The organism is Paenibacillus sp. J22FR5 (assembly GCF_059691975.1).
The window spans coordinates 1-57671 of the sequence record NZ_JCAUAN010000001.1 but is presented as its reverse complement, the minus strand read 5'-3'; the positions used below and the strand labels follow the sequence as shown (position 1 = coordinate 57671).

The following is a 57671-nucleotide window of genomic DNA, read 5'->3' as shown; positions in this document are numbered from 1 at the left end:
ATAAACAATCTGGTCATCGTCTGGATGGAGAAGTACGAAAGTATCAGAAGCCTTGTCTCCATAATTCCCCTCGACCGGCATAAAAGTTTTCCCCAGACGGGCAAGGTCCATGATTTCTCGATTTTGCAACCAAGCTTTGGCACGCCATGCCGCTTCTTCATTTCGGAAATCATCTCCCAGCAGAAGAACAGTGCCTGCAATAACGGAAGCCGTCAGACGGCTTCGCCCTTCATGCCGTGTCGTCATCTCCTGATTGAAGCTCTTGTACAGCACGGAATGGTCCGGATCGTTAAATCGGTATAAGGTATTGTTCATCCACCATCCGTGCGTCAGTGAATTTAATAAATACTCTGTGTCCTGTATCATTCCGAATACATCGCAGGAAATTCTGCGACTGTGAGCAAAAGCGTAAGGGAACAATGGTGCAATCGACAGGTTGATAAAAATCGGTCTTCCCGCCGCTTCAGGCGACAGTCTCTTCGTCAAATAGGACAGCCCATAGTTGTACGCAGCAATTCCCGTAGTTATCTCAGGGTGATAGTGCCTTCCTTCAAGCGCACCATGCGCCATAAAATCCAGTTTGATGTATTCGAAGCCTTCCAAAATCATTTTGCTGGTGAACCAATCGATTCTTTCAAGTGTTCCTGGATGCGTCGGATCCAGGGCCAGCCCTCCGGCTATATCCGGGAGAATTTCCCCGTCAAAGCCTCGAAGCAGAAGGTCAGCGTACGTGTATTTGCCGTTCGTTCCTTCGACAGTTTGACCGAACTGAGCTGGGCTCCCCCAAAAAACGAAAGGAGTCCAGTACGTTCCAGCCTTGTGACCGTTTTGACGAACTCTCTTCAGCGCGTCCTCCATTTCGGCAGGGGTCAAATTGTCCCAGAAAGCGTCAAAATTGATGTACAGCGTATTTTCGTTCTGAAATCCCAGCGACTGTACTTCCTTTTTCAGAAAATCACTCGTTGAGGTATACAGGTCATAATCCAACTTGGTCATTGCGGCAGACCAACTGTTCCAACCGAAGGGAACGCCGCCCTCCCACTTCAGTGAAGCCGCTATGCGAGTGTTAGCCCCTCCGTACATCTCAAGACCCTCGCGGTAATCCGCATAAAACCCAGCAAAAACGAGCGGAGATTCGATACGTGTCCCTTTCACATGTCCATGCGGCTGGGAATCGCGAGTCATTTCGCACGCCGCTCCGCCATACAGCTCGAGCTCATCCAGTTTTCCGGCCATCTCCCCTTTGATCCGAATGCCTGTTTTCCATGTATCGTGGGTGATTGAACCCAAGATGAGCCCTTGCCGAGTGCTAGGCTGATACACAACGGCAACTTCATAGCTTTCGATTTCAAGCGGCAGCGGTTTGGCGACATAACGCACCCATTTGTCATTATCATAAGGAACACGCAGCACATGAAGCTCCTGCTCCGGTGCGGAGTCATTTTCTAATGTTAATGTATTCGTTTTCATAACTGAAATTCGGTTTACCTTTGTTTCTTCTTCATGAATCACAACGACTTTGGTCAAAAAGTAAGACATATTCTGGTACACATAAAAATGCTGCTCTACATTTGGAAGGCCGATAGATTCGTGCCGAATAACCAAATGAATACCTTTTCCGAAACTGTCTTCAATTTCCCCCGGTTTTTCATACATGTAATGTCGTTTATAAATCCCTGTGTTGTATTCCCGACCTTGCCATCTAAATGCGCTTCGAATTTCTTTCAAGACAAATAAACCGTGGCGGAAACAAGCAAATTCGCCTTTTTCCAAATCAATTTCGATGTGCACCAAACCATTATCTGCATGAATAATTGACTCAGAATCCACGCGCACGCTTACTTTGTTTTCATTGTTTAATTGCACACATCTGCCTCCTTGTCAGTCCCATTTTCAAGAAAATAGAGGGAAGCCTCCCTCCGTGTAACTCCAGACACGGAAAGTGGAACTTCCCTTTGTTTCATACACTTATTCGATTGCTTGTATGCGATAAAGTAGACTATCAAAATCCCCGCGCAATGGCAGCTCAATGCCTATATTCATTAAAGCTCTGCCCGTCCATCTTCCAGGCAACTGATCAATGCTATACGCTTGATCTGATTCTAATCCTTGTAAACACAAACGAGGCAAAGGCTCACCTAATCGCTGCGAGTGCAGGAATGCGAAGAAGATACTCTCTGAACCACTGTCATTCACATATTGAACAGAAGTTACCCCTTTATGCTTCAGACTTGACAGACGGTACTGATGGCCAAATTGCACTAAGGGACGTATTTCCTTATACTGCTGGACAAATGCAGCAGACTGTTCAATGAGCTCATCGCTCCACTCGTTCAAGTTCGAACCTATCCCAAGTGTCCCCATCATGGCGCTATGGAAGCGATATTGCAGTGATGCCATCCGCTTATTCATCCCGCTAGGCGATTCCGTAACCCAGCATGTCATCATTTTTGGAGGATACACATAGGCGAACCCTTCTTGAATGCTTAGACGGTCAAAGGCATCCGTATTATCACTAGGCCAAGACTGGTCTGCATAGCGCAAAATCCCCAGATCAATTCGGGAACCCCCGCCCGCACAAGTTTCAAATGCGACATGCGGGAACCGATTCCGCAGCTCTGCCCAAATCTCATACAAACTCTGAACATGACGAACCCAAATCTCCTTCTGCCGATTGATCGGATGATCCTTCATGCCCGGTTCTGTAACGGTACGGTTCATATCCCATTTAATAAATGCAATATCATGTTCACTGAGTAGGTTTGACATGAATTCGATAATGAAGCTTTTCACTTCAGGCTTCGAGATGTTCAATAGTAGCTGATTACGCAATTCCGTCCGACCTCGGGTAGGGAAATGATACACCCAGTCCGGATGCTGACGATACAAGTCACTGTCCGGATTTACAGATTCAGGCTCCACCCAAATGCCAAATTCCATGCCCAGTTCATGAACCTTATGAATTAATTCATTCAACCCGTTCGGGAATTTCTCCTTATTCACTAACCAATCTCCCAGTCCCGCCCGGTCATGGTTCCGTTGTCCAAACCAGCCATCATCGACTACAAAAAGCTCTACGCCCAATTTAGCTGCGCGCTCGGCTAACGCCATCTGATCTTTGGCATTCACATCGAAATATGTCGCTTCCCAAGAATTATATAAGACTTTGCGAGTTTCCTGGCTTGGAATAATATAATTGTACTGATATTGATGAAGATGACGACTCATTTCACCAAATCCACGTGCTGTATATCCACCTACAAACATCGGCGTTTCGAAGCTTTCACCGGGCCCCAACATCCACTCGCTATCAAAATCATTGATACCGCCAGTCACTCGGACTTGATTAAACGGCGTTTTCTCCGCTGTAATCTTCCAGTTACCGCTCCAACCAAGCGCACCGAACCATACCTTTCCGCTCTCTTCCGTTGCATGTCCATTATCAATGGCAAACCACGGATTCGCATGCCCGTCTGTGAAACCTCTTCGGGATTCCAGCACTTTCTTACCCTCGGATAGTACGGTATCTCGAAGCTGGAATTCACCAGACCATTTCCCCGTCACATGGGTTAAACGATAATTGGATAAGGTGGGCATCGTCCAGGCAGCAGATTGCATACTTTCCAAGTAAACGTCGCCATCACCTGTATTCACGATTCGTGCTGAACGCTCAATGAGATCAAACTCAGAAATGACAACATACGTTAAGTGTACTTCTAAGGGATAGACACAGTCCTTCATCGTAACGACCAAAACCTCTTTACCATCTTGCTCAAAGATTCGGTGATCTGCATATTCCATACAAAGGTCGCGTACGCCATCAGGCCACGTAACTTTGAGAGAAGGCTCGCTGTAAACGAGCTCTCCCCAGAAGCTATATTCTTCAATCTCGCGCTCTAGTTCCATATCAAAGGAACTATGGAACCGGGAACGGAGTAACGGAATACAATCCTCTACATTTACCGATGCGCCCCAGTGAAGGTGCTGCAAACTTTCTTTTTCATTCAGACCAAATACATAAGAAGTTGTATTCATCTGAATTGCAAATATGCGATGTTTTTCATCATATTGTATCGTCATTCTTTTCACCTGCTATTCGTTACTAAAATAGGTTATTTCCACAATTTCAAGCGTGCTTGATAGTTATCGTTATAAATTTTTTCCAATTTGGAAAGACCTGCCGCTTCCACTTCCTGCATCATTTGATTGTACAAGTCGGTCACTTGTTGTTCGGAAGGAGCTAATGCCATTTTTAGGTAGTATTTATTAACCGCTTCGTTGACTTTTTGCTCCATAATCGCTTCAGGCGTACCGCCTGCAGGTCCAAGATTATCGTATGATGACGTGTCATAGGACGTATCTGCAAGGTTTTTGATGGCAAGATCCGTCGTTGGGTCTGATTTATAACGTCCGATCAAATCATATGGCGTGCCGTCAGCACCTGGACCATTCTTGATCATCCAAGTCCATTTGCGAATGCCCGTTGTTTTCGAAGCGTTATTCCAATCTTTAGTAAACGCATCTAATACTTCTGGACGCGGTACGTGTTTACCGTCCTTCATATCCCAGTCCTTGCCTTCAATCCCCCACATCAACAAATATTGGCCTTCTTCACTTGCCAAGTAATCCAACATTTTGATTGTGCGAACCGGATCTTTATTCGTCTTGGAGATCGTCACACCGTCCCAGCCTAATGAACTTTTCGGACCGTAAGTCACTTGGTTAGCTGTAATGTTAGGTCCAAGCACTTTATATTGGTATAATTGTCTTTCATCTTTGTTCGAACCCGCTGGTGCATCCGTTTTAAGCAAAGTATTCGGTGCGCCTACATTCCATGAAGCATTCGCAGTTGCGAATACATTGCCGGCTGCAATCTTCTGTTCATATTGTTTCGTTTTGATTGTCGCCCACTCTTTATCGATGAGACCTTTATTGTACAAGGAATTGATAAACTTCATCATTTCCAGGTAACGCGGATCTCGAATATCTTTCTTTAGTTCTCCATTATTTTCATAGAACACCTTCATGCCGAACATCCCTTTAAATGTCCATTGCACACTTCCAAGATCTTCTCCATTCAATGTCATCGGGATGGAAGGCTTGCCGTCGATTGTCGGATATTTCTCTTTAAATTTCACGAGTAAATTTTCAAAATCTTGCGCGGTAAAAGGCTGACCGTTATTCACTTTATCGCCTGCGCCCAGTTCCTTCAGGATGTCCATACGCATCAAGAAGCCGAATACCGGATATTTCTCAAGACCGTACCAATTCGCCAAGTAATAGTTTTTGCCATCTGCACTTCTAGTCTTTTTCAACGTGTCACCATACATTTTTTTAATATTCGGACCATATTTGTCAATCAAATCATTTAACGGGACAATTGCCCCCGAGGCAACATATTTGTTCATAATATCGCTTCCGCGATCGAGCATAATAACATCCGGCAAATTATTGCTTGCCAGCATCAAATTCAATTTCTCTAGCGGATTGCCGGTCGGCTGTTGAATCTCTACGGTGACACCTGTCTTCTGCGTAATCGCTTGAGCTACGGGATTCGTGAAAGCATCCCCTGTGTTCTTATCGAACCATGTAAATTTTATCGGAGAAATATCGTTCCCTTTTGTTTCTGTTGCACTGCTTGGTGAAGCTCCATCTGTAACTGTTTTGGTTCCACATCCGGCAAGCAAGGTCATCAGAAAAGCCGCTGACAAAATTACATTTAACTTTTTCATTCCCTTAACCCCTCTCATAGATCACAATGATGGTTGAGCGTTATATCTAGGCTTAATTATAAAAAGACTCCAGCTGTTAATCTATATCGCAATGTTATTATTCATAGTGGAAAACGTCTTTCATATCGAAAATGAAAAAAACCTATTTTTCTAAAGCAAGAAAAATAGGCTCTTCAGGAGACTACTGTACTTCATAGCTAATCCGTTTCGGAATACGCAAGGTCACCGTAGTTCCGATTCCTATACGACTAAACACATTCACGCCGTATTGTTCGCCGTACGTTAGCTGGATGCGATCATGCACATTTTTAATCCCATAACCAGATAAATTATTAGCTTTTTGAAAAGCATCTTTCACATGACCTTGAGACATCCCAGCACCATCATCAATAATTTGAAACAAAATATCTTCACCCTCGGTACGAAGCTTTACAATAATGTTAATCCCCGATTCATCATAGATAGCATGATTAATACAGTTCTCAACAAACGGTTGAAGAATCAACTTAATCGTCGTAAATTTTAACAAGTCCTCATCTACATCATAGTGCATATGCAGCATACCTCGGAATCGAATCTCTAAGATGGAAATGTAGTTCTTTACCAATTGAATCTCTTGATTCACCATTATGATGCGCTTGCCTTTATTCAAGGAAATCCGATAATATTTCGCCAAATGATTAACCATCTGGTACACCTGTTTGCCACCTTCTTTTAATGCTAAGGAAGAGATGGAGGCCAGCGTATTATATAAGAAATGCGGGTTGATTTGCGCTTGCAGTGTCATCAATTCCGCTTCCTTCTTTGATATTTCCTTGACGTAAACATCCTGAATCAAGTCCTCAATTTTGGATGCCATCTTATTGAACGCGAACGACAGTTGTCCAATTTCATCGTGTCCCATATTGGGCAATGAGACTTGAAACTCCCCTCGTTCCATCTTCCGAATATGGACGAGAAGCTTCTCGATTCGTTTCGTGATAACTTTCGTCGTCGAGTAGATTAATAAAATGGACGCCGCAAACGCAATAATCGAAATCCAAATGATTCGTGTCGTTGCTGTATTCGTACTCGCCAGCAGCTCATGGTACGGCACGGTAATGACCGTCCGCCATCCATTGTTTAGCTGCTTATAAGTGAAAAATCCCTCTTCGCCGTTCACCCGTTTGTCGAACTTCCCAAAGCTGGACTGAAGCTCGTCCTGGATCGGGAACGTATCATACAGCCTATTTGACGTTAAGCTCTTATCGACAGACGTAATCACCATGCCAATTTGATCGACAATATAAACGCTCTTGTTACTGTTCTCTTTCTCAATCAACGAGTATAGTTCAGCAACATTAATTTGAATGGCCAATATGCCATAGGGATGCGCATGGCTGAAATAAGTGAGCGAGCGAGCAAGGGTGATCGTATGCTCATCCGTCTGTGTAAACACGATATCTCCACCTGCCTCGATCGCAAGGTTTCTTATGGCCTCCGGGAGTTCTTCCGTATAGCGGACATACTCTCCATCCGAGTACAGCGTCTTATTGTCCGTATAAATCGTGATGCCCTTTACATTCGTGTTCAAAGCGATCATCCCAGCAAATGTCCGGTTAATATAGGCAAACGCATCTAAGTAATAGAAAGCCTTCTCATAGTAGTTCGACAAATAATTGCGAAGCTGTGAATCCATATATAAAATATTCGATAGTTGATGGTAGTAATCCAGTCGGTTCTCTATATTCGTATTAATCTGATTCAACGTACCGCTCAAACTCGCATACGTTTGCTCAGTAATTTGTGCTCTCGTCGATGTGTAAGAATAATAAATTAAACCAAAAAAGGGAACAATGGAAATCAAAAAAATACAAATAAACTTATTACGCAGTCTCACGTTTGTAATCCATCTGGCCTTATGCGCCAATGACCGCCAAATACGCAACTCGCTATAAACTTTTTCGATATTCATTCGGAGTGACCCCTTGGCTCTTCAGAAATAAAGAAATAAAGTATGATGTACTCTCATAGCCTACTTTTTGAGCGATGTCCTGTATCTTTAACGATGGATCGCCAAGCATCTCTTTAGCTTTCTCCAAGCGAATTTTAGTTAAATAGTCATGAATCGTCACGCCCATTTTCTCTTTAAAGATCGAACGCAAATAGTTAGGAGACAGATAGACTTGGCTCGATAAGCTTGTAATCGTTATTTGCTGATGGAACGTCATCTGTATAATCGAACCAACCTGATGAACTAATTTCAAATTTTTATCCGTAAAGCGGTCTTTCATCGGCTCGATCGTATGCTTCAGTATTTGTACAACAACCTCTTCAATTTCTTGAATCGTGTTGCAATCGTAAATGGAGTGGTATAAATCCGCCCGGGTCCCCGTTGAACCCGTCTCCGTATGCTGGTTGCGAATTTGTTCCTGCAAACGGTCAATAACGTCCAGTGCCCAATCATAAATGTACTTCTTCCGTATACGAAGTTGTATCAGTCTTGTGAAATACTCATGGATGATCGGTACAACCTGCTCTTCATTCAACTGTTGAACGACTTCTAACAATTCATTCTCGGGAAAAGGCGGTATTTGATTATCGAAGTTGACCTGAATATCCCCAGCGAAGATCACTTTGCCATATCCGATATAAAAAAACTCGCTTAATACTTTTTTCGCATCATCGTATAGTGAATGTACGTTCTCAAGCGAATCATACGTTTCGCCTACAGCCAGTGACACTGCGAACGGCAGCACCTGTTGAATTGCCTGGTACATGTCACTCCAGAACGCTCGATCAATGCCTTTTTGTTCACCGTCGATTAATATGGCGAGTTCACCCTCGCGAAGCGATACATCATTCCAATGCATCTGGTGTTCCTTGCTGAATTGGCTCGTAAACGTTCGAAGCTGTCTCATCGCATCTTCGATAAAAATTTGACGTTCCTCGACATGATCGTCAATTTTGATGAGCACCATCGTGTATGGCTTAGGTTCCGATATTCGCTCTAGGTGATGGAAGCTTACTATGAGTTTTTTTATCCTCTCCTGATTTTTCTCGAATACTAACTCCGTTAATATGTTCGACTTCGTCGCTTGTAAGGATGTATTTTTGAGGCGAACTTCCTCACACTTTTCTTTGACTCTGTTCATTACGCTCTCGATCTCATCAAGATCCAACGGTTTCAATAAATAGCCTACGGCTCCTACGTCAAGAGCTGATTTTACATACCTAAATTCATCATGACCTGTTAAGAAGACAATTTTCATCCAATCGAACTGCTCAGTGACCCGTTTCGCTAAATCAATGCCATTCATAATCGGCATCTGGACATCCGTGAGAACGATATCGGGTTGAATCGCTTGTATCTTCTCCAAGGCGTCCTTACCGTTTACTGCCGTCCCTGCCACATAAATCCCCATCTCTTCCCACCGAATGACATCACGCATCATTTCTAACTCAATCTGTTCATCATCAACTAGAAATATGCTATACATGTTGTTCCCCTCGTTCATCCACTTTTAATTCATTATAACTGTGTTCCTATCGGTTTCTGAACCCTTTTTCAAAATGAAAGTTATTTTCAAGCATCATTCGGAACATTGTCATATCGACATCTATTTTTTGAAAGTCTTATAATTCTAATATCACATGAACTGCGAGGTGTCACACATGCAATCAAACATAAACGTACACAACGGACGAGAGTTAAAAATACCTCGACGCAAGCTCTGGCGTGTTTTCAAAGAGCAAAAATATTTGTTTCTCATGATGCTGCCCGCGTTAATTTGGGCTCTATTATTCGCGTACACCCCGATGATTGGCTTGTATATGTCATTTGTCAATTACCAACCAACGCTTGGCGGGTTCTGGACGAACTTGTTTCATAGTCAATTTGTAGGTTTAGATTGGTTCAAATACTTCTTTACCAACGGTGATTTTCTGATAATCATGCGAAATACGGTCGCCTCCACCTTCATTACGCTATGCTTTTCATTCCCCATGCCGATTATTATCGCCATCGCGATTAATGAAATTAAGAACTTACGCTTCAAGAAGACGGTCCAAACCGCGTCATACTTGCCTTACTTTATTTCCTGGGTAATTGCGGCAAACATTATCGTAACTCTACTATCTTCCGACGGTGCGGTAAATGCAATTCTTAAATTTTTCCATATTACGAATGACAGCATCTTATTTTTGCAAAACGGGAAGTATTTCTGGTGGCTCGTTGCACTCGGCAACACTTGGAAGGATATGGGATACAACTCCATCATGTACTTGGCAACCATTGCCTCCATTAACCCTGAGCTCTACGAAGCTGCGAAAGTGGACGGAGCAGACCGATTCACACAGATCCGTTACATTACGCTGCCTCATTTAAAACCAACGATTGTGATCCTGCTCATTCTCGCTCTTGGCGGCATATTAAATGCCGGTTTCGACCAGCACTTCTTGTTAGGCAATAATCTGACAAAAGACTACTCAGACGTATTATCAACGTACTCGTTCCGATTCGGGCTTCAGAACGGCATGTTCTCCTACGCCTCTGCAGTAGGGATGTTCAGTTCAGTTGTCGCTTTCATCATCGTTGTCATCGTCAATTTCACAGCCAAAAAAGTGAACGGTCAATCACTATTTTAATCAACAAGGGGGGAACATGTATGAATAGCAAAAAAAATATCTCAGATCACATCCTGGATGCGTCCTTATATATTTTTCTAACCATCATCTTCATTGTTACGTTCTATCCGTTCTGGAATATTCTCGTCATTTCACTGAACGATGCTACAGACACCCTGCGGGGCGGGTTATACTTCTGGCCTCGTGAAATTACCTTCGATAGTTATAAGACGATCTTCCGTGGCCCAGAAATTTGGAGTGCGATTCGCGTTACCGTATTGCGTACAGTGATCGGTACGGCGCTATCCACCTTCTGCATTTCCATGCTCGCCTACTCGCTCAGTAAACGACATTTGCTAGGCTGGAAATTCTTCTCATTCTTCTTCGTATTTACGATGTATTTTGGCGGCGGGCTCATACCTACCTATATGGTCATCAAATCCCTTGGATTGATCGATTCCTTCTGGGTGTTCATTTTCCCAGGAATGATCGGGGTATTCTTAATGATTCTGGTTCGCACCTTTATTGAGCAGCTTCCTGGTGAGATTGAAGAATCCGCTAAAATGGATGGAGCCAATGACTTGCAAATCTTCTTCCGGATTATCCTGCCACTGTGCGTTCCCGTTCTTGCAACAATCGGCTTATTCCTTGCCATCGGGCACTGGAATTCCTGGTATGACTCCTATATTTATACCTACAAACCTCAGTTAAAAACATTACAAGCTGTGATGGTTAAAATATTGAATCAGTACCAAACCTCCGGGATGATGTCGGATGCCCAGCAGCTCGCACAAAATAGTACCCGTGTTCCTGTATCCAGTGAAAGCATTCGTATGGCGGTAACGATGGTAGCGACTCTGCCGATTGTGCTTGTGTATCCTTTCGTCCAAAGGTTTTTCGTTAAAGGGATGATGATGGGCGCGATTAAGAGCTAAGTTTTGGAAACGCAATTCGATTTATTTAAATGGAAGCACAGCAACTACGACTGAAAGTGATCGTGATCGCTGAGCAAGTTGCTGGCAAAAATAGAATGGGGGTAGCGCTAACGGAATACCAATGTGCTCCGAAAGGCAAGTCCCCCGTTTTCCGTTGCATTATTTATAGATGGTAAAAATCAAATCACGATTTCCACTATTTTCTGTACTCCATGTAGCACCACCGTTTGTAGAAACCCGCTCAAGACCGCCTGCGTATGAATTACTGTCGTTGTAAGCAAATCCATATTTATTGTTCGTAGAGCCATCATCCAGCGAGGCAGGTGAGCGTAAAATAATGCCGTACTTCTGCGTCGTATCGAGGCCAGTCAACTTCGGATAAATCGCGTAAGGCGTCGCCGATCCAGGAATATTGTTCGATGGCAACGATGCCGTGAACAACTTCTCCACGGGATTATTATTCAAATCCAGCTTCACGATATCGATGTATAAATTGTCTTCAGGCACTTTGTTAACGTAGCTCTCGTACAGATACGTATCTATTCTCGGCAAGTTCGTGGACGTTAAAGAGAACGTCTGCATACGTTGCAGATTAGCGCGAATATCCGAATAGGAGGTATACGCAGTGGCACTGTTGTCCTGGTCGATGATACTGCCCGTATTCCCAGTTATGTTATAAGCCTCAATCTCATTAATCGATGCTAGAAAGTTGGCTTTGTTGATATAGATCCGAATCTTCGACGTCGAAACGGTTGGAAAATCAAAAACTCGGTTATCCCCGATCGTAAATCCATTCTTGAGATTAACAAAGTTCGTTCCGTTCCAATATTGCAGATTGTACGTATTGATTTGAAAATTCTGGTTGCCGTAGCCATATTCTTTGACAGCAATACGGTTCACATTCGTTGCAGCTCCGAAATCAATCTGCACCCACTGATTATTATACTGACTATCTGCTGCGCTCCAACGCGTTGAGATATCCCCATCTGTTACTTTGGAAGCCTCGTAACCCGCCGAATAGAAGCTGGAAGCTGTTGCTGTTTTGCCAGCTGCCAGATTGGCAGGAGCAAGTGGCAGAGCTGAGCTTGTCGGCGAAATCCGCAAAATAACCGATTCGCCTGGCTGCTGGAGTCGTGTATAGCTGCCAGTGAAGGTGCCGATTTTGGTGTTGCTGTAAAGCTCCGTAATCGTATAAGTCGTGCTTGCGCTTAGCCCCAAGTCAGCGAAAGTTACGGTCGTTGAAGCTGTGCTGTTCATGTTCCAATTGGAGAGTCCGACAATTTTGTCACCATTCGTATCGGTGGAGTAAATCGCTGTCGGCGAATGCTCGAGTTTATGGTAAAAGTTCGTCATCTTAATCGGCTTAGCCGCTTTACCTTGACCAGATAAAGCAATTAATGACGGATTCGTCAAAGAACTCATCCGATCCTCTGAAATAAACGGAACATTGTCACCGATGATGTTATGACCGCCCTCCAGCATCGTTACCGTGGAGTACAGCTTGCTTTGATTCAACGTATTTTTGTAGAATCCATTGGCAATATTTTCGGGCAGTGCCATGTCGGGGTCATTGTACGTATAGAGAGTGCCGTTCGTCCACCAAGAGGCAGCGGAGTTGAAGGCTTGGCGCTCAATGCCCGAATAAAGGTTGCCTTGCAATGGAATCGTTGTGTCAATTCCCGATCTTCTGCCGTGCGCATAGCCGGACGGGAGCAGCGGAGCGATCGATTCGTTAATATAAATAGGCTGCGAAGCAGTTAGCAGCTCATCACGCATGATTTGCATACCGATGCGATAAGCCTGCATCCCATTTTTGGAAGCATCATAATGATTGCCCTCATACATCCCCAGATCAAGAAAATCTAGCTTCGCATAGTCCATGCCCACATTGACAAAGTCCACATCCATTAGATTTCTCAAATAAGCCTGCGCCCCCGGATGCGTTGCGTCAATAATGTACGTACTTGCCCCGAGATACGTTGAGATTGGCGTACCGCTGCTATCTTTAAGTGCGATATCTTGAAATGTATACGTTGGTGCGCCCGGAACCGTATCTGTCAGCTGTTGGTAAATAAAGAATGGCGCTGTGTAATTGCCCGCCTTCAATCCCTTACTGTGCGCATAATCCGCAAAGGCTTGGAAATCAGCCGGGTACGCCTGACCTGACGTTCCTTTGTAGCAGCAATCCAGATTCATATAGGTGTAGCCCAACGGTTTCAGATTAGCGGCAAAATAATCAATCATGCCGTTCATCGCGTCTACTGTCGGCAAGCCATAGAAACTGTAATAGCTGTTGTAGCCCATCGGCACGCCGCCGGTCCATGAAAGTTTTGGCTCTCCAACTGCATAGGTTTGGCCGAATTGTTCCAAACCATCTTGGTAATCGCTGTAGTAGCCTAGGAAAAACTTATCCGACGATATCGAGGTTCCGCTCTGGGTGCCGCCGGAGTTATAAACGGAAAATCCCGTTAACGGACCATTAGCCGTGGTGGCTTGATGTAAGTACTGCATGCTTTTCCAATTGGGTGTAGTGGCAGCACCAGCAATAAATCCTTTCTTGTTCGTATTGTCAAACATCGCAGCCACCCAATAACTCGTTCCATCAAAAGCGCCCCATGTCGTCGTAGATGTGGCCGTGCGATCAATTTGATTTTCACCGTTACCAAAATCGTTTACAGGTGCCACACCATAATCGTAGTTGTTATTGTATGGCGTAGTGTAAATCCGTTTATCTGTGCCCGTGCCGATATCCAAATTGTTCGCCGCAATCGGCTCCATGAAGTTAATGCTTTGCGAAGTACTTTTATTTACCGTCATGCTTACTAATGCAAAAGGTTTATTCTCGTAAAGTGTTACATAGAGAATAATTGTTGAGCCCGATGTCAACGTATTGCTGATCGTTAGTTTCTTACCGTTTATGCCGTAGCTATCCGTGCCAATCGTCGTCCAGCTAGCTGATCTTGTTCCTGCATCGTACGAGCTAATCCGCGTTGAACTTCCCGTTACGCCGTAATCTGAATAAAAATTGCTCATGATGCTCGTAGATCCGGAACTGAAATTACCTTTACCTGTCGACAAATTGTACGTGATCGTCAGTGTTCCGTTCGTTGCAGTCACGACATTACCGGCCTGTGAGATGGTTACCGTGGCAGCCAAGGCAGTTGTTGCGCCTGCTTGCAGCAATCCGGTCAGCATCACAGCGAAAATTGCGATGAATAAAAGAGATTTTTTAATCATGAATTCCCTCCTATTAATTTATGTTAACGCTTACACTACAGATTATATCGTTCGTTTCCTGTTGAATTGAATCCAATATTTTGTGGATTCAATGTCTCAATTTTTGAAAACAATAAAAACGCAAGTCACCTTGCGTTTCGTCCAACCGATCTCTATTTCATCATCTTCACTCGTATCATCATACTTTGATAATCCCCTCGCAGCGTCAACGGAACACCGAGGTTCATAAGGGTCGAGCCATGACGAACGAGGGCATCTCCATCGTTAATCTGTATCTCATAGGACGCCTGGGTCTCAAGCCCCTGCAGCCGCAAATTCCGAACTTCAGAGCCAAAATGCTGGGATTGCAAAAACGCAAACACAACAGCCTCACGTTCATCTGCACTTAGATACTGATAAGCCGCCAAATTCGCATCCCTCAACGACGATAGCCGATATAGGCTGCCGTTCATTATCATCGGCCTGATCTCTTTGTACAGCTCCACATAGCGCTTCGCTTCTTCTATTTCCTCAACCGACCATTTACTGATATTCGCCCCGATGCCCAGACCGCCCATCATCGCACTGTGGAATCGGTACGATAAAGGGAGCCTCCTACCGTTAAAGCCATGCGGTGACTCCGTCACCCAACACATCATGACAGCTGGGCTGTAGGCGTATGAGAATCCCTCTTGAATCGCTAACCGGTCACGCGCATCGGTGTTATCACTAATCCATGCTTGATCTGCATATCGCAAAATGCCAAGATCAATTCTCGCGCCGCCGCCTGCGCATGTCTCAAATTCCACATGGGGGAACCGTTCGCGAAGCTCAGCCCATATGGCGTATAGGTGATCCACATGCTTAATCCACATGGCGGCCCCTGCATCCCCAGAAACCGAAGTGCCTGGCTCTGTCACGGTACGGTTCATATCCCATTTGATAAAACGAATATCATACTTCGTCAGTAAGGTCGTCATGAAATCGAGAACGAAATGCTTCACTTCGGGCAGTCCTAAATTCAATAGCAATTGATTGCGCAATTGCGTTCCTTCGCGCGTTGGGAAGTGATACACCCATTCCGGATGCGATCGATACAAGTCACTGTCCGGATTGACCGACTCTGGCTCTACCCATAGCCCAAACTCCATCCCCAGTCCCTTTACGTGCTCGATCAGCTCTTCTAGTCCATTGGGGAACTTCTCCGCATTGACATACCAATCGCCTAAACCTGCTCTGTCACTATGGCGCTGACCAAACCAGCCGTCGTCCACGACGAATCGCTCTACGCCCAGACGAGCTGCCTGTCGTGCCAGCTCCTTCTGCCCTTCCACAGTTACGGCGAATTCGGTCGCCTCCCAGGAATTGTACAGCACTTTGCGCAGCTTGCTTGTTGGCAGCACGTAAGCCTTTTCGTATTGATGCAGGTTGCGGCTCATTTGACCGAAACCGCCCGACGTGAATCCGCCGACGAATACAGGCGAAGCATATACATCCCCGGGCGCCAGCACGAAAGAGCTGTCAAAATCGTTCACACCGCCGACGATTCGCACATGTCCGAACGTCGTCTTCTCCGCAACGATTTTCCAGTTTCCGCTCCAGCCAAGCGCGCCGAACCACACATTTCCGGATACTTCGTCCGCCTTCCCGTTGTCCATTGCAAACCATGGATTGGCGTGTGGACCGGTGAAGCCTCTGCGCGATTCAAGCACCTTTTTCCCCTCGGATAAAACTGTCGATCTTAGTTGGTACTCACCAGCCCACTGGCCTGTCACATGCGTCATTCGGTAATCAGACAGAGCCTGTACCGTCCAGACAGCTGCCATGACCTGCTCAATGCGAACCGACTCTGCTAGCCCATTGTGTATCTGCACGTAACGTTCAATCAGATCGTGTTCTGGCCTCACTTTGTAATGAACTTCGACACTTATCGCGTAAAACGCATCTACCATGCGAAGGACTACTTCGTTGTCACTCTCAATTCGGTGCCCTTCATACCTCAGTTTCAAGTCACGTACGCCATCAGCAAACGAAACTTTCAACGCTGGTTCGGCATAATTGCAGCCACCCCAGCCTCCGTATTCTTCGGTCTCCCGATCGATTTCCGCATCGAAGGAACTGTGCAGCCTGCTAGCTAATAAATAACCACAATCCGCGGCCTCTACATGGGCTCCCCAATATAAATGCTGAATGGTACCTTTCTCGTTGATCCCAAACAGATAAGATGAGTGATCCGTGCGGATTTCGAAGATGTTTTCTTTGTCCAAGTACGTTACAGGCACCTCTACCGTCCCCCTTGTATCTATCCCTTGATTGCTCCGGCGGCAATCCCTTTAATGATGAATCTCTGCATAAACAAGAAAAAGATGATGATCGGAATCATGCCCATAACGGCATAAGCAAAAGCAAGATTTAAGTCGCTGCTGTATTGACCGAAGAAGAAATACTGCTGGAGCGGAATCGTACGGTAATTTTTGTCCTGCAGATAGAGTAATGGAAGTAAGAAATCATTCCAAATATACAGCGCATTAATAACGAGTACCGTCGCCGTAACCGGCTTCAGCAGAGGCATCACAACTCGGATAAAAATTCCCGGTGTTGAACAGCCATCAATCCTGGCGGCTTCTTCGATTTCACGCGAAATACCTTTCACAAAACCGGTGTAGAACAGTACGCCCATCTGCACACCGAAACCGCCATAGATCAGCGCAAGTCCCCAATGCGAATTGACGAGATGGAACGATTTGCCGATCTGATACAACGGCAGCATAATGACTTGAAAAGGGACCATCATGCCCGATAGAAACAAGATGAATATAAAGTTATAAAACGGCTTATTCCTCCGAGCAATCGCATAACCAGAAAGCGCAGAAGCGAAGATAATCAGCGCAACGGAGATCGTCGTAACAATTAAGCTGTTAATCAGCGCAGCGGGATATTTGGACGTAGTCCACGCATGCGTATAATTAGCAAAGTTCAAACTCGTCGGCAACGCATAGAAGGAGTCGAAGGTTTGCTTCGCCGTTTTGAGTGACATTAGCAGGGCAACATACATCGGGAATACAAATAGAATAGCCAATACGGCAACAGCAGCGAAAGTGCTGATTCGCGTTATTTTCATTACATCTCCACTTCCCGTCTTCTGAAAATGGATAATTGCACAATTGTCACGATGACCAGAATGACGAAGAACATCATCGATAGCGCCATGCCGTAGCCTGCTTTAAAGGAATTGAAAGCCGTTTTATAGATGAACGTCGTAATTACCTCAGTAGCAAAGCCCGGCCCCCCTTGTGTGGTTACCCAAACAAGATCAAATACTTTCAATGAGCCTGTCAAAACAAGGAGAAGGTTAATCGTAAGCGAAGGCGCAAGTAACGGTAATGTCACATGCCAGAATGCTCGCCACATGCCGGCTCCATCCATTTTGGCACTCTCCAGAAGCTCGCTCGGAATGCCTTGTAAACCAGCGATATAGATAATCATTGGCGTACCCACGCCCTGCCATAGGGCTACGAGAATTAATCCGAATAAGGCATGATCAGGGTTGCCAAGCGGACTTGTCACATCCCAACCGAACATGTTCAGCAGCTTGGGAAATCCAGTGCTGAAATTATATTTCCAAATAAAACCAGATAAAACGATGGAGAGTATGCTCGGCAGGAAGAAGATCGTCCGAAACAAGTTCTTCAATTTCAAATAAGAATCCAGCAGCAAGGCCAGCAGAAGAGATAGTACATTTACAAGCACCATAAGAATAATCGCATATTTAAACGTATTTCCAAGAGCGGCCCATACGTCCGAGTCTTGAAAGGCATGCACGTAGTTTTCCCAACCAATATACGTCAGCTTGCGTGATACACCGTCCCAACTTGTGAAGGAATATCGAGCTCCCATCACTAGGGGAATCAGCACTGCTAACGTAAATAAAAGAATACCCGGAATAAGGAACAGGACATACCAGAACTCACCACGGATCATTCGTTTCAAGCTTCCCATAGGTTAATTCCCTTTCTGATGAATAACGGCATAGGCAGTAGCCTATGCCGTTATAACTCTGTCGTTATTTGTGATTTTTGGCAACCCAGTCATCCATATCCTTAATAATTTGATCAGGCGTTGATTTCTTGAAAAACACTTTTTGAACATATTGCGAGAATGGTGTGGTCCAATCAATCGTCGTTGTAATGTAGGATTGCGAATCGTACGTAAGTCCTTTATCGAAATAAGGCTTCAGATCGTTGACCGCAGGCGCGATGTCTGTTGAAGCACCTTTGACAAAGCTCAACGAGTTAATATTTTTAACCCACGCGTCTCCGCCTTCTTTGCTCGCCATGAAGGCAAGGAACTTCAACGCCGCATCTTTATGCTCGGATTTGCTGTTTACTGCAAGTGAAGCATCTGGGTTAAATTCAAGCTTATTCAAGCTTTCATCATTGCTGAACGGATACGGGAAGTAGCCCATGCCTGTGTTATACAAATCTGGATTTTTCTTTTGAATATCCGCTAAAGGCCAAGTGCCCATGTACATCATACCGACATCGCCTTTGGAGAAGAGGTCTACGATCCCATTGTAATCAACACCGAGCTGGTCCTTGTTACCAAGGTCAAACAAATCTTGCGCATGCGCGATTACGGTTTTGGAAGCCGCGTTGTCAGCAAATTTGGCTGTACCCTTCTCTATTTTGGAGAAGAAGTCTGCTTGCTTCTCTACAAGCGCCGTATTACTTGGCAGATCTCGGCTCAACCACATGCCTAGCGTCCAGTTGTCCTTCCAACCAAGGGCGAATGGTGTTTTGCCCGCATCTTTTATCTTTTTAGCTGCTGCGATCATGGCATCGTACGTTCTAGGAACTTGCAGCCCCAGATCGCTGAATATTTTTTTGTTATAAAAAACAGCAATTGGCGTAGCGTTAACGGGCATGATATAGTTTTTACCGTCTGTTGCTTGCGCTTTCAACACGCTTGGATCGAAGTTGGACATGAAATCCTTACCCGTCAAATCTTCCAGATAGCCGCCATCATGCAGCAGCTTCGTTTGGCTGCCCGCATTTAACGTAAACACGTCAACGATATCGCCGCTAGCCATTTTCGTTTTCAATAGGGTGTAGTAATCATCATATTTAACAGGCTGTACCTCGACCTTGATGTTGGGGTTCTGCTTTTCGAACTGCTCGACGATTTTGGCTACACCGTCTGTGACATCACTTTTGAAATGCATGAAGGTAATCGTAACCGGCTTCTCAACTTTTGCCGTTGCGGTAGCCGCCGGCTTGCTGTCGCTGCTCGCAGCTGGTGTCGCTGTGCTTGCTGTATTAGTGCTGCTGTTGCTGCCACAAGCTGACAATAAAAGTGCCACCATCGTTGCGGAAAGACCTACACTTGCAAACTTTTTCATATCTTTACCCCTCTTCCTCGTTTTCGGCTTAGAACACTAATCCCTCGTTCTGAATCCTATCTTACGCTTTGAAAGAAGGAATCGTAATAAAATAAATTGTCGTTTGGATGTTCAAAATTTTGGTGTTTAGGATTTTTCCGCATGCCGATCTCGATACTCGGAAGGCGTTTTTCCCGTGAATTTTTTAAACACTTGGCTAAAATATCGTTGATTCTCATAGCCAACAAGCTCGGAGATCTCATTAATTTTATATTCGGACAAGTTAAGCAGCTCGCATGCTTTTTCCATCCGTTTACGCGTCACATACTCGATGAAGTTCTCCGAGGTCACTGACTTAAACTGCTTACTCAAGTAACTCGGGTCGAGGTGAAAACGTGTGGCAATATCGATCAGACTGATGTCTTCAAAATAGTGCGCATCCAAAAAAGAAGCAATCTCGTGAATAGAGTGAACGGATGGCGTCATCCCCTTGCTCGCATGATATTCCTCAATCGCTTCGGTGAATTCCGCTAGGAAGTGTCTAAACTGGCAGTGATCCACTACAGCCGTAATTGAACGAACATCGAATAGCTGCGGATAGGCAAGCACCAATTCTTTCATCTCAGCGGCGGCTGTCTCCGTAAGCTTTTTGAGCGCACGCTGACCCTCACGGATGGAGAGTCCACTCATTTTTTCCGCTTTGTGCAAGAAATTTCGCAGCAACTCGCGACTCTCGGTTCCATTGCCTGTGGCAAACACTTGCTGCATCGTTTTCAACTCAAAAACCGTTAACATCTCTGGCGAAGTTGTTGCCGTTCCGGTGGACGCATGCGGAGAACTCAACGAGAAACTCGTTGTATGCAGTTCGTTATTTCTCATCTGCTCATAGGCGGTATCGAAAGCATCAGGCAGTCGTTCCAGCCTATTGAACACGTTGCTTAACCCAGCTACTACATCTAGTTGCAGCATCTGGTGAATCGCGTTGTGGAAGGAAACGAGCAGTTGACGGATCTGTGGCTCGTCGTAAGCGGACTCAGGGAAATAAAGACAAAGACTCATCCTGTCGTCTGATTTGTAGATGAGCGGAACAACGTCTTGTCCAGCTGAGAAGAGCACTTCAGCCAAAATATTTTCAATGCTATACATCAACAAATCAGCATTCCCATGAAATTTCTTTATCGAAATGGCATGAAATTGCCGAAACATGCATACCGTCAATCGGTAACTTCCTTTGGCGCTGGAAATCGTTAGTTCTTCCGCTTGCGCCTGAATATCGGCCACATTCGTGATCCTGCGGCTCGTTACATGTTGAAGGAACACTTCTCTGCGGAGCTGCCACATGTCTTGTGTAAATTTTTTTTGCTGCTGCCGCGTCAAATGGTTATGGCTTGCTTCCATGGCTTTCACTAGCGCACTTTTCAAATCCAACATGGATATCGGCTTTAACACATACTCGCACGCTTGATAAGTCACCGCAGCTTTCATATATTCAAATTGGGAGTAGCCGCTGATCACGATAACTTTAATTTCGGAATAGTTGGTGTACAATACTTCGAGAAATTGTTGTCCGTTCATGACCGGCATATTCATGTCCGTCACAATGATATGAGGCTTACTAATTCGCATGAGCTCCAGTGCTTCTTCGCCATGTTTCGCTTCCGCAATGACTTCTACATCCAGAGCAAGCTCACTAATCATTTTACAAACGGACTTTCTCCCCAACGATTCGTCATCCACGACCATTACTTTGTACAAAGCTGTCACCCCCATTATGATTGTAAGGAATTCGTATGCGAATCGTCGTTCCAATGCCCATCTCACTCTCGATGTCCAAGCCAAATGGGGATCCATAAACCAGTCTTATTCGTTCATGCACATTCTTGAGCCCTATAGATACGCCATAAAACACGTCGGACGACTTGTTCTCGAACGACGACTGCAGCGCAATCAGCTTCTTCGTTTCGATGCCAGGTCCGTTATCTTGAACCGTCAGTACAACAGAGTCATGTTCCTGCAGAACGCTAACGCCAATACGAAGATGCTGCTCATCATCTCGCTTACTGAACGCGTGAACGATCACATTCTCAATAATCGGCTGCATGACGAAACGGATAATGGCACAGTCCATCAGATCAGTGGAGACATCAAACTCGATCTGCAGCGTTTCCTCGAAACGGAGCTGCTGAATGTACAAATAATTATTCACATGTGCGAGCTCCTGACCAATCGTGGACTCGACATTTCCCTCATAAAAGCTGTAACGGAACATGTCACCTAAAGCGCGGCACATCTCGTGAATCTCATAATCCCCAATAAGTACAGCTTTCCCGCCGATCGTCTGCAGCGTGTTGTATAGAAAATGCGGATTGATCTGCATTTGCAGTGCAAGAATTTGTGCTTCTTTATTGCGAAGCTGCATTTCATACTTGGATTCAATTAGCTCCCGGATTTTATCTGTCATGAAATTGAAATTCCGCGTCAGTTCTGAGATATCATCACGATAATTGGCATTTTGTTGCAAACTAACATGAAAATTGCCATTGCGAACAGCTTTCATCGCTTTTCCGAGAAGCTTGATGGGGCGGGTAATGTAATGCTGTGCGAGAATCGACAGGAGTGCGATGCTTAGCATCACGAAAATGAACGCCACAACCGTCGTCATCAAAATGTTTCTACGGTTCTGTGCCAGCTCCGGATTCGGATACACGATGGAAAGTGCAATATTGCCATAATTGAGTCGAGACGTACCAACAAATAGATCATTCTTTTTGTGCAATTGGATAGACTTCGGATCGTTTTGCCAGTTGATTTCAGGTTTTTCGTATTTGGGCACGATATCGGCATAGTTTTCATTCGTCTGATAAAATGGTTCACCCCTCGAATTCTGCAGCACAATGACATTCGGCGTGTGATTGTTCGCTTCAATCATTTTCGCCAATTCCTTACTCTGGATATAAAAAACAAGCGATCCGAACTTCGTTCGATAGAACGGATCATAAATTGGTATGGAATAGACGAAAAAGTCCTGGTGTAAAGCGACGTCTTTATAAGTAAACATAAGTGTCTGTTGGAATGGTAAATCAAGCATCTCATTGAAATGAGGAATACTCTGATCCACTTTGACCGACTCATAGCTAGCTGCTCTGGACCACGAATCTTCCAGCTTATTGTCTTTGCCGAAGATCATGATCTTAATAATATCTTTGTTTTTATTTTGAATCAGCAAATCATAATTTTTTATCGATTCTCTGAGCAAAATAATGTCAGCATCATTATAATTCGCCCCATGCTCCATAAGATTGAGGATGCGTTCAAAACCGTATATTTGTAGGGCGGACGACGAAATGTTGCTAAAATATTGATCCAGATATCCTGATAAATATTCCGCATTCTGGTCCGAACTTCGGAACATCGAATTTTCCAAGGAACGGGCGCTCGACTGGTAAAAGATCATCGAAAGTACCAGCATCGGGATCAAGGAGATCAGGACACTGCTCCAGACAATCTTTGTACGAATGCTCCTATTCATCAATAGCCACCTGATCATGCCATCCCAACTTCCCCTGTTAGTCCATTCAAAATAAACGGCTGCGCCGTCCTCTTAGGACGAGTGCGTTTATGGAGAAATATAGCCAAATTATTATGTGAAACATAAAATTCCTATATTTTATAATAGGATCGATTATACCACATTGTATCATCAATCCCACTTCTTACAATTCAACATTTTGTATTCTTATTGTTCAAATTTTTGAATGGCTACTTCGAGACTAGGGTGCATGATCAACGCTAAACAGTTGCTTTGTGGGATGCTAAGATTCTAAATATAAAAAGAGAATTTGAAGGTGGTTTTACCTTTATCGTCAAAGTTCAAGTATCAACATTTGAAAATGCACATAATCCCTTTACGGCTCTTTGTATTGAACTCGTATCAGTTTAGCTTAATAGGTTATCACCTCAGAAAACCATTCAATTCACCGAGTTGTATACGAGAGTTTTTTATTAGTCTACTTGTTAGTTCCCCATGTTTCCTCAACCCAATTTTTCTTATTAAAGACGGTTAGTAAAGTAATTATCCCTACACCATTTAATAAAGAGGAATAAAGAGGAATAAAGAGGAATAAACAAAAAACTGTATTATATATGTTATTTTCAGTTTAGAGTCCCCCTATTATTTATTGGAGTATTATCTGTCTTTTTTTATTCTTTATTCATCAATTTCACATCAAGGACATTCAATTGTTCTTCGATGCTTCCAACATACTGACCATGTGCTTACTTGTGGTACGGTTCACCATAATGTATCTAAACACAAAGTACAGTTTGAACATAAATATACATTAGGATATAAAGACAAAACCACTCCTAACAACTAATAATGGAGTGGTTTCTTTGGATAGAACTTCTCTTTTATCGAACAAACGTTCACCGTTAGTTTAATGAAGGATGAGACCGATAGTCATTTAATTCATTTTGGCTCCATACGAGAGTGTAAACAACACTGCTTGCTCTGTATCCATTCGTACCCCCTTGATCGTGATGGCTTTGAAATCCACACCATCCATTTTAGCTCCCCTTACATCAGCTCCCTGTAATTTCGCTTTAGCTAGCATTGTTCTCGTAAGATCACAATTTCTTAAGTCGGCTCTTTCTAAATTGGCTTCGGATAAATCTGATTCTAAAAATTTAATTCCACGTAAATCTTGCTTAACCAGTCTGGCACTTCTCAAATTCGTATAAGACCAATCCCCTTGGAGTATAGTGATTCCATCCATTTTGGCACTGGAAAAATCTGAACCCGTCATTTTGCAGTTTTCAAACTTCGAAACAAATAGATTTGCTTCGGTAAAGTTACAATTTTCAAACGCGGATTCCTTATGAACGGAGCTATTTAACGAGGCACCCCGAAAATTACATTCAACGAAACGGCAGTTCCTCGTTGTAATCTCCTCTAACGATCCGTTAGCAAATGTGCAACGATGAAAAGTGCAACTTATTAGCTCGCCATATCTCAAATCTTGATTGCGAAAGTCTACTCTTTCATAATTTTGATTGATATGTTCAAACATGATACTCCTCCTAGTCTAAAAGCGAACATTTGGTATTCTGCTGTCGGCGAAATCCGTACCAAATCTTTTTTATTTTTCATAAAATTCCAATTCCTGCTCCACACCCAATAGTTGATCTATCAACTATTGGGTGTGCAAATCATTTTTTCATATTATCGCGTATCTTAATTAGAAGCCTGCGTAATTCATTCATTTCTTCAAGTGAAAAACCTGTTTGAAGTACATCAATAGTTCCTGAAATACAAGGTATTACATTTGTAGCTAAGCTCTTACCTTTATCTGTTAATGACACTTTAAAGTAACGGCGGTCATAACTACTAGTAATTCTGTGCATTACACCTTTATTTTCAAGGCTCATTATCATCCGAGTGATGCTTGATTTATCTTTTCTTAAAGCGAAAGCAATTTCACCCTGAGACAATCCATCCCGTTCATTGAGCAAAACAATCATAAAAGCTTGTTCAGGCGTAATACCATACGGAGCTAAACTTTTAGTCATGCACATAGCTACATCTAATTTGACATCATGAATTAAGACAGCAATATTATCGAGTAAATCCATTTTGTAATCACATCCCATGAAAGAATATACCACAGTAGTTGATAAGTCAACTACTGTGAAATGGAAAGGTATATCGCATTATGCCCTCACCTTCAACTTCCTCATTATCCCCTTACTGTTTTCGTCCCGGTACTCCCGTGGTGATAGACCTGTAACTGCGAAATAGCTTCGAAAAATAATGTTATGACAACTGTAACTAATTCCTTATCTGTTTATAAATAAGGGGTTACAAGTTTTCGTTATCTCAAGTTTCACCCTTCAGGAATATAACGTGTTAATCGCGCAGGTTCATAACCGAATTCAGAGATAAAGCGAAGTTTAAAATTTCTAACGCCCGACAAAAACCCTGCATATCCACCAGCCATACAAGAATTAACAAATGAAAAAGTCCTGCCAAAAGAAACTTTGGTTAGACAGACAAAGTATTTAAACAACATTGTGGAACAAGATCATCGATTTATAAAGAAAATCACAAAACCAATGCTTGGTTTCAAAACGTTTCACACTGCAGAACAGACGTTGAAGGGAATCGAGGCCATGCATATGATAAGTAAAGGACAGGCGAAAAATAATTCGTCTGTCCTAACTGATGTTAAATGGCTCAATAAAATATTTGGTATTGTGGCATAGTTAAATTATATTTTGTTGGGTATTTGCTATCCATTTTTATTCTTGCACCACAACCCTTTTTTTCGCTACCACTACTAGACACGTTAGTTAGTACTACTGAACTATAATTCTATTGATATCTTCACAAATCTTCTTTGCAAGGAGTGAATTGCCAATTCCAGAATATCCATCAACAAACATAAAATCAGCTGAAGAAGTATAAAAATTCTCATTTTCCAATTTTAGATTATTAAACATTCTTTTCACTCCCAAAATAGACTACAATCACCTTAGGAGGAATAGTGATTGTAGTCTATCTATTTCACTTACCGGTATTTCCCCAACCAGTTTCGAAGGGTACCGGGATTGATATTTAACTCGACCGCGATATGCTCTAAGGATTTAGTTTGCTCTTGCACATATTTTACAGCTTCACGTTTGAAAGTTTCATTATATCTTTGTGGTTAAAATCATTATTACTTCTACACTAAGAGACGTCCACTTTTTATTCTAAGTGCAATATGGAATTTAACTTATCCGTTCCTGCCATGCACACCTAATTATCTCGATAGTCTCCGCGTGAAGCCAGCACCATTTCCAACTTTCGATATATCTCGACTTATTCGTGTGAGATAACTCTAGCGGTAATTTCGAAGCCATGCTCCTCTCCCCTCACGCTCCAGTCCATGCAGACTGAACCCCTGTCCGAAGATATTGCCACACAGACACGCTCATTATAGAAGTATCGTGGTGGTCTCCATTAGTTCATCCCTCGAAGTCTTCCCTATGGAATCGGTAAATGTCACTAGCATCCTGCCATATGTTCGAAAAACATTCAACTGTCAGCCGGTGCCATTCTTCTTCCAGACGGTGATCAATGACCCGATTGGAAAGCGATAGAGATGGATCAGACTCGACAATCATAAACAGGGTCAGCCCCTCGCGAAAAATCCTTAAAGAAACGATGCCAGCCTCCCGCATATGCTTTTCGTTCCCCCCAGGTATATCACGGTGTAGCTGTTCGTACCGCTCGACTTGATCAGGATGAAGATGAGCCACTCTGACTTCCATTATCCGCTTTGCTGCCAATTATCCCACTCCCCTACTCTTGTTCGCTTACCATGCGGTTTGTCAGTGCTCCTAGCATTTCAATCTCGATTGTCACGACTTCTCCGAGCTTCAAATACACCTGTTTCTCCCAGCATCCTCTGGCGTGCCCATTTCTCCGCTGAGCTGACGCTGTTTTATTGACGCTTTCTCGGCAGCCGGGTCGTCATACGATGTTCTCAAATAGTTCTCCACAAACGGTATCAAAATAGTCCCCGGCAACAGTCAATTTGACCCGAATATTATAGACCGCATAATCGACCTGCATTGATTTGGTTAAAGCGAGCACTGCGTCTTTCGTTGCCGCATACTTTTCCCGATACCTGAACCAGCATCTGTAATCAGCGCTACTTTAGTTTGCAAAAGCATACTCTCAATCCTTTATGTCTTTAATTATCAACCGATAGACCCGACTCTCTATTAGTTCTCTTTCAAGCAAACTAACTAATTTTGATCTAAAGGGAAGTCCACCATTTTATCTATTATTTTAATTTTGAAAGGTTTAAAGCGATGAAGAATACCTAGAGGCATTGAAAAGCACGCGTGCGTGAATCTGTTTTATGTTGTTGCTCATCATTATTTAGACCTCGAACGTCCCTGAACTCGCTGTTTATCTTCTTCCTCCCAAGGCATAGCATAAGTCGGGTCGTTCACGAAACGTTCCATGGTAAGACGCAATGAGATGCTCGTTCCTTCGGGCATTTCGACGCAAAGCCACTTTGCATTGACGGAGATGCTTCCGACTACTTCTCCGTCATGGCTCAGGATTTCACCGTCTGTAAACTGGTGCTCACCGAACACACCCGCCTGAATAATAAGAGCCTGTGCAGTGAACAGACTCGTATTTACAAGCTGCAACGTGACGGAGTCCGCTGTCAGCTTCTCAACTAAAGCTGACACCCCTTGCGGCAAGCCCGGACGCTTATGAACACAGTCGAAGTAACGGACTCGGCCGTGCTGAAGCCCCCCATGCGAAATATGCATCGGACCGCCTAGTGTTAGCTGTACGAGACCTTCAAAGTATACAGGGCACATTTCTTGCCATATATGAATAGCAGAATACATACCTTCGTTAAAATGTTCTGTCCAGCTGTGAGGATTCCCCTCCGGCGCCCTCATTTTCGCCAACTGATTGCTGATCACTTCGTAGTTCGCGTTTAAGATCCGTTCCGGATATCCGGGATTGAGCCCTCGAATGTACTGATACCAAGGCTGAGTATTGCCAATGTAATGCTTCGTCTCTCTGCCGGTCTTGGGATCTCGTCCAGAAAAAGCAGGAACGATCACTTCGTTCCAATCGTGATCTTTTGCAATGCGCTCAACTCTTGTCAAGTCTTCATCAGCCATCGATAGAGACCATAGATAGATCGGATACTTCGGCAACGCTTCACGATAATCCGCCCAGCCACTGTCGAAATGCTTGTATGGAACTAGCCATTTTCCGTCCTGCTCCTTGCCCAGTTCCCAGTTACGGTCCAGCTGCTCTCTCGCCAGCCGCAGCCCGTTCAAATCCCCAGTCAGCATCGCCATGTTCATACAGGCATTAGTCAGCGGCTCGATAATCGTCATGAAACCATGCGGCCATCGCCAACCGTAGTAACCTCCCCACCATTTGCCATCATTATATTCACCGATTTGTCCAGTCAATCCGACATTATCCGGAATGATGCCTCCGTTGGACGCTGTCCGCTCCTGCCAGGCGTTTACATACTCGACGACCCACTGACGCAGCTTCTCATCTCCGGATTGCATATAGGCATGGGTAATCAGTCCCGTTGCGTTCAAATTCAGTGGTACGTCACCACGATTCATCCGCTCATTCATCATTGTGATCAAACGTTGGTACACTTGGTCGTTGGACCAGGCACATTTACCACTCGCAAAATCGACGCCGGGAATATCTTCATAAGGAGCTAGATAATCATCCAAAATACCCCGATGCGTGCTCCAGTCTTCTGCCGTGACTTCATACCGGGGGCCTCTGCTTCCATTCAGCGGTGAGCGGATCAACTTCCGCTCTTTATCGTAGTTTGGCGCATCAGGATCGTCCCCTGTATACATAGCTGCGAACTGTTGCGCTCTCTGGCGATCCTTCAGTGTTGCCGGTCCAGCCAACCCAAGAAAATAAAAGTACAAATAACCTTCGCCGTGGTGCATCCAATCGTAATATGCGTCGAACTCCCGGTGAATTTGACCATACTCCGTCCATTGCCACGTAATGCCATCGAATATCCGCCGGGAAATTTCGTGTAGCTCTCCGCTTCCACCAAGCACATACAGGAGTGCCAAATTCATAAACCCTTCGAACGGATCATCCGATCCATCCATACCCGGCCAATGGTCAAACCAAATGAGCGTTCCGTCCGGACGGGTATAGCGCGCTACGAATTCCTTCGCCGCTTTGTTCAGCGTATCGAATAATAACTGCTCCTGCAGCGCCCATTGCGGAGGTGCTATTCGGTTGGCTGCGGTGATGCTCACGATATGTTCATTTTGCTTCGACGCTGACATTCAGAAAACTCCCCCTTTAGGATTGAAAGTGAATTATAGGTATCGAATCCAATCTTGATAACGGTCGGTTAACTCGCGATTGTGGCCATCTCCTCCATCCGATAGGCACTGATCAAGACCTGAGGAACAACTCCCTTTGCGCTCAATTTATCGACGATAGCAAAGGTCAATACGTCGCCTCCAATCGCCATATTTCTTTATACTTCGACTCCTCCCCTTATACCTATCTTCTCTTGAATTCTATAAAAGCGAAGTGCATTCTTACCTGTAATCCCGTCCACATCATTTTGATTAAGCCCCTCAGGAAGGCAGTCAAAAAAGAGCCGCACCACCTCGTCATAATCGCCCGCAAGCAAAGAAACGGGCCAATCGCTGCCAAACATGGCACGGTTCGGACCAAACGCATGAAGCACTTGAGCTACATATGGTTTTAAACGTTTAGGATCATATCCGCCGAACAACGTAATCAACCCGGATATTTTGCACATCGCTTCAGGATGAGCTGCAATGGCCGATATGCATGTGGCCCAGTCCTGAAAGGTTTCTGGCCTCTGCACTTCTGGCGAACCCAAGTGATTCAGAACTACCCTAAGTTCTGGCACCTGTTCAAGCAAATGTACAACATAGGGGAGCTGGCTTGATCGTAGTACTAGATCAAGCGGAATACCCTCTTTTGCCAGTAACCTAAGATGACGAACGACCCTTGGCCGCAGCACCCAGTCATTGTCCTGCAGTGTATGCAGCATCGGACGAACCCCAACAAATCTTGGGTATCGTTGGCTCAAATACTGCAATGTTTCTGGTGCATCGTCCGAATCCAAGTCGATCCAGCCAACAACGCCGATCAATCTCTTGTTTCGCTCCGACAACGCTAATAAAAATTCTGTTTCTTCGACCGTAGGCGCTGCCTGAACGGCGATCGTGCCAGTAACGCCATGTTTACACAGCGACGATTCCAAATCGTCCGGCATGTAATCACGGTATAGAGGCTTCAATTCGGACGTAAGCCATCCATAATCTTTGCGGTTTAATTGCCAATAATGCTGGTGCGCATCGATCATAGTATTGGCGTAGTACATTTACTTTGCACTCCCCACTTCAGACTTTTTCTACTAGCCGATAAAGTATCCACCGTCAACCGGAATTTCCGCGCCATTAATCCAAGATGAGCGCCTGCTCGCAAAAAAGACAATCGCTGCCGCAATTTGCTCGGGAGTAGCCACATTTTTGGATTCTTTATAGATCTGCTCAATTTGTTCAGGTGAATGATTGGTCACCTTTAACCATTCGTTCAAAAGTGGCGTCGCTGTTCCTCCGGGCATAAGCGCATTCACCCGGATATTGACTTCGCGCAGATCTAATGAAAGTCCGCGAGTCATATGATTCAAAGCTGCTTTCATCGCATCATAGACGAGATTATTGGGGCAATTAACAAGTCGGTTTATCGAGCTTACGTTGATCACAACGCTCTCGCCGTTACGTTTCAACCACGGTAGCGCTTCCTGAGTCAGGAAGAATGGAGCTTTTACGTTCACCGCAAACAGCGAATCCCAATCTTCATGACTGATATCTTCAATTGGTTTATTACAGACTATAGCTGCATTATTGACAAGAATGTCCAATCCTCCCCAGCGACCTATCGTTTGATCAATGAGTTGCTTTGGAGCTTCCCGAAGAAATAAATTCTGATTCACGAATATGGCCTCACCGCCTAACTCACAGATCTCATCCACTACCTGATGTCCATCCTCTTCATTTATGCCATGTACAGTTACTTTCACTCCATGTCGCGCTAATTCAATCGCTGCCGATCTGCCGATACCGCTTGTTGAACCTGTCACAAGAGCTATTTTGCCACGTAAATCTTCCATAGACTCACCACTTTTGATAATCAAATTTGTTTTCAATTCATCGATATAGTCAGCCATCGCAATAACACTTCTTTCCATTTCTCCGCTGCAACAGTTATTAAAATGGCATCAACGATTTTAGGTTTATCCTTTAAGTGATCCTTCCGTAAGTCCTGAAATAAATTGTTTTTGCATGAATAGATATAACAGAAAGACTGGAAAAGAAGCCATAATAACAAGAGCAAATATATCTTCCCAGTTTGTACTATACTGTCCGATTGCACGGAATATCCCTGTAGTTACTGTGTATGCTTTCGTGGAGCCTAAAATAATGGATGGACTAATAAAATCATTCCATATCCATAAGCAAAGAAATATGACAATAGTTGCCGTAGCCGGGCGCAGCAGAGGAAAAATAATGGCCCAAAAGATCTTCATTTTCCCTGCTCCATCCATCTTTGCTGACTCATCAAGCTCCTCTGAAATTGTGCGTATATACCCAACATAGGTAAATACAGTGAATGGCACATAAAACGCGATATTGTAAATAATAAGGCCCTGAGGGGTGAACATCAGCCCGAATTTGCTCAATACTTTAACGGTTGGAATTAGAATAACTTGAGGCGGAATCATTAAACCAGATAAAAGCAGTAAATAGGTAAGTGAAAAAAAGCGATGTTTATTTCTCGCGATAACAAAAGACATCATTGAACAAATTAAAATCGTGATAAAGACCGAAGCTGATGTAATTAAAATTGATGTCCCATAAGCTTTAAATATATTAAATGAAGGCGTAACCGCCGAACGGACGAAGTTATCGAACGTTAATTTTGCTAATGGTAATGAAAGAGGGTTACTTAGAATATCCGCTCTAATTTTAAAGGCATTTACGAATGCAATATAAAATGGAACCAATAGAAAAAGGGATAGAACTAGTAATAGCGCATGGCGCCCCACTTCAAATCTTCGACTCATCATACAATCCGCTCCTCTCTCTTTCGGAGAAGTACTGTCAGTGCAACTGCGAACACGCCTACAAGCATCAGCATATATACAGCCAAGCTAGAAGCATAGCCTAATCTATTCGCGTTAAAACCAACTTTGACCACAGTGTACGCAATCGTTTCTGTTGACCCGCCCGGGCCCCCGTAAGTTAACACAGCAACACGATCGTATTCGCGCATCATTCCTGTAAACATAAATACAATACTTGTCGTAAAAGCAGGAGCCAAAAATGGGAATGTCACATTGCGAAACTGCTGCCATCTTGAGGCTCCATCTATGTTCGTAGCATCAAAAAGCTCCTTTGGAATGATTTGAAGTCCTCCCAAATAAATAACAATTACAAAACCTGTTGATTGCCATATAGCCAAAAATGTCACCGTTAGTATAGCGAGGTTAGGGTTTCCAAGAAACTCGATTTTTTGCCATCCAAAGTGAACAATTAAATTATTTAACAGGCCGTTATAGCTTAAAATGCTCTTCCAAATGAAACCAACCGCAACTGAACTAATGAGAAGTGGAAAGAAAAATACGGAACGGTAGAAGTTCGTCATTCTTCCTTTCTTATTTAACATCACTGCGAAAAAGATCCCAAATACGTTGACAAAAACGGTTGTAACTATTGTTATAAACAAAGTTACTCCTATTGCGCGATGAAATTGTTTATCCATAATGGCCTCACGGAAATTTTCCAAGCCAACTAGATGATAGGCGGGGTCTATCCCATTCCAATCCGTAAATGCGTAATAGAAACATAAAATAATGGGAATCATCAAGAAACAGATATAGATGATGAAACCAGGGGAGAACATTAGTGCAGATGACCAAAAGTCCCGTTTTTTCATTTGTCTCGCCGCCTATAGGTAGTGTAATTCAATGAACAAAGGCACATATTATCTATGCGCCCTTGTTCATTGTTGTTTGTCTTAGAGCAAAGTTCTATTTATTTTTTATTTTTATCCCAATAATAGTCAAGCGATTGCATTTCTTTTTTCAGATCAGCTTTGCCTTGATTTGCTATTATGTTTTGACTTACCTTGTTATATTGATCCTGAATCCCCGCTACAGGCACACTTCCGACTTTATTATTGTAGAATCCGACCATTGGTGGGTTTTTCGCCAATAAATTAGAGACTTCTGTTTGCAACGGACTCATGTCCCACTTAACCGGATCTTTCATCGTGGAGAAAAGGCCATCCGTTTCTAAAAACTTTTTGTTATTTTCGCTATTCAGCATCATGAATTTTGCGAATTTAATAGCTGCCTCTGAATTTTTGGTTTTCTTTGAAATAGCAAGACCTGCGCCATTCTCTCCTCCAAGAATAAATTGTGATCCATCCTTTGTTGGTACTGGGAACACCCCTACCTCAAAGTCTTTCTTGGCTTTCGCATCCGAAGCTGTGTACCAAATACCCATCGGATACATTGCTCCATTACCCTTTAAAAATTCTTGTTCCACAGCAGCATAATCGATACTTAATGCGCCTTTGTTGAAGTACCCTTTTTGCACAAGATCATTATAATAGTTAGCTGCTTCCATCCAAGCCGTGTCCGTAAATTTCACCTTGCCATCGTAACGATCTGTATACCAAGCTTTTTTATCCAAGAAAACCGTTGGGGAGGTCAGAGCAGAGAACGTGAACCCTGACGTCCAATCTCCTGCAGTTAAAAGAGGGGTAATGTTTTTAGCCTTTAACTTCGCGCAAGCATCTTCAAGTTCTGCCCAAGTTTTAGGCAATGTTGTAATGCCTGCATCGGCAAACAGCTTTTTATTATAGAAAATAAGCGTTTGCGGTTGACTTCCCGCCGTAGTAATTTGATACAATTTTCCATTAATGAAATCCGTTTCATAATTCTTTATGTTTTTAATATCATTATCAACCGGTATTTCTAGCAAAGCATCTGCATCGACAAAAAGTTTAGTCGTCGCATTCTGAATAACATCGGGAAAATCACCAGAAGCAAGCAGTGTCTTCAGATAGTTATCTGGACTGCCTTCATTCCCAGGAGGTTGAATGCGTTTCACTTTAATATCAGGATTAGTTGCTTCAAATTTTTTAATTAAGCCGTCATAAAACTCTGCTGTCAAATTAGGCGTAACCCAGGACTGAAATACAATTTCTGTTGGCTTAGCTGCTGGCTTAGCTGCCGATGTTACCGCAGCACTAGGGTTTTTCGTTTCTGCAGGTTTTTCCGCAGTATTGTTGTTCCCACACGCAGATAGGCTAGATACGATCACACAAGCGGAGACTATGGTAAGAATCTTCTTCAAATTGACTTCCCCCTTCATTTCTTATAATATTTGTTTACTTTCTTATTATTAAACAAACACTAAAACGCTTCCACAGGAATAATGATACTTTTACTAGATTAACTAAACTACTTTTACAAGTTTGGAGGTTCTACGTGCTCATCCAGATGTATAAACAGTATATTGGTCCCTATATTTTTCGAAAATTGAATATGGGCATAGGAATCTCCCTCTTAGTTGTATTTATCATGCTTGGCTATTTGACCTATAACAGCTTCTATCAGTTGCTTGAACAAAGAGAGAAGGAACTTCTGAACATTAGAACAGAAAATTTGAAGCTTCACCTTGTCGACACCCTAGAACGGTTTAAACGGGAAACTGTATCCATTTACAACACAAACGATCCTTCAATTGGAACTAACCAATTTTTTCTGACGAACAGGATACCCGCCCCCGATGATGAACAAGGGAAACTTAAAGAGAAAAATTATTTTAATGGAGTCCTTTCTCTTCTACTCAATAGAAATCCAATTGCGAATGCTTTCCTTTTTTATCGTATAAATGATCAGAAATTGTTTGCCCTTACCTCCCAGCTTCAGCAATTGCAAATAAACAATTCGTTTGATTTTCCCGCATTTTTCAAAAAACTCCCAAATGATTACAATTTCCCTTATATCGGAGATGTCAATGGCGTACTAAACCCATCTACACCTATGATTTATTTCGCCAATCCTGTTTTCGATCTTATAAGCATTAATCCGAATAAAGTAAACGGTTATTTTGCAATGATTATCGATACAAAAATCTTATCAGACCTGTTTCAAGCCCAAGGAAATTCGGAAAGCCGATTAATTATTAAACAGAAAGGAAATATATTACTTGACACCGATTCTAAGAGTAGCTCCGCAGTTAGCAACTTCAGTAACTACTTATTAAGTAGCATTTCTCTGGAGCAGTATGAGATCGAAATAATTGGAGCTAAGAAAAAAACTGCAATCCAATCCAATTTGAATAAAATTACGATGTTTATTATTTTAATTCTGGGTATAGCCTACCCAATCTGTCTTCTCTTGATTTTCAGCATCCAAACAATTGTTGTGAACCGATTAAAGCAGCTGATGCAGCACTTTAAAAAAGTTCAGACGAATCCTTTTACAGAACCTATGCCAGTTCAAGGGTATGATGAAATTAGTGAATTAATTGCCAGATTTAATCGAATGACTGAGAATCTCAAAGAATATATTAATCGTGTATATGTAACTGACATTCAGAGACGAAATGCCGAATTTGTGGCTCTGAAGATGCAGATCAATCCTCACTTTTTGTTCAATACCTTAGAGTCTCTACGTATGCAAGCGGTCGTAAGCGGGCATCGTGTTCTAGCTGAGAAGTTGCATACCTTAGGTAAATTATTTCGTTGGATGTTGAAACAGGATGACGATGTCATCCCTATTCATGAAGAACTACAGTATATGGAATACTATCTGGAGCTTTTCAACATGGGGAAATCCAATGTCATCCAATTGGAGATTAATTCGGTACTTAATCTTAATGAGCATCATTTACTCAAATTCAGCCTCCAACCGATCATTGAAAATGCAATCCAGCATGGTCAATTGGAAAAACGGGATAATCCGACGATTTCAATAAATATTGCACGAGAAGAAGAAAATTTGACGATATACATTGGAAACAACGGAATTGGAATCTCACCGAACCAACTGGCGAATCTTATAAATACGCTAGAATCTCCGAATTATTTACCAGACAAGCATCTCGGCTTGAAAAATGTACACGAACGAATTAAAAACTATTTCGGCGAAGAATATGGACTATTTGTTCTTAAGGACATAGCTGTTCAAACAGATGGATTCGGCGTGCATATTAAGATCCCTTATAACGACAACAAAGGTAGGGTGAGTAATCATGACCAAGCTGTTAATCGTAGATGATGATCAATTTATACGAAAAGGCTTAATACATTTCATAGATTGGGATGACTTAGGCATCGAAATTACAGGCACAGCAGAAGGAGGATACGAGGCTCTAAAGTTTATTGAAGAGCGGCTTCCTGATATTGTTTTAACTGATATCCGCATGCCTCAGGGTGACGGATTGGAATTGATCGAACAGATCCGAAATAAAGGGTTGAATACGCAAATCATCGTGCTTAGTGGTTACGACGATTACGCTTATGTACGCAAAGCGATGAAATTTCAAGTAGAAGATTATTTACTGAAGCCTGTGGATGCACACGAACTTACATCCATTATTAAAACCTGCTGTGAAAAGAAACACGAGCAATGGAGAAGCGAGCAATTGAAGCGTGAATCCTTTCAGCTTTTACACGATAACATTTTCTTGCGATGGATGGAAAATCGCATCGATGCAGATCAACTCTCAGAGAAGTTGGTTTTTCTCGGTTTGGATATGCGAAAATATGATTTCTTTCAAGTGGGTGTAATCACATGGCAAGATTGGAACGAACGGGAAGTATCGCAAGGGGAACAGCAATTCCGATCGTTTGCCATCGTCAATAGTGTAGATGAAGCACTCCAGGAACTAGATAAAGGTCGAGCATTTCTTAATCAAAATAGGGAGGTTGTATGCCTCTTAACTGGTAAGGGTAATGAATACTCTGATGGCTTAGCATTTGCCAAAAAGAATTTGCTGTGGATGCAGGAAGTCGCAAACAACTATGCGTCCATACTGAAAACACCATGGTTCTGCACGCTAGGCAACGTGACTTTCCAAATGAATACCGTCTATAATTCATATAGTGATGCGCTTCACCTTCAAGATAAGATCCCCTTAACTGCAGGACCATTATGCGTCGATAGCACTCATATCATGCATATGCAAAGTCAGACATCATTGGGTTTAGAAACACGTGAACACCTCGTCACTATCTTAATTTCTGGTGACCGCGATTTATGGACTGAAGCTATGGGTAGCGACTTTCAGTGGGCTTCCACTCAAGCTGACGCTCTTGCTGCCACCAAATGTATTGCTTTCGAGTGGATCGTGCTAATCAAGCAAACTTTAAAGCAAAAAAAGCTACCCCTGAACGAATTTTTAATTGAGAATCAATCCTTACAAAGACTGCTCGTTAGAAATGAAATCGGCGAAATTCGTAGCGATCTGCTCCAATTATTAAATGAACTAGAAAATGCTATCAAAAATTGCGCTTTCAAGAAAAAAAATCCAATTATTGAGCAAGTCGAACATTATGTCCAAACCCACTATTCTGAAGAAATTAGCCTGCAAATTCTTTCTCCTCGTTTTAACGTGAATAACATTTACTTGGGACGCTTGTTCAAAGAAGAAACTGGCGAATACTTTAGTGACTATTTAAATCGCTTGAGACTCGATAAGGCAAAGGTACTGCTTGAATCGACACTTATGAGAGTCTCTGAAATCGCAGGACAAATCGGTTTTCTCGATTCAAACTACTTTTTCCGTAAATTCAAACAAAATACTGGGCTATCTCCAATGGAATACCGGAATTTACATGCAAGAGATGGTTAAAATTAATTGGGTATAACCTTGATTTTCACTTATAAATTAAGGTTGTATCATCCCCTCGTTTGTTTTGTAAAGGCAATGAAACGCCAGCAAATGCATGCGGTTTAATAAATATTTCAGTACATTACTTAAACACCTTCGCTATCTTTACGCAAGATATCATACATTGCGAATTAACTCAACGAGGGAGTAAGGTATCTGGCGAACAGATAACAATAAGAAACGCAAAAAACAGAGCTCAGTAATACCAATATACCGGAGCTCTGTTTTTATCCATTAAATCAACGTAAAAATTATATACTTCCAATAAAGAACATCTCAACTAATTGCCTCTAAATGTGCATTACGGACAGACTTATGACTCAGAAACCCCACTTTAGCAGTCCCTGAAGCTCGTCTGACATCCTACACTGCTTCGAACCTAAGACGGTCTCCTACCCAAGGGTTTGCTGGCTTCTTCTTTTTAACTTTAATCTTAGAGTGGATATTTATTTCCATTCTCATTAGTTAAACCTGACCAAACGATTTGAACCTCAAATCTTCTACCGCTTCGCCTTATAAAACTAATGATACAGCTTCATGAGCGCTCTATTCTAAATCCTCGACACATACGAGCGGTTGATCCCCAGCTCCTTCGCGATCTCTCTGCGTTCTCTCTTCTCCACCAAGTTCTAAACCAAACCGGCCTACCACGACTTCCTTCTTGCGATCATCCAAAATCTCCAGATTGCGATAAATCTTACTCTTCTCAATCTTGAACTGCACCGCATCCACGACATCGTCCGCTTCGCTGCCAAGGATGTCGATCAATGTAATCTCTTTCCCCTCTTTAACCGCTCCGATCGGGTCATGCAGGGACACATCTTTCCACGTTTTTTTCAAGGAACGCAAATGCATAGGGATCTCATTTTCAATACGTGCTGCAAAAATCGCCAGCTTTGTCCCTTTGTTTGGGGAGAAAGACTCAATAGCTTGTTTTTAAAACGACCAGCGCTCCCTCATGCACTAAACCGATACGAGATTGATTTGTACTCGCGATAATAATCCCTTCATCATTCATGAAGAATATTTCGGTTACTAATTTGGGAAAGCTCTTTCACAATATATTGCGATTTTCACTCGAGATCATTGGAACCAGCTCCTAATGCTCTTGCAGCAGATGATAAATGCCCATGAGCGTACTCCGTAAGGTATCATGACTAACGACCACAGAGGCGTGTATTTCTCTATGAATGAATTGACGACGGAAGCTTGAGATAAAAAGCTCAGCACTTTTGGAAATTTGACCACCTAGCACTATAATGTCAGGGTTAAAAGTCTTCAGCACAGTCGCTAATGCCTCTGCCATTCGCTCGCCAAACGCGTCGAACAGTCGCTGAGTTGAAGCCTCTCCAGCACAGGCGGATTCGGCTAACTCCTTGACATCCCGGCCAACCAGGTTAATTCCTTGTTCTGATGCAAGCGCAAGCAACCCGCGCCGCGAGATATAATCATCAGCGATACTGGAACGGTAGGGGATTGCATACACCCACCCGTTGGCTGGAACATCCTCTCGTTGAGTAATCAACTTACCTGACTCCACGAACCCCGATCCAATTCCAGTTCCAAGGGTAAGACAAACGGCCTTCCGAAAGGTTACAGCTTGCCCGAAATGGGCTTCTCCAATCGCAAAAAGTGAGGCATCATTCTCAAAACAAAGCAAGAAATGGGGCATGATTCTATCCTTTAATCGCGTGTCCAACAGCATCATCTTCTTCAGCTGCTCGCCAACCCGCATGCCGTATATAGCATCGAATTTATTCAAACCTTGAATATAGCTGATCCCCTGCTCATAATCGAACGGGCCGGGAAAAGCATACCCTATCCCAGCAATCCGTTCTTGGCCATCAGGATCTGCTAAGTCCAACAAGTCTACAGCCATTTGTACAAAATGATCAAAGATGTTCACAGCGGACTCGTTCGCTTTGGACGGATACTCCGAAATCGTGTGTTCAATAATCCGTCCCGAGCTATTAATTGCTCCTGCTTTAATGGAAGTGCCGCCAACATCGAAAACTAAATAAATCCCTTCCTGCATACTATTTCCCTCCATCTGAACCTGTATGTCATCCTTTGACAAAAGCCTTGATTGTCGCTACCGTCTTACCGATACTTGGGCCAGCAGGTTTAATGACGTATTGCCCAACCGATGCTGGTATAATAAACGTCTCCGCATAATGAATAATGAAAGGTTCAAACAAACCTTCAGGACTTTCCACGACAGCCTCATCGCCCTCAACAAGATTTAGTACATGTACACTGCCATTGCCTTCATGCAGCACGGGCTCTGAGAACCAGTGGCGGCGTGTTTCAATAAATTCGAACTCATGAAGACCTGTACGCTCCTCTCGCCAGCCTTCACCCTCAGCTACCGGTTCTACTCTACCCACTAATTCTTTCTCGGTCCAAGCTGTCGTACGGTCCCATTGAATAACTTTCTCCCCATGTTCAGTATGAACAGGACGCGGCTTTCCATCTAGACCTACGCGATCCCAGTCCCACAGTTTAAACGTGAAAATGTAAGGCGTCGCACTAATTTCGAGCACCATACACTCACTACCTGAGCAATGCACCGTACCGGCAGGAATCAAGAAATGATCATGCTTCGCAGCTGGAAATATATTGACGTATTGTTCGGCTGGGAAGGGCACGCCTTGCTCCGCTTTCCGTAAGTCATCGATCATTTGCTCGGGCACCACATCTTCTTTGAGGCCCAAATATACTTCAGCTCCAGGCTTAGCATCCAAAATATAATAGCTCTCATCCTGTGTATAGTTCATTCCGAATTGATTGCGAATATAATCGGTTGTTGGGTGCACTTGTAAGCTCAAATGTTGACCACCAACCGTATCGAGAAAGTCGAAGCGGATCGGAAACTCCGCGCCGAATCTGGCATAAACCCGCTCCCCAAGCAGCGACTTTGGTTGTAAGAATACGAGATTAATCGCTGGCACATCCAATTGAATCGAACCGAAGTCCAGACACAAGCTGTTTTCTTCTGGCACGCCATCGAAGCCCCACGCATACGGATGCTCTTTGGGTTCCAAAGACATTTTTTCCTCAAGCCAAGTGCCGCCCCAAACACCTGGATCAAAATAAGGGACAAGTCTGAAAGGTCTACGAGCTGTTTGCTCCATGCCATCCAGCAAGGTTTCCCATGAAATAAGTTTCGGATCGTCTTTCACGTTCGTGTCGAGATAAAAGTCAATTTCTTGAAACAGCGACCGCTTCAATCGATCCGCCATGCGCCATTCGTAGAAGTATCCCCGCTTGTATTTACGCAGCATATCTTCATTTTCGTTATGAGCAAGCCAATTACCAAATTCCTTCGAACGGTAGCGAAGCTGAATTTCCCAACGTGTAATATCTGCATATACAAGTAAATCGCCTTTGAATACAAGTGAGGCACCGAAACCAATCAGGATGACAGTCCCTTCTGACACCGCATCCACTTGCTCTTTAAGTTTTGCCAATTTCAATGGGTCATACAAATCTTCGATATGAAAAGGAGACATGTATCCGAATACCCGGTCATCCGTTAGATAACGTTCCAACATACTTTCCATCTCAGCTATGTCCATAGCGGCTGCTTCCACGTCGATTACGACGGAGGGCTGAAAGTATGGTTGAAGCCCTTCTAGAATCTCTTGCTTTCGAACACCTGGATAACATTCAATAACAAGAACTTCATTCTGCTTTTTGTGCAAACGAGCATTCAGAACCTCACCAATATCCGTGTAACCTCGTCGCGCCTCTTGCTCGTGCCCTTGAATTCGAATCGATGGTTTCTTGTTATATGTACTCGTCATGAGTGGTTACCTCCATATGATTTATCATTATATAACACAAGATAACATAAACTAACATATCTGACCACAAAAAAATCTCCTTGTAACTGATTAGCTACAAAGAGATCGATGTTTAACCTGTTAGACCACATGTAATTCTACGTCTGCTAACTCACATGCTTCACGTACTTGTTCACTCACTCCGGCATCGGTAATCAGTACCGACACTTCATTTAACTGAGCTACCGTAGCGAACGATCGGCTGCCGATTTTGGAGGAATCCAGCAACATGATCGTTTTTGCCGCCGATTGGATCATGGTTTTCTTAACTTGTGTATCCATCATATTCGGATCTGTGAACCCAGTCTCTACTGTAAAACTAAGTGACGACAGAAACGCTGTGCGCGCGTGATACTGTGAGAAAAAAGCTTCTGCCACTGGACCCACAAATGTGCCTGAAGGTTCTCGCAATACACCTCCACAACATAAGACCGTATGTGTTCCGGCCACACCCCTTAGCTGTTGGAGGGCATCCAATCCGTTGGTCATCAGTGTCAAATGGTTGTGCTTGAGATACGCGGCCATTCTGGACACCGTCGTCCCTCCCTCCACAATAAGGACATCCCCATCGGATACAAACCGCTCTGCGGCATACGCTGCGAGCCTTTCCTTCACATCAGGATTCCGCGATTGCTTCTCCGGCAGCGCGGGCTCTCCAATAAGTTTATCTACGTATATCGCTCCACCATGAGACCGCTCGACCAACCCTTGTTGCTCTAGAAGCTCAAAGTCACGTCGAATCGTCATCTCCGATACGCCAAATTGTATACTAAAATCCTTAATCGTAGCGCCTCCATGGCGAGCCAAATATTCGCTGATAACTTGCCTTCTTTGGATAGGTAACACGATCGAACACCTCATTGAATAAATTGTATGCAATTATCACATAACATAACACATCAAGAGGTTTTCGTAAAATGAAAATTACGACAGGTTCCGTTGGAAGTTTCTCCTAACTCCGACATTAATAATACAAATCAGCCGTTACTTTAGTGCGGCCAGGCGAAGGTCGGCTACCTTTTGCCTCGTGGTGCATTTATTCAACTCTTGTTCTTACGTTAGTGTAATGACCATTGAATGAACCTGAGCAAAAAATAATGCAACAGCATCCAAAAAGTTATTAACCCGAAATCAGGTCTTTATTTACAACAGCACCACCAAAAGTGATTTGATAGCCGTTTATATCTTGGAATGTAAACTCACTCCAGTGATTTGTGTAATGCGGCTCTCTAATGATGGTTATGTTTTTTTCGATTATTTCTTGAGCAAGCAAATCTACTGCATTGGTGTAACAATATACATCAAAATATTGCTCCGAATAAATGGAACTAATCGGTTTGACCTCATCATCATTTCTAACTTCAAACAGAATGAGAGTCAATTTATCTCTCGAGACATGGTGATGTAATACTTTCGATCCAAACACTTCATGTTTAAAGCCAATCTCGGAATAAAATCGAATCGTTTGTTCCAAATTCTTGACTAACAAGACGAACGAGGCTCCCTCGAGGTTGACTACTGCTTGCTCACTCATTTTATCCCGTCCTTTTCCGATTGCATTGTTATCTATATTGATTTCTGTACGACCACCGAACATTATTTCGCCTTCTCTAAAGGCTTCAACTACTTTCAAAGCTTTAGGTACTACCGTAGGTCTGTACCCATCGGTATTTTGATCAATCTTGGTATCTGTAACCAAAGAATAGACCTCCCTTTTTAATATTTATTAACCTATCTAGTGCACATGGCTGTGTCTGTTTTCATTCGATTTCACAGTATTCTCTTCATTCTCCTGCCATATAGACAACCCTTTAAACATTACACAAAAACGTTATAGCATCACTCCACTTCGGAGCAAATCATGATGACATTGCTGTCCGGATTTTTGACCGTAAAGGTGTAAGCAGCATAAATAGGGTCTCGTAATCATCCCCATGCCTATAACGGTTATCATCCAGCAGCACGCCGGTCCCGCTCTTCAAGTCATAGATGGAATTCTCTGGCCCCGGTCCGACTTCATGGAAAGGAAGCCCCAGCACTTCACTGTGAAATCGAATCGCCCGATTCATGTCTGTTACATTTAAAAAGTTTCCGGCGATTTGGTTCAAGATTGGACTATTCGTGTCATCTAAACGTTCTATAACCTCTGAGACATAATCAGATTGCGTAACCATTATCGAGTTGCCGTCAGGATCGATAAACCCAAAAAATTCCAATCCCGGATGGGACCGCTCTATTGGATATACCGTTCGTACACCTTGATTTTCCAAGAAACGGTGCGACTCCTCTATGTCAGAGGTTCTGTACATGAATCTGTCATACGGCGTATCTGGTGAGTTGTTTCTGTTGTCATCCAAGATGATACCGGGAACCGTTTCGGCTTATAGTTATCTGGATTCCCCCGTGGAGGATAAAGATTGTCATCCATTTTTTTGAAATTGGCGTTGTACCCCATCTATTGTTCCTCCCTTAGTAACCGCAGTATCTTCGATCCTGATTAACCCAGATGAAATGGCCATCAGGCGTATAAAACTTGAGATAGCCGCCGCAGCCGGTAAACTCCAAATCTTCCTTCACTACCCCTCCATTCTCCAACACTCGTTCCTTCAGGACCCCAATATTTTTCGAGTGAAGTTCTAATGCATGCTTCGGGCGACCGTCCAGGATCCAGTGCATTGGTTGCAGGCTCTCTTGATCCCTCGTATGTACCAATCGTATCATCGGTTGATTCTCTTCGCCGCCGTTCACCGCCATATAGATCGCATCCTCATCTGATATGACTCTTTCAAACCCCAGCGAACGCTCGAAAAATGCCGCCGTTCTCACCTGATCTGCGACGTACATCTGGACATGATGGAAACCGGTGATATTGGATTCGAACCGATCGTTGATTCCGGAATCCGTTCGCTCGTAAGCCCCAATTAGATGGCCTTCAGGGTCGAAGAAGGACATGTAACCGTCCGTGGGTTCAATTACAATTTCTGCCCCCGCTTGCAACAGCCGTTCGTGAAGATGAACCAGACTTTTAGCGTAAAAAGCTAGATATTCTTCAAGTTTTCCGTTCACCGTTCCATGTAGATGTCGAAATTCCGAATCAGGGGTTTCCAGGATATGAAGACTCGGGCCCATCCTGGGTAATGTTTGTACGAAAGTGTTGCTTTCAATCGGCCTTTCCGGATATGACAGTGTCAACTCCAGCACCTCGACATAAAACTTCACTGTCTGCTTCAGTCTGGTAGCAGGCAACTGGACCAGCGTCATAAGATCGATTTCAGACTCAAGTCCATCCGATAGGCGGGACAGCGGATCTTCTACATGATCCATTGATTTTTCAGCTCGCCCCATAATCACTTTGAACGCCTGTGTGACAAATTGAGGTTGATAGTTTTCTTCGTTAACCTTCTCTTTGGAGTTTTTCATTCTGAGCACTCTCCCCCTGATATGATAGGAATATAGACTTTCACGATAGAATCCCGCTCTAGGTTCATTCCTTTAAATGTGTGATATTCCGCGAACCATTGCCGCTCTTCATCCAGCCGATAGTTGCTGTTAGTCGTAATCCAACGGTGCATCTTATCTAGAACGCCAGTTAACAAGCCGTATGTCTTGGAAACACAGCAAGCATATGAACCAGACCCAATATGCTTCTTCTCAATTCCCTTCAGCGTCGAAGCTTCCGGTTCAGCCGTAAGTATCCCGTTTTCCCACCAGTATTCTTCAGAATCTTTATTACCGTAATGATATGACATATAATATTTCCTTCACCAGCCTGCCAGCTTCCGTCAGACCCTCTCTTGCACAAATCGATCAATCGCTGTTCGGCAACCATTTGAGCCTCGGCCCCGTAACCTCGGCAGAAGAAGGCAATTGCCTCAGTTAGCTCAACGACTTCAATCGGTTCGTTATGAAACTTTCGTTGCACGGGAAGATATAAGTTCATTCTCGTTACCTTACCGTTGTAAGCGCTGAACTCCTCGACGTATTGGTGCGTGCTGATCTCAAATGTGCTTTTCGGTAACCATTCGGACAATAGTCGGTCCCACCCTTCCTGAACGGTCTGCGGGGACAACGCTGTGACCTTTCTTACCGCATACAACCCACCAATGAATTGCTCCTCAGTAAACGCTTCATCAACAATACATTCCTCTTCATTCGTAATCAGTATCCGGTAACCATATTGGGGTTTGCCGTTTTCTTCAGGAAGATCCACATTGTAACCGAAAATCCGTACCTTGCTGTACCTTGTAAAATTACTTGCAACGAGTTTTTCGAAAACAATCCGGAAGGCCTCATTTTCTATGCCTACTTCTTGCTTGGAAATGTGCAGATACGCATACATCTTGTTGGGCATGAACCGAATAACTTTGACATCGGGAAAAAGTTCAGTTTGTTCCTTGTCTTCCTTGTAGTCGATTTTCTCGTATAAACGGATCGATTCGAAGCTAAAGAAAATTTCGGCATTGCGATAAGCAGCCGGAGTCAACCCTACGATCTTCTTGAACACCTTGGCAAATGAATGATAAGACTCAAATCCGCTATCCCACGCGAGCTCCTCCACGGTACGTTTCGAGTTTCTCAGTTGATTGGCGGCGACGCTCATTCTTCTTTTGCGTATGCAGTCTTTGACGGGATGTCCGGTAAGTGCATAGAACACCCGATACAATTGAGCGACCGAAATATAAGCCTCCTCTGCGATACTGGAGAGATCAAGCTCCTCGTCCAAATGTTCCTCGATATAGTCAATTGCCCTTTGTATTGACTCCATATAGCTCATTCTTTTCACCTGTCTCTATGACTTCTTGATTATCATTATAACAGAGGAATTTGTTCCCATTATGTTCAAAATTATCAAAAAATAAAGACTGCCAGTCGATAGGCAGCCTTGATGGTTGAACTATAGTGTCCCGATAGCTCAAAATCCTCGTATCAATTTTGCTCTTCAATTGCCCAGAAACGATTTCCGTACGGGTCATTAAACATTAGAACCTTGTCTCCTCCGCCGCCGAGAGTAATTTCTCCAACTGTGACACCACTATGAATTAAATTAGATTGCAACTGCTCGATGTTTTCAGTTGTAAATTGTATTGAATAATGTGGATTCAGCTTAATGTTACCTGTATACCAAATGCTGTTCTCGTCCTCTTCTTCCCCGAAAAGTAAGATTTCTTGTCCGTTTGCCAGCTTAAGGCTTGCAATCCCTATCTTCCAAATCAAATTAAAGCCTAGCACATTAACATACCACTCGATTGCCTTTTCGTATTCTTCAAAATTCCCCGATTTCGTAACTGGAATGCCTATCACAATGTCTTTCACACCAACAGCCATTTGACTCCCTCCATTTATTGTAAAATTCTATTTAAATCTACATTACCACATCTATATTTGTCTGTGTTTATTAATTTGGGACGAATAACAAGTTTCAATCCAGCATGAACTAACCTGCCAAATAGCGTAATGAAGGCTACCGAATTTCCCTTCGGTAGCCTTGTCGTTATCTTATTCAGCTCTCGTTTCTCGTTAGAGCATAACGATTGGCGTTATACATAGGGCACATCGGCCTCGCTAACATTTTAAGCTATGAGTTTGCGCCTCAAAGGCAAAAATTGAAATCAGAACACCGAACGTATCGTACAAGCTTCTGCGATGGATGCCCCTACACTCGACTAGATCGTACATGGATATCTTCTCATAGCCTTGTTCCCAGAATAACCTCATCGCCTTCAAGAGTACCTCATCCTCATCAAATACCCCGGATCTGGACATTTCTTTTCCACCTTTCTGAATATATTTATATAAGACCAATCTGATTATTTTGTTCAACGATATTATATTCGTTCTAATCATTTACTGAGAAACGGAACCGATGAAATGTTATATCGAAGTGCATAATTTTCCATTAAAGTTAACAACATAAGAACAAAGTTATAGAAGGGCGGTATTCGAAACTGGAAAATATATATGAAGCTTTAAATGAAGCTTCTAAGTCGGATGATTTTATGCAATCCGATATGACAATCCGACATATGCTTCTACATTTGTCGTTTTACAATTCTATAGTAAATCACGAAATGCTGCATCGGGATCTACTCACCGTTATCCAATACTCAAACCCAGAAATCCATGATTTGAACGATCTAAAAAATGTAATTCCCATTGAAGGTATCAAATTTTCATCAAACCTAAGTGAAATTTCACTCAATCTTCTTCATGGTTTCATCTATATACAATTGGATACCAATCTAAATGAAGGCTTATTAATTAATATTGCCGATATAGAAAAGGGCTATCGCAAAAATAACTTATCCGAAAACGAATATAGCGTAATCGGCCCGAAAGTGGCATTCGTCGAAGATCTCGATACCAATTTGAATTTACTGCGAAAAGAAATTATCTCAGATAAGCTGGTTTTTGAGGAACAAATCAAAGGTTCTATTTCCAAAGCAAGAGTCGTCATCGCCTATATGGATGGAATTGTTAATCCTCAGCATCTAAATACAGTAAGACAAAGACTCATGGATTTGGACTTTGACGTGATCTTTGATACCTCTACACTCGACCAAATTATGTCCGACAACTCCAATACGCCGTTCCCTTTATTTATGTCGACCGAACGGGTGGATCGAATGAAGTTTAACCTTATTAATGGGCATGTTGCTGTTTTAAGCAGTGGTTCCCCTTATGTCATATCAGGTCCCACCACCATTTTTGATTTTTTTTACTCGCCGGAAGACTTTTATTTGCCATGGGTCCTGGGGTCATTTTTTAGACTCATTCGTTATGTGGGGGTTATATTTTCCATCTTTGCATCGCCCCTATACGTTTCCGTCATGACCTTTCATTATTCCGTCGTTCCAAGAGCGCTGTTAGGTCCAATTATCGAATCAAGAATAAACGTGCCCTTCCCTCCATTTTTGGAAGTACTCTTTATGGAGATAACAGTTGAGCTGTTACGCGAGGCTGGAGCCAGGCTTCCCATAAAAGTAGGTCAAACGCTAGGGATCGTGGGTGGTGTCGTTCTAGGACAAGCAGCAGTTCAAGCCGGCTTAACGAGCAATAACTTAATTATTATTGTTTCGCTTTCCGCGCTAGCGTCTTTCACAACGCCGATTTTCAAAATGGCCAACACGATACGCTTCCTCAGGTTTCCTATGATCTTCTTGTCAGCCGCATGGGGCGGTTTGGGGATAATGATTGGAATAATGTTCCTATTGGGTCATCTGCTGCGTTTGAAATCTTTCGGTGCCCCTTACCTTGTTCCGGTATTCCCTTTTCGATCCAAAGGGTTTAAAGAATTCTTACGCCTTCCCTATAGCGTGACTTGGAATCGACCTGGTTTCTTACGTCCACTCTTAGCTAGAAGATATACCGTCCGAAAGCATAAAGACATCGGTGACGATTACAATAATGAATAAACATCACCGGAAAGGAACTAGCATGAATGAAAATGTATGTACGCATTCTTCTCGTTTGCTTCCTTTTATCCGGGTGTGCAAAACGAGAAATTATAGATCAGATTAAAATTATTCAGAGCCTCGGTTTTGACATCCAAGGAGATACATTTAAGGCAAGCGGCTCTTACGCTTCATATCAAAAGAAAGAACGTTTGCGATTGATGACCGCAGAAGCGAAAACATTTTCCGGAATTTGGATCCCTCATAATAAGCAATCGGATGACCACATCGTGTCCGGACAAGTAAGGACAATCGTTATTGGTGAAAAGTTTGCAAGAAAAAGCATTCAAGATCTAGCCAGCAGTCTTCTTCGAGATCCAGTTATGAGTAATAACGCTACTATCCTTATAAGCAAACAAGAGGTAAGCACAATTATGTCTGAAACCTTAAAAAATCCCCCATTCGATCTATCGGATCAAATCAATCATAACATGAAAAATGGGAATACTCCTTTTTCAAATGTGCATTTGGTGCTTGATCAATATTATGGAGAAGGTCAAGATGTGTATTTACCTATACTGGATCAAAACGAAAATGGCTTAATTCGCTTGGATGGGGTTGGTGTATTTAAAGAAGACAAATTACGTCTTTTACTGAACGATAAAGAATCCCTCATGCTGAAACTCCTCAAAGATAAAACGAAAACGATGACCGGCGCCTACGAATTTATGGGGAGAGAAAATGAACCAATTTATTTTAAGATATTGCATGGAAAAAAAAACATAACGCATGAGCAGAATGACTCTGTAGTCATTTCCTTGAAACTACATATACAACTTAGAGAACTTCCAAAAACAAAAAGCTCTGTCAGTAAAAGCGATTTACTTGAACTTAAACATGACATCGAACAACATTTTACAAGCGAAATTAGTGACATGTTAAAAAAATTCCAAATGAATGCTGTGGACCCGGTTGGTTTTGGTGAGATTTACAGAAGTAATAATAAAAATTGGAACGAGCAGGAATTTAAAAATAAAACGTACCCTAGTATCAAATTTGAAGTGAATTCAGAGATTAATATTTCTCACTCGGGAGTTGGCATTGGTGCAGAATAGCGTGAAGGAGAATTACTTGATTTCAGGATTTTTCGTGTTTTTCTTGATCTTTGCTACCCAGTCTGGTATTGGAGGTTTAGGTTCTCCAAATATAATGTTTAAATACTCGGGTCAAGATGCCTGGATCTCCGTGTTCATCATGGGTTTAAGCCTTCATTTAATTATCTGGATGATGTATAAGATGCTGGGTAATCCCGCTAAGGACATCATTGACTTGCACCAAATGATTTTCGGGCGAATCTTGGGCAATGCCTTTTCGTTACTTATGATCGGATATTACTTCATCTCAGCTTTATATGTCTTCCTAACTTATATTGACATTGTACAGGTATGGGTATTTCCGACCATAAGAACTTGGGAATTGGCCGCCTTATTCATTTGTTTGATTTATTATCTTGTTTCCGGAGGATTCAGGGTTTTAACCGGACTTGCTTTGTTCTCTACGGTAACTGCCTTCCTATTGTTCCCCCTGATTTATTTCCCGATTAAATTTGGAAACCTCAATTATTTAATGCCAGTATGGAATCATTCCGTTCCTGAACTGCTCAAGGCTTCTAAAGCTTCTTACGGTATATTTATTGGTTTCGAAGCGCTTCTCGTTTACTTTCCTTTTATTAAATCTGTTGAAAAGCAAGCGAAATGGGCCCATTTAGGCATATTTATTAATACTCTTCAATTCGTTGTAATAACCATTTCCAACCTGCTGTATTACAGTCAGGGCCTGCTAAAAAACACGCTCTATCCCCTTTTAGGCATAACCAAAATTATTCAGTTTGACTTCATAGAAAGAATCGAATTTATATTTATATTTTGTTGGCTTATCATGTTTATTTCGTCACTTTGCATTTCAATCTGGAGCTGTACGAGAATTTTGAAGAGAGTCACGCATCTCAAACCCCGAATATCCTTAATTTTGATATTAACGATTTTCTTCATAGTTGTTGTTCAATTCAACGAAAAATTGAAGATTGATGCGCTAGGAAACTTCACTATTAATATTGGAATTTATTTTGTGTTCACCTACATTCCATTACTTTTTATTCTTTACTTAATCCGTAATAAAAGAAAAGCTAAGTTGAGTACAGTTTAATTCTACTTCTCTTTCTTTATTTGCTAAGCAGTCGGTTCCAGCTCAGTTTCATATTGGGTAGGAATGTAGGTGACCGCATTCGAGACCACTATCAAATCAACATTAGTTTGGCGAGGCTTCGGACCTAGATCAGTACCTTACATGACACCTAATATGAAAAAGACCGTTTTTAGCCTGTGAGATGCTTTAAACGGTCTTTTCGTTGTATTGCTTTAACATTAAACTTAATAATCGACGCTTCACGGAAAAAACGCGATTTTTTCAGCGGCCTCGAATCACGTAACTGGTTTTTTTTGTTGTTCATTGGGAAAAATTATACAGTGAGGACATGCATTGTAAAATAGGCTATTCATCGTTTATTCTCAAATAGCTATCAAACATACGGAGTGTATAAGTAATGAAAACATCTAATCAAACGAAAGTAATCACAGTGATGATAATCATCACTATGATTGTTGTTTCCGGTTGTCGCACCAGAGGTATTGATAAAGCAGCTCCTCCTGAGCCAAGCCCAATAGTAACACCGGCACCCACGCCCGAGCCCAGCCCGACGCCAACACCGACTCCTTCGCCAAAACCACCGCCAACGCCTGAGCCTAAGCCAAAACCAAAGCCGCGGGCGGTTCAAGTAGTAGCTAATCCAACAAGTATTGCCGTGTTAGTTAATAAATCATTTTCATTACCAAATCCATACGTACCCAAGGATCTAGTTGAACCCAACGTAGACTTTATATTCCCCGAGCACTCGGAAAAAAGATACATGCGCAAAGAAGCTGCAGAGGCACTTGAAAAACTTTTCAAAGCTGCCAATGCAGATGGTTTACCGCTTGCAGGAGTGTCTGCTTACCGTTCATTAGAAACTCAAAAGTATCTATTTAACTCTTATGTGGAAAAGGACGGTGAAGAGGCAGCAAACAAATATAGTGCTAAGCCCGGCCAAAGTGAGCATCAAACAGGACTTGCCATCGATGTATCTGGCGACGAAGGCAAGTGTGCGACAGCCGATTGCTTTGCAGCGACGCAGGAAGCAAAATGGCTCAAAAATCAGGCAGCGGATTGGGGCTTTATTATCCGATATCCGAAAGGCAAAGAGGCAATTACGGGATATCAATATGAACCTTGGCATATCCGATATGTCGGGATAGACATGGCAAAAGAAATTTCAAAGCAGGGCGCCACACTAGAAGAGTACCTTGGAAAAACGTTGCCAGTCAATAAATAAATTAACCTCTCTACGAATGGGTACAACAGTTACCACCTTTTTAAAAGGTGAATATCGCTTTTCATATCATTGTTCCGGTCTGAACGGAAGCAGTCGGAAGAACGATTAACAGGAACAACAAAACGCCGCAAGTTCAGAAGAATTTCAATTAAATACCTAAAGATATCGAGGAACGGTATTGTACATTAATAGGTCAGCCGTAGAAAAAAAGGCGGTTTCCACACACTCGGGGAACAGCCTATGAGATTTCTTACTTAACGCCCCCGATATGAGCTGCCTTCGGTGAGTAGACATTGATGTGGTCTACTACTTGAGGGTCGGTTTTTTCATTTCCGGGATTAACAACGAACTTCAGCTGGTATGAGCCGGATTGGTAATCAAGAATGTCTTGATTGTTGACATGATTAGTCTCGCTAGGCGCACCCAGTACGTTTTTGATTTCGCCTCGCAGAGTCTACGCTCCCACCACATTCCTTCGATCAACCTGTCTATGAGGTGGGGCGCTGCTGCGCTCTTAATTGTAAGCCCGCTCACATATTGATCCGACGATGTAATCACGAAATGCTTCATTTCATCGCTTGGATTTTGATTAAAAATTCTCATAGCTACACGCGTAAAGATTTCCTCTTTTCTTTGGAACCCATTACACACTTGAGTACTGATGGTCTTATTTCCAAAAATCAAAGGGGTGAACCCAATTATTTTTTTTATTTAGCCAGCCATGTTATTGACTGAGTGCTTGGTATCAAAAACAGAAATGTGATATACTTTTCCGCTTGATTTGGGAATAATAAATTTAAGTTGAAACACATCGGATGCTTTATAAATATAAATCATGTCATCCCCGTTTACCTTCGTATCCACTGGCTTTCCTAGCGCTTGTTCTATTTGCTTCAATGTTAGTGTTTGTAGCTTTGGATCGCTGGAACGAATATCAATGATTTGATCTCCCTTATTGAAGCCAATGACTGCATTTTTCTTGGTGTAGGTCGCATATATTCCGCTTCCCACCGCTTCTTTATGATCCGCAGTCCCCCATGCTTTCTCCACATCTTCGAAGAATCTTGTTTCTGCAGCAAACTCAATGCCAGCCACCTTACCTAACTTCGCTAGTTCAAGCATATCTTTAATTTGCTTAGTAACGGACGTTGTTTCTGATGATACTGGTTTTACATTGATGTTGCCACTAGGCGTTAATGTAGAAGTCGGAGTTGCACTAGGTGCAACTGAAGGCGTTGATGAAGGTTCAACTACTGGACTAGGCGTAGTGCTAGCTATTGGAGGAGCTGCGCTCGCTGCTGGTTTTTCAGATGATGCACATGCTGTGAACATAAGCATACTCGCAATTAACATTGGAAATACCGTTGCTTTTTACTATAGCTTTTCATAATATGCCTTCTCTCCTACTCTCCTATATGTTTGAGTACTCACAAAATTCAGACGATTAAAAGATAAGTATTGTTGCAAAATCATAGCATGGATAAACTTAACAATAGTGCAACTCACAACAGTTGTCACAATTATATTTCTATTCCTAACTGTCATTGCTGTCGTTAATTCCATAGTCAAGGTAACCCATGAACTCGCCGTGTTATTGCTACTGCAATGAACAATAAAATGACCCACAGTAATGTGCTGGTATCTCGAAGAGACTGTATGCTTGTTAAAGCACTTGCAGCATAGCCGCTACAACACCGTTATGATTGGGCAGATGCGCTGCTATCGTTAGGATCAGTTCTCCAAAGTTCTCGGCTTTCTTGAAGTTCTCAGGTACTGCTTCTTTCAAACGGTCCTTCATCGTATTTGTAGATATACTCTCTTTGTTCCTTCAGCTGTTCGATCATGAAATCCCAGGCTGGTAGCTGAGCCAGCTGCTAATCCGTCCAGCCCTTTGCGTCTGTCCCGTAGTGGAACAAGTCCTTATAGTTTTCTGGAAATGACATCGATTGCTGCGACAGACCTAACACATGGAACTCCGTGATCCGCAGCACATGCCCCAAAATAGACTGGTGTTATATCCTTCAGGAATTACTTTGCGTTTTCCCTAGGGGCATTTGGCAAGCAGTTTCATCATGAAATTATCATGCTCTACGTTGTATAGATGAAATACAAATTCTTTTCTCATGTTTATTAGCTCCTTTAAGTTCATTTCCAATAAAAGCGCTGGAACGAAACGGAATAAATCAACATATAGATCACAATCATTGCGGCAAAAAAATTAATAATGACCAGTGACACATTTAAATTATAATATTGTGTCAACAAGCCTACCGCAACCGGAGGAACAATAAATCCGGCGTATGCGCACAAATAAAATGCTGAGATGACACGCGGTCGTTCTTCCGGCTTCGGCAACTGACCGGCAAACGTCAACGCGGCTTGAAACGTCCATCCTGCTCCAAGGCCTTGAATAAAAATGCCTGCCCAGAGTAAAAACAAACTCGCTGTTTCTCCGGAAATAACGATGAGCCATGACCCTACCGTAAGTGCGATGATGCTTATGCGCATCCGCGTAACGGGATGATGAGGCCATGGGAGAAACTGCAGCAGCGCCCCTCCGCCTAGAAGCAGCAATATCAACAGTCCTGATATTGAAAGATTGCTGGAATGAAGGACATTTTTCACGAAAGATGGAATAAGCGAAAATACAACGCCGCCTAACGTAAACACGGTGAAGATCGGCAGGCCTATAAACGACCAGAATGGAGACTTTATATTGTTTGGAATGCCAAGTGAAATCTTATGCTTTTGTGCATGCTGATCTTCATGTTTTGGCAGCAATTCCAATACAACCAATGAAATCAATAACATGCCAAGCAAGATCCAAAACGGTAAACGAAGCGGCTGTATATGCAGGTATTGTATAATTAAACCTGAAATAGCTGGCCCTAAGCCAAAACCAATGTTAACAGTTACCCCGGAAAGCTTTAGTGCCGTTCCCACTTTATCTTGGGCAGTTTGCTTAAGTAGAAAAGCACTTGCGACACCAGTGAATGCCCCGTACGCAATACCTTCCAAAATTCTTGATACATAAAGCATCCAAACGTTAGTACTGATAATAAAAAGCAGTGTGGACGCAATGGAAATCCAGATACTGTACCGAAGGACCTTCTTTAAGCCCCAGTAACTCCCTCTGACTCCAACAATCAGCAAGGTCGGCAGCAGAAATACGGCATACACCGCAAACAATATCGTAATTTCCAGACTGCTGAGCTTGTAATACTCCCCATAAACAGGGAACAGCGAAGAAATGTACGTCGCCCCGCAAGACATCATAAGCACAACTAAAAGCATTTTCCGCATACAAAATCTCCTTTACTCATTTCCTAACATAATCGCCGCGACTTGAATCGGAATATCCACTTGCAGCCAGTGACCTGCCGGCAGCACAAGCAGGTGAGGTTTTTTCAGAAGCGTCGCGAGATGTCTCGCGATACTATAGTTGAGATACGGATCGGTTTCACCCAAGATCAAATTGACGAGTACATCGAGGTGTTGCGCGGTCATTTGCGCAAATTCAGGACCGAAGTTTGGTTGTTGGCGGAAGTTGGCATCGATGATCGAACCAAGGAACTTAGAATAGTATTCCTTTTGCACTACCGTCAGATGCTCCTATAATTTGCTCCTCTGGAAATTAAGCACCCAAGCGAATTGTTCTGGGCTGCGTAGAATAGCTTGCGTAAGAGCCTTTAAATTTGTAGTCGCATGACCAGAGGAGTCCTGTCCTACCGGTACCTGTTGGTTTGTCAGAAGGGCCAAACCCAAGGAAATTAAATACAGACATGAATATCCCCCATCCTTCTTGGTTACTGTTTGAATTAGTATGTCCTTCAATAAAGGAACAAACATAAAATAAAATTAGTCTTATATGCCCGTATTGGTTGGGAGTAATCGACGATGTATATAACCGTCGATATTCATCAATTGTTCAATCGTTAGAAAAAGAAAGGCTAATGATGTCATCCATCATATTCCTCATTGACTTTGCATGTTCAGTGCCGAACTGCTTTTCGAATTCATCTTGAGCCTTAGCCCATCCAGGTCTTCCGATTTCAAGCCGGTGAAGACCTTCATCGGTTATAGAAACGATACGTGCACGCCGATCCGACTCACTCACCTTAATCTGCACTAAACCATCCCGCTCAAGCGGCCGGAGATTGTGTCCAATCGTAGCGCGATCCATAGTCATCAGATGAGCGAGCTCCATCATAGCCTTTGGCCCTTCATTCTTAAGAAACCCCAGTATGGAGAATTGAGTTGCTTTAAGCCCTGCCCCCGATTCTGCCAAGCAGGTATCATACAGTCGTGTAATGTGGCGTTGAGCTCGTCTTAACTTCGTACAATTGCATATTGCTGGGATGTTGATATCTATGGCTATTTTCTCCCCCTCATCATTTTCACCTTAAGGTTTCGGTGTTGATAAAACTATATTAGTCTCATATACCCGTAAATGCAAGTGGGGATTTTATTATCTCTTTCTTTACTATCATCACAAAAAAAAAAACTACGACGGCAAGATCATATAACAGGATTTTCCTGCACCTTTAGCGAAGTTAATTATGTGGTTAATTTTCACCAAAGGGGTTGTCTACTTTGCTCGTTAAAGATCGTCTTC

At 43.0% G+C, this 57671-nt stretch carries 50 protein-coding genes and 5 pseudogenes (1 of these 55 running past the window's edge); 11 read left to right on the top strand and 44 right to left on the bottom strand.

Features of this window, described 5'->3' with window-relative positions; all coding sequences use genetic code 11:
- The 5 genes from AC58P7_RS00275 to AC58P7_RS00255 all read right to left on the bottom strand — a co-directional run.
- On the bottom strand, positions 1-1866 hold the 5' portion of the coding sequence (locus AC58P7_RS00275) for an alpha-galactosidase (RefSeq protein WP_497339374.1). It extends 198 nt beyond the left edge of the window; only the first 1866 of its 2064 coding nucleotides appear in the window; it begins with the start codon at positions 1864-1866; its stop codon lies off the left edge, out of view.
- Positions 1867-1968: 102 nt separating this feature from the next.
- Complete coding sequence (locus tag AC58P7_RS00270; protein WP_497339373.1) at positions 1969-4080, bottom strand: alpha-galactosidase; 2112 nt, start codon at positions 4078-4080, stop codon at positions 1969-1971.
- Between the two features lie 32 nt (positions 4081-4112).
- Positions 4113-5732 (bottom strand): ABC transporter substrate-binding protein, encoded by a 1620-nt coding sequence (locus AC58P7_RS00265; protein ID WP_497339372.1) that lies wholly within the window; start codon positions 5730-5732, stop codon positions 4113-4115.
- 181 nt (positions 5733-5913) lie between these two features.
- Positions 5914-7686 carry a cache domain-containing sensor histidine kinase gene (locus tag AC58P7_RS00260; RefSeq protein WP_497339371.1) on the bottom strand — a complete coding sequence of 591 codons (1773 nt, stop codon included), beginning with the start codon at positions 7684-7686 and terminating at the stop codon, positions 5914-5916.
- Entirely contained in the window at positions 7664-9211 is a 1548-nt protein-coding gene (locus AC58P7_RS00255; RefSeq protein ID WP_497339370.1) for a response regulator, read from the bottom strand. Before AC58P7_RS00255 ends, AC58P7_RS00260 begins: the two co-directional genes overlap by 23 nt.
- A gap of 175 nt (positions 9212-9386) precedes the next feature.
- Between AC58P7_RS00255 and AC58P7_RS00250 the strand changes: the two genes are divergently transcribed.
- On the top strand, positions 9387-10358 hold the full coding sequence (locus AC58P7_RS00250) for an ABC transporter permease (protein ID WP_497339369.1): 972 nt from the start codon (positions 9387-9389) through the stop codon (positions 10356-10358).
- A 20-nt stretch (positions 10359-10378) separates the two neighbouring features.
- Entirely contained in the window at positions 10379-11272 is an 894-nt protein-coding gene (locus AC58P7_RS00245; protein WP_497339368.1) for a carbohydrate ABC transporter permease, read from the top strand.
- A gap of 159 nt (positions 11273-11431) precedes the next feature.
- On the opposite strand, the gene AC58P7_RS00240 is transcribed toward AC58P7_RS00245, so the two are convergent.
- The 7 genes from AC58P7_RS00240 to AC58P7_RS00210 form a co-directional block, all read right to left on the bottom strand.
- Positions 11432-14509 carry a discoidin domain-containing protein gene (locus AC58P7_RS00240; RefSeq protein WP_497339367.1) on the bottom strand — a complete coding sequence of 1026 codons (3078 nt, stop codon included), beginning with the start codon at positions 14507-14509 and terminating at the stop codon, positions 11432-11434.
- A gap of 152 nt (positions 14510-14661) precedes the next feature.
- Positions 14662-16770, bottom strand: a complete 2109-nt coding sequence (locus AC58P7_RS00235) for an alpha-galactosidase (protein ID WP_497339366.1) — start codon at positions 16768-16770, stop codon at positions 14662-14664.
- 20 nt (positions 16771-16790) lie between these two features.
- Complete coding sequence (locus AC58P7_RS00230; protein ID WP_497339365.1) at positions 16791-17609, bottom strand: carbohydrate ABC transporter permease; 819 nt, start codon at positions 17607-17609, stop codon at positions 16791-16793.
- The gene (locus AC58P7_RS00225; RefSeq protein ID WP_497339933.1) at positions 17609-18469 is read right to left on the bottom strand and encodes a carbohydrate ABC transporter permease; all 861 of its coding nucleotides are present in this window, start codon (positions 18467-18469) and stop codon (positions 17609-17611) included. Before AC58P7_RS00225 ends, AC58P7_RS00230 begins: the two co-directional genes overlap by 1 nt.
- A gap of 82 nt (positions 18470-18551) precedes the next feature.
- Complete coding sequence (locus AC58P7_RS00220) at positions 18552-19886, bottom strand: ABC transporter substrate-binding protein (RefSeq protein ID WP_497339364.1); 1335 nt, start codon at positions 19884-19886, stop codon at positions 18552-18554.
- Between the two features lie 126 nt (positions 19887-20012).
- Entirely contained in the window at positions 20013-21620 is a 1608-nt protein-coding gene (locus AC58P7_RS00215) for a response regulator transcription factor (RefSeq protein ID WP_497339363.1), read from the bottom strand.
- Positions 21595-23412 carry a sensor histidine kinase gene (locus tag AC58P7_RS00210; protein ID WP_497339362.1) on the bottom strand — a complete coding sequence of 606 codons (1818 nt, stop codon included), beginning with the start codon at positions 23410-23412 and terminating at the stop codon, positions 21595-21597. The genes AC58P7_RS00215 and AC58P7_RS00210 overlap by 26 nt, the downstream gene beginning before the upstream one ends.
- Before the next feature lie 255 nt (positions 23413-23667).
- On the opposite strand from AC58P7_RS00210, the gene AC58P7_RS00205 reads away from it, so the two are divergent.
- Entirely contained in the window at positions 23668-23805 is a 138-nt protein-coding gene (locus AC58P7_RS00205; RefSeq protein WP_497339361.1) for a hypothetical protein, read from the top strand.
- 523 nt (positions 23806-24328) lie between these two features.
- On the opposite strand, the gene AC58P7_RS00200 is transcribed toward AC58P7_RS00205, so the two are convergent.
- Together AC58P7_RS00200 and AC58P7_RS00195 are read right to left on the bottom strand one after the other, a co-directional pair.
- Positions 24329-24934, bottom strand: a complete 606-nt coding sequence (locus tag AC58P7_RS00200) for a pentapeptide repeat-containing protein (RefSeq protein ID WP_497339360.1) — start codon at positions 24932-24934, stop codon at positions 24329-24331.
- A 139-nt stretch (positions 24935-25073) separates the two neighbouring features.
- Positions 25074-25496: a MarR family winged helix-turn-helix transcriptional regulator gene (locus tag AC58P7_RS00195; RefSeq protein WP_497339359.1), complete on the bottom strand. Its 423-nt coding sequence runs from the start codon at positions 25494-25496 to the stop codon at positions 25074-25076.
- Positions 25497-25802: 306 nt separating this feature from the next.
- Here AC58P7_RS00195 and AC58P7_RS00190 point away from each other — a divergent pair, with 306 nt between their 5' ends.
- Complete coding sequence (locus AC58P7_RS00190; protein ID WP_497339932.1) at positions 25803-26126, top strand: DDE-type integrase/transposase/recombinase; 324 nt, start codon at positions 25803-25805, stop codon at positions 26124-26126.
- 93 nt (positions 26127-26219) lie between these two features.
- Here the strand turns inward: AC58P7_RS00190 and AC58P7_RS00185 are convergent, their stop codons facing one another.
- From AC58P7_RS00185 to AC58P7_RS00135, 11 genes and pseudogenes are all read right to left on the bottom strand, one after another.
- Positions 26220-26363 carry a hypothetical protein gene (locus tag AC58P7_RS00185; protein WP_497339358.1) on the bottom strand — a complete coding sequence of 48 codons (144 nt, stop codon included), beginning with the start codon at positions 26361-26363 and terminating at the stop codon, positions 26220-26222.
- A gap of 68 nt (positions 26364-26431) precedes the next feature.
- Positions 26432-26554 (bottom strand): annotated as a pseudogene (locus tag AC58P7_RS00180) (transposase); the annotation flags it as partial.
- Between the two features lie 316 nt (positions 26555-26870).
- The gene (locus AC58P7_RS00175) at positions 26871-27194 is read right to left on the bottom strand and encodes an L-rhamnose mutarotase (protein WP_497339357.1); all 324 of its coding nucleotides are present in this window, start codon (positions 27192-27194) and stop codon (positions 26871-26873) included.
- 105 nt (positions 27195-27299) lie between these two features.
- A pseudogene (locus tag AC58P7_RS00170) lies at positions 27300-27531 on the bottom strand (SDR family NAD(P)-dependent oxidoreductase); the annotation flags it as partial.
- A 257-nt stretch (positions 27532-27788) separates the two neighbouring features.
- On the bottom strand, positions 27789-29723 hold the full coding sequence (locus AC58P7_RS00165; protein ID WP_497339356.1) for a DUF8034 domain-containing protein: 1935 nt from the start codon (positions 29721-29723) through the stop codon (positions 27789-27791).
- Positions 29724-29791: 68 nt separating this feature from the next.
- Positions 29792-29914, bottom strand: coding sequence for a hypothetical protein (locus tag AC58P7_RS00160; RefSeq protein ID WP_497339355.1), 123 nt, complete (start codon positions 29912-29914; stop codon positions 29792-29794).
- 6 nt (positions 29915-29920) lie between these two features.
- On the bottom strand, positions 29921-30802 hold the full coding sequence (locus AC58P7_RS00155; RefSeq protein WP_497339354.1) for an amidohydrolase family protein: 882 nt from the start codon (positions 30800-30802) through the stop codon (positions 29921-29923).
- Positions 30803-30835: 33 nt separating this feature from the next.
- Positions 30836-31672: an SDR family NAD(P)-dependent oxidoreductase gene (locus tag AC58P7_RS00150; RefSeq protein WP_497339353.1), complete on the bottom strand. Its 837-nt coding sequence runs from the start codon at positions 31670-31672 to the stop codon at positions 30836-30838.
- A gap of 45 nt (positions 31673-31717) precedes the next feature.
- Positions 31718-32551 (bottom strand): carbohydrate ABC transporter permease, encoded by an 834-nt coding sequence (locus AC58P7_RS00145; protein ID WP_497339352.1) that lies wholly within the window; start codon positions 32549-32551, stop codon positions 31718-31720.
- Positions 32548-33420, bottom strand: a complete 873-nt coding sequence (locus AC58P7_RS00140) for a carbohydrate ABC transporter permease (RefSeq protein ID WP_497339351.1) — start codon at positions 33418-33420, stop codon at positions 32548-32550. Before AC58P7_RS00140 ends, AC58P7_RS00145 begins: the two co-directional genes overlap by 4 nt.
- Positions 33421-33518: 98 nt before the next feature.
- Positions 33519-34847: an ABC transporter substrate-binding protein gene (locus AC58P7_RS00135; RefSeq protein WP_497339350.1), complete on the bottom strand. Its 1329-nt coding sequence runs from the start codon at positions 34845-34847 to the stop codon at positions 33519-33521.
- 134 nt (positions 34848-34981) lie between these two features.
- On the opposite strand from AC58P7_RS00135, the gene AC58P7_RS00130 reads away from it, so the two are divergent.
- Positions 34982-36778 (top strand): sensor histidine kinase, encoded by a 1797-nt coding sequence (locus AC58P7_RS00130; RefSeq protein WP_497339349.1) that lies wholly within the window; start codon positions 34982-34984, stop codon positions 36776-36778.
- Positions 36753-38354: a response regulator transcription factor gene (locus AC58P7_RS00125; protein WP_497339348.1), complete on the top strand. Its 1602-nt coding sequence runs from the start codon at positions 36753-36755 to the stop codon at positions 38352-38354. Before AC58P7_RS00130 ends, AC58P7_RS00125 begins: the two co-directional genes overlap by 26 nt.
- Positions 38355-38944: 590 nt before the next feature.
- Here the strand turns inward: AC58P7_RS00125 and AC58P7_RS00120 are convergent.
- The 11 genes and pseudogenes from AC58P7_RS00120 to AC58P7_RS00070 all read right to left on the bottom strand — a co-directional run.
- A pseudogene (locus AC58P7_RS00120) lies at positions 38945-39326 on the bottom strand (sigma factor-like helix-turn-helix DNA-binding protein); the annotation flags it as partial.
- 13 nt (positions 39327-39339) lie between these two features.
- A pseudogene (locus AC58P7_RS00115) lies at positions 39340-39420 on the bottom strand (sugar diacid recognition domain-containing protein); the annotation flags it as partial.
- A gap of 72 nt (positions 39421-39492) precedes the next feature.
- Positions 39493-40428 (bottom strand): ROK family protein, encoded by a 936-nt coding sequence (locus AC58P7_RS00110; protein WP_497339347.1) that lies wholly within the window; start codon positions 40426-40428, stop codon positions 39493-39495.
- 28 nt (positions 40429-40456) lie between these two features.
- A complete protein-coding gene (locus AC58P7_RS00105; protein WP_497339346.1) occupies positions 40457-42199 on the bottom strand; it encodes a class I mannose-6-phosphate isomerase in 1743 nt (580 codons plus the stop codon).
- A 120-nt stretch (positions 42200-42319) separates the two neighbouring features.
- Positions 42320-43084, bottom strand: coding sequence for a DeoR/GlpR family DNA-binding transcription regulator (locus tag AC58P7_RS00100; RefSeq protein WP_497339345.1), 765 nt, complete (start codon positions 43082-43084; stop codon positions 42320-42322).
- 274 nt (positions 43085-43358) lie between these two features.
- The gene (locus AC58P7_RS00095) at positions 43359-43937 is read right to left on the bottom strand and encodes a VOC family protein (protein WP_497339344.1); all 579 of its coding nucleotides are present in this window, start codon (positions 43935-43937) and stop codon (positions 43359-43361) included.
- Between the two features lie 160 nt (positions 43938-44097).
- The gene (locus tag AC58P7_RS00090; RefSeq protein ID WP_497339343.1) at positions 44098-44595 is read right to left on the bottom strand and encodes a hypothetical protein; all 498 of its coding nucleotides are present in this window, start codon (positions 44593-44595) and stop codon (positions 44098-44100) included.
- Positions 44596-44707: 112 nt separating this feature from the next.
- The gene (locus AC58P7_RS00085) at positions 44708-45658 is read right to left on the bottom strand and encodes a VOC family protein (protein ID WP_497339342.1); all 951 of its coding nucleotides are present in this window, start codon (positions 45656-45658) and stop codon (positions 44708-44710) included.
- A 241-nt stretch (positions 45659-45899) separates the two neighbouring features.
- Positions 45900-47003: a helix-turn-helix domain-containing protein gene (locus tag AC58P7_RS00080; protein WP_497339341.1), complete on the bottom strand. Its 1104-nt coding sequence runs from the start codon at positions 47001-47003 to the stop codon at positions 45900-45902.
- Positions 47004-47164: 161 nt separating this feature from the next.
- A complete protein-coding gene (locus tag AC58P7_RS00075) occupies positions 47165-47563 on the bottom strand; it encodes a VOC family protein (RefSeq protein WP_497339340.1) in 399 nt (132 codons plus the stop codon).
- Between the two features lie 273 nt (positions 47564-47836).
- Positions 47837-48001, bottom strand: a pseudogene (locus AC58P7_RS00070) (TetR family transcriptional regulator); the annotation flags it as partial.
- 161 nt (positions 48002-48162) lie between these two features.
- Here AC58P7_RS00070 and AC58P7_RS00065 point away from each other — a divergent pair.
- From AC58P7_RS00065 to AC58P7_RS00050, 4 genes are all read left to right on the top strand, one after another.
- Positions 48163-49650, top strand: a complete 1488-nt coding sequence (locus AC58P7_RS00065) for a spore germination protein (protein WP_497339931.1) — start codon at positions 48163-48165, stop codon at positions 49648-49650.
- A gap of 26 nt (positions 49651-49676) precedes the next feature.
- Entirely contained in the window at positions 49677-50744 is a 1068-nt protein-coding gene (locus AC58P7_RS00060) for a Ger(x)C family spore germination protein (RefSeq protein WP_497339339.1), read from the top strand.
- Positions 50745-50760: 16 nt separating this feature from the next.
- Positions 50761-51834, top strand: a complete 1074-nt coding sequence (locus tag AC58P7_RS00055; protein WP_497339338.1) for a GerAB/ArcD/ProY family transporter — start codon at positions 50761-50763, stop codon at positions 51832-51834.
- Positions 51835-52231: 397 nt separating this feature from the next.
- Positions 52232-53056 carry a M15 family metallopeptidase gene (locus tag AC58P7_RS00050; RefSeq protein WP_497339337.1) on the top strand — a complete coding sequence of 275 codons (825 nt, stop codon included), beginning with the start codon at positions 52232-52234 and terminating at the stop codon, positions 53054-53056.
- A gap of 250 nt (positions 53057-53306) precedes the next feature.
- Here AC58P7_RS00050 and AC58P7_RS00045 read toward each other — a convergent pair whose 3' ends face one another.
- The 3 genes from AC58P7_RS00045 to AC58P7_RS00035 all read right to left on the bottom strand — a co-directional run bounded on the left by AC58P7_RS00045 (position 53307) and on the right by AC58P7_RS00035 (position 54178).
- Entirely contained in the window at positions 53307-53441 is a 135-nt protein-coding gene (locus tag AC58P7_RS00045) for a hypothetical protein (protein WP_497339930.1), read from the bottom strand.
- Positions 53408-53659, bottom strand: coding sequence for a hypothetical protein (locus tag AC58P7_RS00040; protein WP_497339336.1), 252 nt, complete (start codon positions 53657-53659; stop codon positions 53408-53410). Before AC58P7_RS00040 ends, AC58P7_RS00045 begins: the two co-directional genes overlap by 34 nt.
- Before the next feature lie 108 nt (positions 53660-53767).
- Positions 53768-54178: a YjgB family protein gene (locus AC58P7_RS00035; protein ID WP_497339335.1), complete on the bottom strand. Its 411-nt coding sequence runs from the start codon at positions 54176-54178 to the stop codon at positions 53768-53770.
- A 55-nt stretch (positions 54179-54233) separates the two neighbouring features.
- On the opposite strand from AC58P7_RS00035, the gene AC58P7_RS00030 reads away from it, so the two are divergent.
- On the top strand, positions 54234-54446 hold the full coding sequence (locus AC58P7_RS00030) for a hypothetical protein (RefSeq protein ID WP_497339334.1): 213 nt from the start codon (positions 54234-54236) through the stop codon (positions 54444-54446).
- Between the two features lie 273 nt (positions 54447-54719).
- Here AC58P7_RS00030 and AC58P7_RS00025 read toward each other — a convergent pair whose 3' ends face one another.
- The 5 genes from AC58P7_RS00025 to AC58P7_RS00005 form a co-directional block, all read right to left on the bottom strand.
- Complete coding sequence (locus tag AC58P7_RS00025) at positions 54720-54854, bottom strand: hypothetical protein (RefSeq protein ID WP_497339333.1); 135 nt, start codon at positions 54852-54854, stop codon at positions 54720-54722.
- 76 nt (positions 54855-54930) lie between these two features.
- On the bottom strand, positions 54931-55056 hold the full coding sequence (locus AC58P7_RS00020; RefSeq protein WP_497339332.1) for a hypothetical protein: 126 nt from the start codon (positions 55054-55056) through the stop codon (positions 54931-54933).
- 145 nt (positions 55057-55201) lie between these two features.
- On the bottom strand, positions 55202-56359 hold the full coding sequence (locus AC58P7_RS00015) for an MFS transporter (RefSeq protein ID WP_497339331.1): 1158 nt from the start codon (positions 56357-56359) through the stop codon (positions 55202-55204).
- A 12-nt stretch (positions 56360-56371) separates the two neighbouring features.
- Positions 56372-56653 (bottom strand): alpha/beta fold hydrolase, encoded by a 282-nt coding sequence (locus tag AC58P7_RS00010; RefSeq protein WP_497339330.1) that lies wholly within the window; start codon positions 56651-56653, stop codon positions 56372-56374.
- A gap of 331 nt (positions 56654-56984) precedes the next feature.
- Complete coding sequence (locus AC58P7_RS00005) at positions 56985-57344, bottom strand: MarR family winged helix-turn-helix transcriptional regulator (protein ID WP_497339329.1); 360 nt, start codon at positions 57342-57344, stop codon at positions 56985-56987.
- Positions 57345-57671: the final 327 nt, after the last annotated feature.

Excerpts from the sequence above, each read along its gene's own strand:
- AC58P7_RS00225 (WP_497339933.1), bottom strand. The coding sequence starts at position 18,469 with ATGATCCGTGGTGAGTTCTGGTATGTCCTGTTCCTTATTCCGGGTATT.
- AC58P7_RS00220 (WP_497339364.1), bottom strand. The coding sequence starts at position 19,886 with ATGAAAAAGTTTGCAAGTGTAGGTCTTTCCGCAACGATGGTGGCACTT.
- AC58P7_RS00105 (WP_497339346.1), bottom strand. The coding sequence starts at position 42,199 with ATGACGAGTACATATAACAAGAAACCATCGATTCGAATTCAAGGGCAC.
- AC58P7_RS00015 (WP_497339331.1), bottom strand. The coding sequence starts at position 56,359 with ATGCGGAAAATGCTTTTAGTTGTGCTTATGATGTCTTGCGGGGCGACG.
- AC58P7_RS00140 (WP_497339351.1), bottom strand. The coding sequence starts at position 33,420 with ATGAAAAAACGGGACTTTTGGTCATCTGCACTAATGTTCTCCCCTGGT.
- AC58P7_RS00110 (WP_497339347.1), bottom strand. The coding sequence starts at position 40,428 with ATGCAGGAAGGGATTTATTTAGTTTTCGATGTTGGCGGCACTTCCATT.
- AC58P7_RS00195 (WP_497339359.1), bottom strand. The coding sequence starts at position 25,496 with ATGGATTTACTCGATAATATTGCTGTCTTAATTCATGATGTCAAATTA.
- AC58P7_RS00085 (WP_497339342.1), bottom strand. The coding sequence starts at position 45,658 with ATGAAAAACTCCAAAGAGAAGGTTAACGAAGAAAACTATCAACCTCAA.
- AC58P7_RS00260 (WP_497339371.1), bottom strand. The coding sequence starts at position 7,686 with ATGAATATCGAAAAAGTTTATAGCGAGTTGCGTATTTGGCGGTCATTG.
- AC58P7_RS00160 (WP_497339355.1), bottom strand. The coding sequence starts at position 29,914 with ATGGCGATTGGAGGCGACGTATTGACCTTTGCTATCGTCGATAAATTG.
- AC58P7_RS00250 (WP_497339369.1), top strand. The coding sequence starts at position 9,387 with ATGCAATCAAACATAAACGTACACAACGGACGAGAGTTAAAAATACCT.
- AC58P7_RS00035 (WP_497339335.1), bottom strand. The coding sequence starts at position 54,178 with ATGCTTGAACTAGCGAAGTTAGGTAAGGTGGCTGGCATTGAGTTTGCT.
- AC58P7_RS00125 (WP_497339348.1), top strand. The coding sequence starts at position 36,753 with ATGACCAAGCTGTTAATCGTAGATGATGATCAATTTATACGAAAAGGC.
- AC58P7_RS00240 (WP_497339367.1), bottom strand. The coding sequence starts at position 14,509 with ATGATTAAAAAATCTCTTTTATTCATCGCAATTTTCGCTGTGATGCTG.
- AC58P7_RS00155 (WP_497339354.1), bottom strand. The coding sequence starts at position 30,802 with ATGTACTACGCCAATACTATGATCGATGCGCACCAGCATTATTGGCAA.
- AC58P7_RS00080 (WP_497339341.1), bottom strand. The coding sequence starts at position 47,003 with ATGGAGTCAATACAAAGGGCAATTGACTATATCGAGGAACATTTGGAC.
- AC58P7_RS00245 (WP_497339368.1), top strand. The coding sequence starts at position 10,379 with ATGAATAGCAAAAAAAATATCTCAGATCACATCCTGGATGCGTCCTTA.
- AC58P7_RS00050 (WP_497339337.1), top strand. The coding sequence starts at position 52,232 with ATGAAAACATCTAATCAAACGAAAGTAATCACAGTGATGATAATCATC.
- AC58P7_RS00060 (WP_497339339.1), top strand. The coding sequence starts at position 49,677 with ATGAAAATGTATGTACGCATTCTTCTCGTTTGCTTCCTTTTATCCGGG.
- AC58P7_RS00265 (WP_497339372.1), bottom strand. The coding sequence starts at position 5,732 with ATGAAAAAGTTAAATGTAATTTTGTCAGCGGCTTTTCTGATGACCTTG.
- AC58P7_RS00210 (WP_497339362.1), bottom strand. The coding sequence starts at position 23,412 with ATGATCAGGTGGCTATTGATGAATAGGAGCATTCGTACAAAGATTGTC.
- AC58P7_RS00030 (WP_497339334.1), top strand. The coding sequence starts at position 54,234 with ATGTTGCCACTAGGCGTTAATGTAGAAGTCGGAGTTGCACTAGGTGCA.
- AC58P7_RS00270 (WP_497339373.1), bottom strand. The coding sequence starts at position 4,080 with ATGACGATACAATATGATGAAAAACATCGCATATTTGCAATTCAGATG.
- AC58P7_RS00040 (WP_497339336.1), bottom strand. The coding sequence starts at position 53,659 with ATGAGAATTTTTAATCAAAATCCAAGCGATGAAATGAAGCATTTCGTG.
- AC58P7_RS00025 (WP_497339333.1), bottom strand. The coding sequence starts at position 54,854 with ATGAAGGACCGTTTGAAAGAAGCAGTACCTGAGAACTTCAAGAAAGCC.
- AC58P7_RS00150 (WP_497339353.1), bottom strand. The coding sequence starts at position 31,672 with ATGGAAAGAAGTGTTATTGCGATGGCTGACTATATCGATGAATTGAAA.
- AC58P7_RS00230 (WP_497339365.1), bottom strand. The coding sequence starts at position 17,609 with ATGAAAATAACGCGAATCAGCACTTTCGCTGCTGTTGCCGTATTGGCT.
- AC58P7_RS00075 (WP_497339340.1), bottom strand. The coding sequence starts at position 47,563 with ATGGCTGTTGGTGTGAAAGACATTGTGATAGGCATTCCAGTTACGAAA.
- AC58P7_RS00165 (WP_497339356.1), bottom strand. The coding sequence starts at position 29,723 with ATGTCAGCGTCGAAGCAAAATGAACATATCGTGAGCATCACCGCAGCC.
- AC58P7_RS00185 (WP_497339358.1), bottom strand. The coding sequence starts at position 26,363 with ATGTTTAATAATCTAAAATTGGAAAATGAGAATTTTTATACTTCTTCA.
- AC58P7_RS00145 (WP_497339352.1), bottom strand. The coding sequence starts at position 32,551 with ATGATGAGTCGAAGATTTGAAGTGGGGCGCCATGCGCTATTACTAGTT.
- AC58P7_RS00255 (WP_497339370.1), bottom strand. The coding sequence starts at position 9,211 with ATGTATAGCATATTTCTAGTTGATGATGAACAGATTGAGTTAGAAATG.
- AC58P7_RS00200 (WP_497339360.1), bottom strand. The coding sequence starts at position 24,934 with ATGTTTGAACATATCAATCAAAATTATGAAAGAGTAGACTTTCGCAAT.